Source organism: Anaerobiospirillum sp. NML120448 (genome assembly GCF_023050945.1).
Lineage (GTDB): Bacteria > Pseudomonadota > Gammaproteobacteria > Enterobacterales > Succinivibrionaceae > Anaerobiospirillum.
In genome coordinates this window covers 1-56,503 of record NZ_JALKIM010000015.1, presented here as the reverse complement: position 1 = coordinate 56,503, position 56,503 = coordinate 1, and the positions used below count along the sequence as shown (strand labels likewise).

At 41.8% G+C, this 56,503-nt stretch carries 61 protein-coding genes (1 of these 61 cut by a window edge); 5 read left to right on the top strand and 56 right to left on the bottom strand.

Annotated elements, in window-relative coordinates; translation table 11 throughout:
• The 55 genes from MXE38_RS04525 to MXE38_RS04255 all read right to left on the bottom strand — a co-directional run.
• On the bottom strand, nt 1–2,440 hold the start of the coding sequence (locus MXE38_RS04525) for a hypothetical protein (RefSeq protein ID WP_246912429.1). The gene continues 3,113 nt to the left of window position 1, outside the view; 2,440 of the gene's 5,553 nt are visible here — the first part of the coding sequence; its start codon is at nt 2,438–2,440; its stop codon lies off the left edge, out of view.
• 3 nt (nt 2,441–2,443) lie between these two features.
• A complete protein-coding gene (locus tag MXE38_RS04520; RefSeq protein ID WP_246912425.1) occupies nt 2,444–3,085 on the bottom strand; it encodes a DUF2612 domain-containing protein in 642 nt (213 codons plus the stop codon).
• On the bottom strand, nt 3,085–4,425 hold the full coding sequence (locus MXE38_RS04515; RefSeq protein ID WP_246912422.1) for a baseplate J/gp47 family protein: 1,341 nt from the start codon (nt 4,423–4,425) through the stop codon (nt 3,085–3,087). The genes MXE38_RS04520 and MXE38_RS04515 overlap by 1 nt, the downstream gene beginning before the upstream one ends.
• Entirely contained in the window at nt 4,422–4,805 is a 384-nt protein-coding gene (locus MXE38_RS04510) for a hypothetical protein (protein ID WP_246912409.1), read from the bottom strand. The genes MXE38_RS04515 and MXE38_RS04510 overlap by 4 nt, the downstream gene beginning before the upstream one ends.
• Before the next feature lie 7 nt (nt 4,806–4,812).
• A complete protein-coding gene (locus MXE38_RS04505; RefSeq protein ID WP_246912407.1) occupies nt 4,813–5,847 on the bottom strand; it encodes a hypothetical protein in 1,035 nt (344 codons plus the stop codon).
• Nucleotides 5,847–6,698, bottom strand: a complete 852-nt coding sequence (locus tag MXE38_RS04500; RefSeq protein ID WP_246912405.1) for a hypothetical protein — start codon at nt 6,696–6,698, stop codon at nt 5,847–5,849. Before MXE38_RS04500 ends, MXE38_RS04505 begins: the two co-directional genes overlap by 1 nt.
• A gap of 22 nt (nt 6,699–6,720) precedes the next feature.
• The gene (locus tag MXE38_RS04495) at nt 6,721–7,050 is read right to left on the bottom strand and encodes a hypothetical protein (RefSeq protein ID WP_246912403.1); all 330 of its coding nucleotides are present in this window, start codon (nt 7,048–7,050) and stop codon (nt 6,721–6,723) included.
• Between the two features lie 14 nt (nt 7,051–7,064).
• Nucleotides 7,065–7,607, bottom strand: coding sequence for a phage baseplate protein (locus MXE38_RS04490; protein ID WP_246912401.1), 543 nt, complete (start codon nt 7,605–7,607; stop codon nt 7,065–7,067).
• 9 nt (nt 7,608–7,616) lie between these two features.
• Nucleotides 7,617–10,307, bottom strand: a complete 2,691-nt coding sequence (locus MXE38_RS04485; RefSeq protein WP_246912389.1) for a hypothetical protein — start codon at nt 10,305–10,307, stop codon at nt 7,617–7,619.
• 134 nt (nt 10,308–10,441) lie between these two features.
• Nucleotides 10,442–10,936 (bottom strand): phage tail assembly chaperone, encoded by a 495-nt coding sequence (locus MXE38_RS04480; RefSeq protein ID WP_246912387.1) that lies wholly within the window; start codon nt 10,934–10,936, stop codon nt 10,442–10,444.
• 84 nt (nt 10,937–11,020) lie between these two features.
• The gene (locus MXE38_RS04475; protein WP_246912384.1) at nt 11,021–11,458 is read right to left on the bottom strand and encodes a hypothetical protein; all 438 of its coding nucleotides are present in this window, start codon (nt 11,456–11,458) and stop codon (nt 11,021–11,023) included.
• Nucleotides 11,459–11,469: 11 nt separating this feature from the next.
• Complete coding sequence (locus tag MXE38_RS04470) at nt 11,470–13,065, bottom strand: DUF3383 family protein (protein WP_246912382.1); 1,596 nt, start codon at nt 13,063–13,065, stop codon at nt 11,470–11,472.
• Nucleotides 13,066–13,067: 2 nt separating this feature from the next.
• A complete protein-coding gene (locus tag MXE38_RS04465; protein ID WP_246912373.1) occupies nt 13,068–13,691 on the bottom strand; it encodes a hypothetical protein in 624 nt (207 codons plus the stop codon).
• Nucleotides 13,672–14,163: a hypothetical protein gene (locus MXE38_RS04460; protein WP_246912369.1), complete on the bottom strand. Its 492-nt coding sequence runs from the start codon at nt 14,161–14,163 to the stop codon at nt 13,672–13,674. Before MXE38_RS04460 ends, MXE38_RS04465 begins: the two co-directional genes overlap by 20 nt.
• Nucleotides 14,156–14,806, bottom strand: a complete 651-nt coding sequence (tmk, locus tag MXE38_RS04455) for a dTMP kinase (RefSeq protein ID WP_246912366.1) — start codon at nt 14,804–14,806, stop codon at nt 14,156–14,158. The genes MXE38_RS04460 and tmk overlap by 8 nt, the downstream gene beginning before the upstream one ends.
• Nucleotides 14,807–14,818: 12 nt before the next feature.
• On the bottom strand, nt 14,819–16,660 hold the full coding sequence (locus MXE38_RS04450; RefSeq protein ID WP_246912364.1) for a hypothetical protein: 1,842 nt from the start codon (nt 16,658–16,660) through the stop codon (nt 14,819–14,821).
• Nucleotides 16,661–16,760: 100 nt separating this feature from the next.
• The gene (locus MXE38_RS04445) at nt 16,761–17,012 is read right to left on the bottom strand and encodes a hypothetical protein (protein ID WP_246912362.1); all 252 of its coding nucleotides are present in this window, start codon (nt 17,010–17,012) and stop codon (nt 16,761–16,763) included.
• A 9-nt stretch (nt 17,013–17,021) separates the two neighbouring features.
• Nucleotides 17,022–18,746 carry a toxin glutamine deamidase domain-containing protein gene (locus MXE38_RS12515; protein ID WP_246912360.1) on the bottom strand — a complete coding sequence of 575 codons (1,725 nt, stop codon included), beginning with the start codon at nt 18,744–18,746 and terminating at the stop codon, nt 17,022–17,024.
• Nucleotides 18,747–18,945: 199 nt separating this feature from the next.
• On the bottom strand, nt 18,946–19,521 hold the full coding sequence (locus MXE38_RS04435) for a hypothetical protein (protein WP_246912358.1): 576 nt from the start codon (nt 19,519–19,521) through the stop codon (nt 18,946–18,948).
• 50 nt (nt 19,522–19,571) lie between these two features.
• Nucleotides 19,572–20,006 carry a DUF4054 domain-containing protein gene (locus tag MXE38_RS04430; RefSeq protein WP_246912356.1) on the bottom strand — a complete coding sequence of 145 codons (435 nt, stop codon included), beginning with the start codon at nt 20,004–20,006 and terminating at the stop codon, nt 19,572–19,574.
• Between the two features lie 9 nt (nt 20,007–20,015).
• A complete protein-coding gene (locus MXE38_RS04425; protein WP_246912353.1) occupies nt 20,016–20,441 on the bottom strand; it encodes a hypothetical protein in 426 nt (141 codons plus the stop codon).
• A 20-nt stretch (nt 20,442–20,461) separates the two neighbouring features.
• Entirely contained in the window at nt 20,462–21,631 is a 1,170-nt protein-coding gene (locus tag MXE38_RS04420) for a major capsid family protein (RefSeq protein ID WP_246912350.1), read from the bottom strand.
• A gap of 9 nt (nt 21,632–21,640) precedes the next feature.
• Complete coding sequence (locus MXE38_RS04415) at nt 21,641–22,297, bottom strand: collagen-like protein (protein ID WP_246912347.1); 657 nt, start codon at nt 22,295–22,297, stop codon at nt 21,641–21,643.
• A gap of 16 nt (nt 22,298–22,313) precedes the next feature.
• Nucleotides 22,314–22,829, bottom strand: coding sequence for a hypothetical protein (locus MXE38_RS04410; RefSeq protein WP_246912344.1), 516 nt, complete (start codon nt 22,827–22,829; stop codon nt 22,314–22,316).
• 14 nt (nt 22,830–22,843) lie between these two features.
• Complete coding sequence (locus tag MXE38_RS04405; RefSeq protein WP_246912341.1) at nt 22,844–24,349, bottom strand: DUF2213 domain-containing protein; 1,506 nt, start codon at nt 24,347–24,349, stop codon at nt 22,844–22,846.
• Nucleotides 24,346–25,311, bottom strand: a complete 966-nt coding sequence (locus MXE38_RS04400) for a phage minor head protein (RefSeq protein WP_246912332.1) — start codon at nt 25,309–25,311, stop codon at nt 24,346–24,348. Before MXE38_RS04400 ends, MXE38_RS04405 begins: the two co-directional genes overlap by 4 nt.
• Nucleotides 25,312–25,358: 47 nt before the next feature.
• Complete coding sequence (locus MXE38_RS04395; RefSeq protein WP_246912329.1) at nt 25,359–27,035, bottom strand: DUF1073 domain-containing protein; 1,677 nt, start codon at nt 27,033–27,035, stop codon at nt 25,359–25,361.
• An 11-nt stretch (nt 27,036–27,046) separates the two neighbouring features.
• The gene (terL, locus tag MXE38_RS04390; RefSeq protein ID WP_246912327.1) at nt 27,047–28,534 is read right to left on the bottom strand and encodes a phage terminase large subunit; all 1,488 of its coding nucleotides are present in this window, start codon (nt 28,532–28,534) and stop codon (nt 27,047–27,049) included.
• Nucleotides 28,534–28,962 carry a hypothetical protein gene (locus MXE38_RS04385; protein ID WP_246912320.1) on the bottom strand — a complete coding sequence of 143 codons (429 nt, stop codon included), beginning with the start codon at nt 28,960–28,962 and terminating at the stop codon, nt 28,534–28,536. The genes terL and MXE38_RS04385 overlap by 1 nt, the downstream gene beginning before the upstream one ends.
• Nucleotides 28,934–29,425, bottom strand: a complete 492-nt coding sequence (locus MXE38_RS04380; RefSeq protein ID WP_246912310.1) for a hypothetical protein — start codon at nt 29,423–29,425, stop codon at nt 28,934–28,936. The genes MXE38_RS04385 and MXE38_RS04380 overlap by 29 nt, the downstream gene beginning before the upstream one ends.
• Before the next feature lie 158 nt (nt 29,426–29,583).
• Nucleotides 29,584–29,844, bottom strand: a complete 261-nt coding sequence (locus MXE38_RS04375; RefSeq protein ID WP_246912307.1) for a hypothetical protein — start codon at nt 29,842–29,844, stop codon at nt 29,584–29,586.
• A 145-nt stretch (nt 29,845–29,989) separates the two neighbouring features.
• Nucleotides 29,990–30,196, bottom strand: a complete 207-nt coding sequence (locus tag MXE38_RS04370; protein WP_246912304.1) for a hypothetical protein — start codon at nt 30,194–30,196, stop codon at nt 29,990–29,992.
• A gap of 2 nt (nt 30,197–30,198) precedes the next feature.
• Nucleotides 30,199–30,645, bottom strand: a complete 447-nt coding sequence (locus MXE38_RS04365; RefSeq protein ID WP_246912302.1) for a lysozyme — start codon at nt 30,643–30,645, stop codon at nt 30,199–30,201.
• Entirely contained in the window at nt 30,635–31,402 is a 768-nt protein-coding gene (locus MXE38_RS04360; RefSeq protein WP_246912300.1) for a hypothetical protein, read from the bottom strand. Before MXE38_RS04360 ends, MXE38_RS04365 begins: the two co-directional genes overlap by 11 nt.
• Nucleotides 31,403–31,425: 23 nt before the next feature.
• Nucleotides 31,426–31,770 carry a phage holin family protein gene (locus tag MXE38_RS04355; protein ID WP_246912298.1) on the bottom strand — a complete coding sequence of 115 codons (345 nt, stop codon included), beginning with the start codon at nt 31,768–31,770 and terminating at the stop codon, nt 31,426–31,428.
• Nucleotides 31,771–32,109: 339 nt separating this feature from the next.
• On the bottom strand, nt 32,110–32,961 hold the full coding sequence (locus MXE38_RS04350) for a hypothetical protein (protein WP_246912293.1): 852 nt from the start codon (nt 32,959–32,961) through the stop codon (nt 32,110–32,112).
• Between the two features lie 124 nt (nt 32,962–33,085).
• Nucleotides 33,086–35,284: a hypothetical protein gene (locus MXE38_RS04345; RefSeq protein WP_246912290.1), complete on the bottom strand. Its 2,199-nt coding sequence runs from the start codon at nt 35,282–35,284 to the stop codon at nt 33,086–33,088.
• Between the two features lie 361 nt (nt 35,285–35,645).
• Nucleotides 35,646–36,017 (bottom strand): hypothetical protein, encoded by a 372-nt coding sequence (locus tag MXE38_RS04340; RefSeq protein WP_246912285.1) that lies wholly within the window; start codon nt 36,015–36,017, stop codon nt 35,646–35,648.
• Between the two features lie 81 nt (nt 36,018–36,098).
• Nucleotides 36,099–36,407 carry a hypothetical protein gene (locus MXE38_RS04335; RefSeq protein ID WP_246912283.1) on the bottom strand — a complete coding sequence of 103 codons (309 nt, stop codon included), beginning with the start codon at nt 36,405–36,407 and terminating at the stop codon, nt 36,099–36,101.
• 3 nt (nt 36,408–36,410) lie between these two features.
• The gene (locus tag MXE38_RS04330; protein WP_246912281.1) at nt 36,411–36,659 is read right to left on the bottom strand and encodes a hypothetical protein; all 249 of its coding nucleotides are present in this window, start codon (nt 36,657–36,659) and stop codon (nt 36,411–36,413) included.
• Nucleotides 36,660–36,671: 12 nt separating this feature from the next.
• A complete protein-coding gene (locus tag MXE38_RS04325; protein ID WP_246912280.1) occupies nt 36,672–37,022 on the bottom strand; it encodes a hypothetical protein in 351 nt (116 codons plus the stop codon).
• 179 nt (nt 37,023–37,201) lie between these two features.
• Nucleotides 37,202–37,675: a hypothetical protein gene (locus MXE38_RS04320; protein ID WP_246912277.1), complete on the bottom strand. Its 474-nt coding sequence runs from the start codon at nt 37,673–37,675 to the stop codon at nt 37,202–37,204.
• 41 nt (nt 37,676–37,716) lie between these two features.
• A complete protein-coding gene (locus tag MXE38_RS04315) occupies nt 37,717–38,349 on the bottom strand; it encodes a hypothetical protein (protein WP_246912274.1) in 633 nt (210 codons plus the stop codon).
• A 9-nt stretch (nt 38,350–38,358) separates the two neighbouring features.
• Complete coding sequence (locus tag MXE38_RS04310) at nt 38,359–38,868, bottom strand: hypothetical protein (protein ID WP_246912272.1); 510 nt, start codon at nt 38,866–38,868, stop codon at nt 38,359–38,361.
• A 32-nt stretch (nt 38,869–38,900) separates the two neighbouring features.
• On the bottom strand, nt 38,901–39,239 hold the full coding sequence (locus tag MXE38_RS04305) for a site-specific DNA-methyltransferase (protein ID WP_246912269.1): 339 nt from the start codon (nt 39,237–39,239) through the stop codon (nt 38,901–38,903).
• Nucleotides 39,191–39,640 carry a hypothetical protein gene (locus tag MXE38_RS04300; protein ID WP_246912265.1) on the bottom strand — a complete coding sequence of 150 codons (450 nt, stop codon included), beginning with the start codon at nt 39,638–39,640 and terminating at the stop codon, nt 39,191–39,193. Before MXE38_RS04300 ends, MXE38_RS04305 begins: the two co-directional genes overlap by 49 nt.
• 2 nt (nt 39,641–39,642) lie before the next feature.
• On the bottom strand, nt 39,643–40,179 hold the full coding sequence (locus tag MXE38_RS04295; protein WP_246912262.1) for a hypothetical protein: 537 nt from the start codon (nt 40,177–40,179) through the stop codon (nt 39,643–39,645).
• Between the two features lie 8 nt (nt 40,180–40,187).
• On the bottom strand, nt 40,188–40,487 hold the full coding sequence (locus tag MXE38_RS04290) for a hypothetical protein (RefSeq protein ID WP_246912251.1): 300 nt from the start codon (nt 40,485–40,487) through the stop codon (nt 40,188–40,190).
• A 26-nt stretch (nt 40,488–40,513) separates the two neighbouring features.
• A complete protein-coding gene (locus MXE38_RS04285; protein WP_246912243.1) occupies nt 40,514–40,993 on the bottom strand; it encodes a hypothetical protein in 480 nt (159 codons plus the stop codon).
• 22 nt (nt 40,994–41,015) lie between these two features.
• Nucleotides 41,016–41,456 carry a RusA family crossover junction endodeoxyribonuclease gene (locus MXE38_RS04280; RefSeq protein WP_246912241.1) on the bottom strand — a complete coding sequence of 147 codons (441 nt, stop codon included), beginning with the start codon at nt 41,454–41,456 and terminating at the stop codon, nt 41,016–41,018.
• A 132-nt stretch (nt 41,457–41,588) separates the two neighbouring features.
• Nucleotides 41,589–42,035 (bottom strand): hypothetical protein, encoded by a 447-nt coding sequence (locus MXE38_RS04275; RefSeq protein ID WP_246912239.1) that lies wholly within the window; start codon nt 42,033–42,035, stop codon nt 41,589–41,591.
• 156 nt (nt 42,036–42,191) lie between these two features.
• Nucleotides 42,192–43,343 (bottom strand): hypothetical protein, encoded by a 1,152-nt coding sequence (locus MXE38_RS04270; protein WP_246912236.1) that lies wholly within the window; start codon nt 43,341–43,343, stop codon nt 42,192–42,194.
• A gap of 287 nt (nt 43,344–43,630) precedes the next feature.
• On the bottom strand, nt 43,631–45,505 hold the full coding sequence (locus MXE38_RS04265; RefSeq protein ID WP_246912232.1) for a DnaB-like helicase C-terminal domain-containing protein: 1,875 nt from the start codon (nt 45,503–45,505) through the stop codon (nt 43,631–43,633).
• Nucleotide 45,506: 1 nt separating this feature from the next.
• Nucleotides 45,507–46,862 carry a hypothetical protein gene (locus MXE38_RS04260; RefSeq protein ID WP_246912229.1) on the bottom strand — a complete coding sequence of 452 codons (1,356 nt, stop codon included), beginning with the start codon at nt 46,860–46,862 and terminating at the stop codon, nt 45,507–45,509.
• The gene (locus MXE38_RS04255; protein ID WP_246912227.1) at nt 46,847–47,221 is read right to left on the bottom strand and encodes a hypothetical protein; all 375 of its coding nucleotides are present in this window, start codon (nt 47,219–47,221) and stop codon (nt 46,847–46,849) included. Before MXE38_RS04255 ends, MXE38_RS04260 begins: the two co-directional genes overlap by 16 nt.
• A gap of 344 nt (nt 47,222–47,565) precedes the next feature.
• Here MXE38_RS04255 and MXE38_RS04250 point away from each other — a divergent pair, with 344 nt between their 5' ends.
• From MXE38_RS04250 to MXE38_RS04230, 5 genes are all read left to right on the top strand, one after another.
• Nucleotides 47,566–48,894, top strand: coding sequence for a helix-turn-helix domain-containing protein (locus MXE38_RS04250; protein WP_246912225.1), 1,329 nt, complete (start codon nt 47,566–47,568; stop codon nt 48,892–48,894).
• Between the two features lie 458 nt (nt 48,895–49,352).
• Complete coding sequence (locus tag MXE38_RS04245) at nt 49,353–50,519, top strand: lambda-exonuclease family protein (RefSeq protein WP_246912223.1); 1,167 nt, start codon at nt 49,353–49,355, stop codon at nt 50,517–50,519.
• A gap of 11 nt (nt 50,520–50,530) precedes the next feature.
• Nucleotides 50,531–51,820 carry a hypothetical protein gene (locus MXE38_RS04240; protein WP_246912221.1) on the top strand — a complete coding sequence of 430 codons (1,290 nt, stop codon included), beginning with the start codon at nt 50,531–50,533 and terminating at the stop codon, nt 51,818–51,820.
• 16 nt (nt 51,821–51,836) lie between these two features.
• On the top strand, nt 51,837–52,898 hold the full coding sequence (locus MXE38_RS04235) for a hypothetical protein (protein ID WP_246912219.1): 1,062 nt from the start codon (nt 51,837–51,839) through the stop codon (nt 52,896–52,898).
• Nucleotides 52,899–53,409: 511 nt separating this feature from the next.
• Nucleotides 53,410–55,092 (top strand): DEAD/DEAH box helicase, encoded by a 1,683-nt coding sequence (locus MXE38_RS04230; RefSeq protein ID WP_246912216.1) that lies wholly within the window; start codon nt 53,410–53,412, stop codon nt 55,090–55,092.
• A gap of 27 nt (nt 55,093–55,119) precedes the next feature.
• Here MXE38_RS04230 and MXE38_RS04225 read toward each other — a convergent pair whose 3' ends face one another.
• A complete protein-coding gene (locus MXE38_RS04225; RefSeq protein WP_246912205.1) occupies nt 55,120–56,283 on the bottom strand; it encodes an integrase arm-type DNA-binding domain-containing protein in 1,164 nt (387 codons plus the stop codon).
• Nucleotides 56,284–56,503 lie beyond the last annotated feature (220 nt).

Below are 56,503 nucleotides of genomic sequence, written 5' to 3'. Positions count from 1 at the left end.
TTGAAGTTTCGCCTTCTACGCTTTTAATCTCCCAGTCTGTAGCGCTGTGTGTGTCCTGAGTTTCGTTGTCAGAGTACACAGTAAAAGGACTTCCAGACAATACAGGGGTTTGCGGTATCTTATTTGGGTGGCCTGAAACTGTTAAAGTAGGCTCATTAATATAGGCTAAAACATCGTGGGTTGTTGCTTCTGCTGTTGCCTTGCCTGAGGTGCCATGTTTAGCACCTGTATAGGAAACTTGAAAGCGATAAGCTGTTGACGGCTCTAACAATCCAGCAGGAACTCTAAAAGAAGTTAAGTTCTTAGTGTCGTTAGCTTCGTTGTAAATCTCCGCACCTGTATCTAACTTTGTGATAGTCCAATGTGAGCTTGTATGGGTATCAGTTTCGCCAGTGTCTGAAACAACATTAAAAGCAGAGCCAGTTAATAGCGGTGCCTCTCTTACATCATTTGGAGCGCCTTCTACTGTGAGGGTTGGAGTTTCAATATAAGTGAAATTCTCTTTAGTAGTTCCTAACACTTCCGCCCGCTCACTAGCCCCATACTTTTTGCCTCGATAGGCAACAGTAAACAAGTAAGTTTCATTAGTGCGTAATACGCTTTTAGGCACTGCTATTGAGGTTAGATTGCGTGCATCATTTTTTGAGCTCCAAACCTCTTCATTTCCTGATTGGTCGAAAATAATCCAGTCGGTGCTAACGTGGGTATCAGTGGCACGGCCTTGCGGTAACACAGTGAAAGCAGAGCCTTGCAAAGTTGGAGCCTCTGGGACGTTATCAGGTGCGCCGTTAACTGTTAATACAGGCTTTGCAATATGCTCGAATTTTTCAGCAGTAATAAAGCCCTCTTCTGACCATGCTGAGCTATAAATATAGCCATGATACATAGCTCTAACACGGTAAGAAGTGCCAGTGTTAAGCAAGTTATTAGGCATGGTAATGGTTCGTAAGTGTTGTTTATCCTCTAAGGATTCCCAGATAACACGCTTATCTAAATCGACCACTTGCCAAGATGTTGACTTATGGTCGTCTTTTGCGCCTGTTGTAGTAATAAGTCTAAAGATAGAGCTATTAAAGGTTGGTGCGCCTAATACTTGTAAGCCGTCGTTTTCTACGCTAATGGTTGGTGTTTCAACATAGGTAAATTTTGGGGCTGTGGTAAAGTTATGCACGCCAAAAGCAGACCAGCCATAGCGCTCGCCCTTATAACGGACGGTTAATTCATAGCTAGTATTTTCTTGCAATACGCCACGGGGAATAGTCCAGCTTGTTAAGTTAGCTCTGTCTTCTTCGGTGTCGTAAACAACCTTATTATCATGAATAGTGCGTAATACCCATTGCGATGCATAATGGCGGTCAGTTCCGTCAGTAGTACTAAAAGCATTGCATACTACTCTAGGGTTTTCAGTAACTTCGGCCCCGCCCTCAATTGATACCACTGTAGGGGCTGTTACGCCTACATCCTCGCCTGTAGTAAAGTATACAGTTTCAGACCATGAACTATAGCGGCCCCATTCTGTATAATCACGGGCTCTTAGCATGTACTCGGTTCTAGGCTCTAATCTGTTTTCATAGGTTAGAGCATAACGGTCAGAGTTGCGTTTTAATGATACTGCGTTGCGCCAATCGCCGTCAGTGATTTTAGTGATTTGGAACTCTCTGTACTCTCGATGCTCAGGGTCAGAGCCTTCAAAAGCACTGTTAAAAGGCTTGCCAGCAGCCTCTAAAAGTACGCTAACACGCTTGCCATTATTAGCAGGTGAAATAACCGAAACAGGCTTAATAACATAATCACCAGAGCCGCCCCCGCTTGTTCCTTGAGATTTAACCAGCTCACGAACAGCGGCCATGGTTGGGAACTCTTCATCTTTAACGGCGCTTGCGTCTGGTGTTGTGCCTGTATAAGAAGGCAACTTAGCTAGCTTTACAACGCCTTTAAAGGTATTAGCGCCGTTAAAAGTGTTGTCTTCTTCCAAGCTAGCAATATCAGTTAAATCAATGTTGATATTGCCGTTTTCGTCTGGTTCAATGCCGTTAATAGATTTTAGATTAATTAAGAGCTTCCAATAGTCAGCCGATGCGGTTGAATCAGGTGTATGGCCTTGATTGTCTGCTCTAAGAGATTGATATAAGTCGCCTTTATACATCACAATTGCAAAGCGCTTATATGAGATATTGGCCTCATACTGATAAAAGCCGCCTTGCTGCATAAAATAGATGTTATCGCCTAAGAGCTTAAACAAGGCATTAAAAGCAGTTCGCTTTGGAGGCAATCCGCCCTCTTCCTCTGGTCGCTCTGTTAAGTGAGGGAATAAGTAATCTAGCGATAACTCTGCACTTTTGGCCGTATCAACTGTTTTCGGAATTTCCTCGGTTTCGGCATTAGCGCCTAGTGGAGATTCCCAGATTTGAGGGTTTTCAATTTTAGAATAACTTGCCATGTTTTACCTCTGATAAAAAGGGCCGTCGTTAAATCCTGTATTGTTATCAGCGTTAAAGCCTAAGTATTGTGCGCCATTAATAACAATATCCAGCTTTACGCCTGATGGTATTGGTGGTAAATCACCTAATAGCAGCATGTTCTTTTGATAGTCTTTTAAAGGGCCTGAGCAGGTTAATTTAAGATGCATTGGAGCGATTCTAGTAAGACTAACTTTGCATTTAGGTAGTAATTGAGCCAGCAGGGCGTTAAGCTCTGCTAAGCTGCCGTTAGTAATGTTGGCTGCGGCTTTTACTTTGATATAGAGCCTATAAGCATCATCACTTAAAGCTAATTTTGTTTTGCGCTTGCCTTTATAAAATTGAGCCTGGTCAAAGCCTTTAACAGCTTCCACGCCTTTAGCCTTAAAGCCCAGATAAGGAACACCTATAGAAGTGACCATTTGAGCGCTTCTAGAAATACCCACAATGCGCCCCCATGTATCCAAGCCCACGCCTTTAGCGGTATCGATATCAAAGACATTTTTGTAAAAGGTTTGTAAGTCCTTTTGTGTTCCTAACACCTCAGCTAAACCAAAGATTAAAGCCATTAGCCTTGGACTGCTGCTATATTGGCTAAGAATAGTTTCTCTTATATCAAGTGGCATTATTCTTTAACCTCGCTAGCGGCGCTTTGCCCATGAAAGAATGGAGCTTGTTCAAAGCCTGTAATATTAGGGTTATCGCCCTTAAAGCCAAATGAATCGCCCTCGTTAGCAATAATTTCAGGTTTCCAAGTGATTGCAATATCATCTAGGCTTAAAGTAGGGCATGTATCAATAGGAATGGATAAACTTTCTTTTAGCGCTTCACTTCCGTGCCATTTAAGCCGAATGCGCATTACTGTATTAATGCCTTGCGCAATTAATGGAGCATAGAAGCGGGAACTATACAAATCATCACCCATAACAACTCTAGTTATAGGCGTTGCGCTATAGATTTGAGCTTGTTTTGTGCCGTAAAAGTTATTGTAGATTATGCTTTTAATCAGCTCTTCTGCATTAGGGGGTAATAGGTCAGATTTTCTAATATCAATCTCAACACAAATAGCACGCTCATGAGGTCGACTAAAGCGTATTTTGTCTTTAGCTTTAGTGATTTTGTCTTTAATCTCAATCTCAGTGCTTCCAGTATAAGCACACCCTGCGCTAATAGAGTTATACAAAGCATTTGCTATTTCATTATCATTGCCGCCTAATACGCATGCGTATACGCTATGCGCTTTGATTTCAACGCCGTCTATATAAGTGTTTTGGTCGGTGCGATTTTGTCGCATACATACAGCTATCACGCCGTCTAAAGCAGCGATTTTGCTGTAAGCACTTTGTATAGAAGAGCGGGAATTATAGGCAACTGACTTGTATCTTCTATTCTCAAAAGCCGCTGCGCTCTCTTCATCTTGACCAACAATAGCCGCATTTTCGTTGTTAGCAGTGTCCCAGCCTGAAACAGTAGTAATGATTTTGGTTAGACTGTTTGGAGGTGCTGCTATAGGGCCTGTTTGATTGCAACAAAATTCTAACTCTACAAAGCCATTAGCTTTAATCGAATCGCCTTTAATGCAAGACCATTTAGAATTATCAAAAGTAGATAAGAGCTGCGCACCAGTTGGAACAAATACATCAGCCTTGCCAGTGCATTTAATTACAGCTTTAGATGCTATTGCCTTATGACGTTCTAAGTAATAGAGTTTACCTAAAGCATCTTGCCATATACCTTGAGATTTAAGCGGGTTAAACATATTGGCCAGATATAAGATATCGTTATCCTTCTGCACTATTAAGGCCGTAATACTGTCGATAAGCTGCCCTTGTGGGGTGCTGGGGTCGGTGTTTATAATACCGCCGCCGTTCGTTTTAAAGGCCTCAATAAACACGGCTCGCACCTGCTCTCTAACCTCTTCAACCTCGCTAGCATACACACCTGCGGCATCATCAAAATTAATCATTGCTCACCTTGTGCCATGTCAAATGAATCATCAAAAACCCTAACATTTCCATTCACAGTTAAACACTGCATGGCTAAAATTAGAGCTCGGTTTTCTATAGTGAAACTCTCAACATCTGCATCTAAAACGCCGTCCACGCTCTTAGCTGTGTTGATTAGCTCAGACCTTACTAAGGATTCAAAAGGGGTAACACCTAAAACAATGTCACGATATGGAATGCCTTTGCTAGGCTCGTAATAGCTATCATTAGTAAAGAGCCTAAGAGCACAGGCAACATCTTGACAAATAGCAGCATCTTCGTGACATGTTTGCAGGTTGCCAAAATCATCTAGACAAATGTCCCAGTTGTTATTTAATTTGATAGAAGTCTTTTGTGCCATAACTCACCTATTGAGGGCCTCCAGTCATATCAGGGCCGCCCTTTACGCCGCTATGAACATGGCTCTTAAGACTAATACCGCCGCCAATTGCATCTATATCTGCTGTAATAGTGCGTAATGTGTGGATATCGTTATAGAATACAGCACCATTAGAGCTGCGTGTATTAGCAGAGCGCATGCCGCCGCCTTGAGATAAACCGCCCGCAATGCTTACATTGCCAGTAAAAGACGCTTGTGGCGTGTCAAAAGTGATTGAGGGGGCTTTTAGTGTAATAGAGCCGCCTGCCTCAACAGTGATAGAGCCGCCTGCTTTAACGTTTATTGAGCCGTCAGCATTGATGGTAATATTGCCGCTAACCTTATGAGAGCTATTGCTTTTAATAGTAATAGAGCTATCGCCGTCAATAGTTATGGTATTAGTGCCCTTAATGGTTTGAGTGTGGTTTGCGTCTATTTGCTCTTCTTGGTTTTGGCCAATGTGAATAAGGCGGTTTTCTAAAGCCTCTTCATCTAGGGTCTTATCTGTTTCTACTCTGATGCCTTCAGGGCCTCGCTCTTTAATAGTCTTATCTTGCCTAAGCACTATATAAACCTCTGGGGTTTTAGTGTGTATGCTGTCATGCACAACGGCATCAGACTGACTAAACTGCCTAAAGCTACCAGCGTTCACGGGCTCGGTTGTTTGGTCGTTAATAGTGCTAATATCATTCTTGTTAATTGACACTGCAACTATATCATTTGGCACGGGGTCGATAATTACTGCTGCGATACCATGTTGATATCTGGTGTGCGGTATCTTTGGAATGGATACCATTTCTAAAGCAGTGCCCTCGGTATCGGTCTGACTAATAAGGGGTGTGATAGAAACTGTTTTGGCCCCTGCATTCTCTTCTGTGCTTTCGCAAGTGTCGATACGGGCAATTAAATTGGTCTGAATGTCCTTTCTAATTTGCTGCTTTACTAAGAAGTTGATTTGATTAGTGGGGCTGGTATTGTCATACCCTCCCCTTGTTCCTTGTCTTTGGTTTTCATCAATAGCCATTAGATAAACTTTCCAATCTCACCACTTAAATGCGGATAATAGCCAGTTACTTCACTCTCCCAGCTTGCATCGCTAGGCATGTTTGCTTGTAACTTATGATTAAGCTTAACAACTCGCCATGTTCCGCTTGCTTTAGGTATGAGGCTTTCTAATTTAAAAAGACCTGCAAAACGCAATGCAGGGTTATAAACACACCTAAAAGAAATGCCGTCGTTGCCTATTGAGGGGCTATCTAAAAGGCCGCTTTGTGCATTGATTAGCACTGCGTTGCCTTTTCTGTTGCCATTACGTGGCATTAAAATTAGGTCGTTATCATCAATGATTAAATCAGCGCCTGCTTGGTCGCATGCCTGTCTAGCCTTTTCAATTGGAGAGCCTGAAAAGGTGCCGTTCATTAGTTGAGTGTTTACACCCTCGTTAATAAAATTAAGCTCAGCTAATTGCGCTTGACTAGAAACAAAGTCAGCCAATGGCATGCTATCAGTTAAAGACATTGGCCCTTTAGCGTCAACACGTCCCCAGAATCCAACCTCAGCGCTTAACTTTAAAACCATTTCAGGGCCATTTAGAGCGCCGCTTGATTCAGTGATAGAGCCTGCAAAGATTTGACTGAGGTTAGCAGGGTCGTCACCTGCAAAGATATTGATAAAGTCTCTTTGTACTTTGAACGGATTAAAGGCTAAAGAAGTGAATCTCTCAACACGGTCTAAATCAAGTCCGTATATCTCAACCGACGCTTTAGCAAAATCAGGTGGCCCAAGCTTTTCGACATTAACACTCATAGCCAAATTAGTGATAATGGTAGAGTTTGAGCCGTCTTTAAATGTGCCTGATTTTAAAGTTAATTGCACAGCCAAATAGTGAGGTTTAAAACTACTTATGCCCATATTCCTTTAACTCACTTTCAGTCAAATAATAAAGTTGGTAGCGACTGCCCAAACCTGAATACTCTGGTATTTGCTGTTCTAAAGCTGGTTTGTCGTTGTCAACAATGTACAAAGCACCTTTAAATAAATTGTTAGATACAGTGATAATTGACGTTAAAGGGCAAACAAGCGCACCTCTTTGAACGGCCTCGCTAGCAACATACAAATCTAAGTACATATAAACATCACGCTGATAAATGTTGATAGTGCAGTTTTGGCCAGCTAACACTATATTAAATTCTTGGTTAGGTATAGCAGATAAAGGAATACGCACCATAAAACACCTCTTAACTAGCCAAAAATCTTACTTGAAATACCACTTAAAGCAGACTCTTCGCCGTTCTTTTGGCCTGTTTGTTTTTTCTTTGCTATTTTGACGTTAGTATATTGCTGTTCTACTTCTTTAATTTCGACCAGCCCTATATCAAAATAGATGATATTTACACCGTCATCAGGTTTTCTAGAATATGAGACGCTTTCAATGTTATAGCCTTTAAACACTGTTTCAGGCGTGATAAGTGTTAGCAAACTCATATCACCAGATAAGGCTAATAGCTTTTCGGTTATGGGCTGCCTTTCACTGTCAGAGCCCGCAAAAGCAGCGTTTAGGCTAATCATAGTAGGGCCTATAGATTTGTTATAAGTAGCAAAGGCTGATTCAGTAGGGGCGTTAATAACCTTATTGGTGCTATCAACATCAATAGACATGATAGAAGTAAAGTTAATTACGCTGCCGTCCTCTAAAACTAAAGCCCAGTTATTACCTTTATTGTTGCCTTTTTGAAATTGCAGACTTGATAAAAAGCCGTTCTTTTGCAATGGCAATAGGCTCATAAATCACCTCTAAGTATTAAAGTTTCCATACTCTGAGGCCATAACATAGTTGTTTGATGCATTGAGATTGTTAAAACTCTTTTCAGCCTCTCGAACAATGCCACGGGCATCGGCTCCATTAGGCACATTGATATTAACTGTGTTGTTAATTTGGTTAGTGTTAGCACGTCTGCTATTATCATTGTTGTAAGTGCTATTAGTAATGCTTGATGTATTAGCAGTTACAGGGGCCGCCGCAATGGTTTGATTGTTGGTAGTTAAGCCAGTGTTAATAGTTTGCACTGTGCTTTGAATAGCTTGATTTGCTGCTTTAGTGGTTTGCTCTTGCTCTTCTTTAGTATCGCCAAAGCCAAAGAACGATTTAACGCCGTCCATAGCTCCGCCCGCAAGTCCTTTTAGCTTGTCCTTAGCTCCGTCAATTAGTCCACTAATATCAAAAGCTGCTGCTATCTTGCTAGGAATTTCAGCAAAGAAAGACAATACAGAGTTAAAGAACTCCATTGCAGACTTTAAGCCAGCATCAAAAGCACTGGTTATAGCTGTTGTTACGCTGTTAAATACCTGAGCAATTTTGCTCCCCAAACTAAGGAACGAATCTATTAAGCCGCTTATTTGTCCTTTAACCTGATTAAACTTTTCTAAAAGCCAATCAATAGGGACAATATTTTTAATAGATTCTGGTAATTTGTTCCAAGCTGAGCTAATCCAGTCGACGACATTGCCAGCAGTTTGCTTGATAGAATCAAAAGCGCTGCCTACTAGTTTGCTAATACTATTAGCCATGCCCTTAAGTGTTTCAAAAGGGTTGCTAAAGAGCTTGAAAATAGCTTTAGCTGATTGTGTGCAAAGCTCAATAACTGAACTAATAGAGCTCCAAATATTGCCAAAGAAGCTGCCTATTGTCTCAGCAGTTTCTTTTATTGCTTCTTGAATGCCCTGCCATAAACCACTAGCAAAAGCTTGTAAAGATTTAAAGCCGTCAACAAAAGAAGTAACTAAGCTTGATGCGACTGTTTTAACTAGTTCATATGCAGCCGTAAAGCTATTAGCAATGGCGTTAGTTATGGCTGTAATGGCGTTGCTTAAGCTATCAAAAGCGCTTGTAAAGTAAGAATAAGCATTACTTGCAAACTCAATTACAGCGCTTGCAATGCCATTAAATAGGCTTGCTATATCGCTTGTTATGCCTGTAATAATAGAAAGCAGGCCATTAAAGACTGAGCTAAAAGCCCCTGCTATGCTGGTAGCTATAGAGCCTAAAAGATTAGATACGCCCTCAATTAGTCTGCCAATAGCATAGCTTAAGCCTCTAAATACACCTAAGATTGCATCAAGAACAAATTGCAGACCTTTAACAATAACATCAAAAGCAAAACTAAAAGCTGCTGTTAATCCTTGTAAAACTAAATCACCTAAAGAGCTTAAGCCGCTGCCTATAGCACTAATGAGATTTAGAAAGGCTGGGACAAGGCTATTTGCAAAGTTTACTAAGGATTCAAAAGCGTGCTTTATAGAGCCCTCGATAGCGTCAACTATCTTAGCTTTAGCCTCTTCACTTCCGCCCGTCAGGTATGACCAAAGAAGCTGACCTAAATTAGCTATAGTGCTTAGAACGCCCGTAATAATGCCGCCTAATGAGCTAAACAGGTCTTTAACTGGTTCAAAGACAGATAAAATTAAATCACCTAAGCCGCCAAAGATATTGAGAAAATCAATAACATCTTGGCCCATAAGCTCAAATGTCTTTTGCCAGTCTCCGCCCGCCCGCTCGAAAGCGTCAGATATCCATAAGATTAAGCTGACCAAAGCAAACAACATGGCCATGATAGGGTGGGCCGCTATAGCAGTCATTGCAGCCTTAACAGCTAACAAGCCTTTGGTGAACATGTCGACCATTACAAGGGCTATCTTAAAGCCAGCAAACAAGCCCATTACTATCGCCAGTGGCTTCCATATGATGCTTATTATTTGCTTGAAACCCTCAAAAGCCTTGTTTAGCTTTTGCATGATTTCGGGGCCCGTGCCAAAGATAGCCCAAAAGTCGCCAAATGCTGACTTGCCTCCCCTGATATAGGTTGTTAAATCGTCAAAGATTAAGACCAATACACCCAAAGCACCTATAAGCCACGTTAAAGGGCTCATTAATAGCGCCGCACTGGTCTTTAGAATAGCAGGCAAGAACACGCCTGTAAGCACGCCAGATACGACCAGTAAAAAGCGGGTTATATTGTCTTGATTGCGATTAATCCATTTAGTGAAGTCTTGCAAGCCATTAACTGCTAACTTCATTACAGGGGCAAAAGTGCGAACTAATTTAGCGCTAACGTCAGCAACAGCAATATTAAAGCCCGTCATGGCTTCCTTGTATTGCTTGTATAGCGCTATATCTTCTTTAGTAACTCTAGCTAATTGAGCCCTTTTAATGCGCCATTCATCTAGCTTTTGGTTATATGCGCCCGTTAGTGTTGCCACTTCGGAAACATCGGACATATAAGAGTTAACAATCTTGCCAATAGCAAAAGCACCAGCAACAGGGGCTATCACGTTAGATATAACGCCCTGAATAACACCGCCCCAGCGTGATGCCATGCCATTAAATTCATTATCAATCTTAGTTGCGGCTGATTGTAATGAATTGAGACCTTCTTGAACTCCCTTAGTATCGATGCCAATTTCATATAGTAACTTATCAACGATCATTTAATCCCCCTGCGCCGCAATGGCTTGGTTGTATGCGTTGATTTGAGCAGCCTCTAAAAGGTCTAAAGCATCTTCATAGCTGTAATAAGTTTCCAGCTCTTTTAGGGTTGCTAAGTTATTGACAATCAAAACGCTTAACGCATTTGGAAGATTGGTCGTTTGGAGGTATTTCTTGCTTGCTCCGTTGGTTTTTCCTTTTGCTCTCGTTGTAACGGCTGGGATATAGACTGGAGAGCGTTTTTTAAAAAACCAAAGTTCACCTTAAATGCAGCAGTTAAAAGCTTCATCACTTCCATTTGGTCTTGGCAATAGCTGTCGATATTGTCCCAGCTAATAGGAATTAAAGTGCCCTCAGGGCTAATATAAGTAACGCTCTTTAATAGTGAGTTTTCAAAGTCAAGTAAATCATCACTATTGATATTAGCCTTTTGCAAAGCCTCTAAAGAAAAGTTTGCAGCTGCTTTGTTGATATCGCCATTAATACCCATAGCACCTAAAGCGCCTGCCTTAACAAGCAACAAAGTGCCTTCTTGGATTAACTTAAAGCCGTCTCTAGCACTTAAAGCAGTTGCTACAAAATGACGCTGACCATTATCATCTTTAAAATAGATATCTTCGCTCTTTCGCATATTCTCACCAAAAAGAAAGCCCCCAAAATAGGGGCTATAAAAATAAAAAAGCTCCCTATGGAGCCAGATATATTTGGGCCTAATTTAGTAGTTTTGTCGCTCTAACTTAGCAAACATAAACTTCCATGCTGATTTATCGATGGTAGCGCCTAGATTATTCATAGCCACACCGTCAATTAAAACACCGTCAGTAAATACGAATGTAGACTTTAAAGCGGGAACTCTAATAGTAATGGTTACATTAAAGATTGTTTGCTCTCGCGACATAGCTTTTGATACGCTATCTAATAATCTTTCAGATGGGGTATTTGCTTCTAAGGTAATAGTAAGCTCGACTGGTTTTGGAGTTTGACCAGCAGCTAAATATCCGTCTACACCCATTCTTGCTTCTGCTACAGTGAATGCGCCTGCCTGCGCAATGCCGTCTGTACTAAAATGATTTAATTGTGTAGGTACAGGGATAACACCTTCTACTTGAATGAGCACCGTGGCATTAGCGGAAGTAATATCAGTAACAGCCATAATTTAGCCTCCTATTGAACTGTAGTTACAGGCATTTCAAATTTATGCACTGCGCCCGAATCCGTGTACCACATTTGAGCGGTCGGACTAGCTCTATTAGAGCGAATATCAGGGGTGGCACTAATTTGGAGGTGATAGCCGTTTGCTGTTAGATTGTTGCAAATTTCTGTGCTGTTAGATTCTCGCTCTAAGGTAATTTTTTGAGCGTCATCTAATTGAACGCCAGTAGAGATTACTCCGTTGTTCTTAGCCTTTAAGATAGTGCCAGTGCACCAAGCTTGCATCACTGTAAAGCCAGTTGAGTTATAAGGCACTTTAGGGCTATTCTTAAAACCTTGTAAGATAGCAGTTTGTAAAGAGTTTAAGAGCCAGCAGCTATTAATATATGAATCAATCCAATTAAATGAGCCGAAAACCATGCCATTAGCACTCAATACAAAGTTATCATTGCGGCATGCATAATCACCGATAAAGTTTAGTTTTAAGCTCTCTAATTCCCTTGCGGTGCTAATATCATGAACATTAGCGTTTAAGCCAGCTTGAGATTTAAAGGCATAAGTAATTACGCTGTTAGGCTGATTCCAGTCTAAAGAAGCTGTAATGCCCATAATAAATGCCGCATATTCCACGCCGCCATAAATGCCGCATACACCCTCATAGCGCTTTTCTAAAAACAAGTCTACAATGTCTCGACCTGATTGAGCGTTGGCAATTTGTGCGCTTCCAACACGTCCATAACCAACCATACTGGACTGAATGGCGGCGTTAGTGCTATCTAAAGAGCTATCAGTAGTAAAGAAGCAATATAAGAACTGCTCAGCATTGTTATAAGCACTGTTAACCCATTCCGCAATAGACTGAGCATCACTTAAGTTTGTTACTTCTTCAATAGTGGTGAGTGTTACAAAGTTGCCAGTTTGATTGCGTGCTTTGTCTAAGGTTTCTCTATAAGTTCTTGCCTTAACTGCTTTGGAGTAAATTGCATTAGTAGCTTCGCTTAAGCCTAAAAGGTCAGCCAGTGAGCCGCTAACTTCATTAAAAGCAATTTCAGGGCTTGCCACGCCTGCATTAATTTGGAAGGCCTTATTAAGGCTTGAGTATGCAATGGTTGCTTTTTGCCACTCTACACAGCCTTTAGTTTCGCCTGTATCGTTAATCTTATCTTGTAAGATTTGGGCAATGTCTGATAATGATTTAGCTTTCTCTAAATTGAAGTTATTCAGCTCTAAGCTAAGCCCGCCCATATCTAAATACAAAGTGGCATTAGTGCCTTTAATCAGATTCTGAAATAGCTTTGCTTCGTCTGTAGCGGGCTGTCCACGGACAAAAGCAGGGCAATCTTCGTCAGGGTGTTTAAAGAAAAAGCATTGGCTAGGCTTGGTTAAAGAATTGTCATAGCCATTAAAGTAGATAGTTGCGGCTTTATGATGTTGACTATCATAGCCAAAATAATTTGCTACCTCTGTAGCGCTGTTGAAAGTTAGCAGGGTGTCTGCCTGCGCTTGATTTGAGGTTGTCAAAAACAAGCCATTAAAATTAAGCGCACCTGCTGCCCCAGATAAGACACGGGGCGTAATTTTTACAAGCTCGCTTGCTGGAATTGCCATTATTAGACCTCACAAAAATCTTGATTTACATTGTTTGTATGTAGTCCCAGAGCGCTAACAAAATGCTGCGGCATGGTGTGCGTTTTAACCTCAGATAAATGCAGTGTGACGCTATAACGGTGTCGCATTTGATGCATTTCATCTATTTCGCTAAAGTTAAGTATTTCATCGCTATACAAGCAACTAATTAAAGGGTTGTAGCTTTGGAATATTGCAGCGCATTCAGTAGAATTGGCCAGAGCAGCAACTATAAAAGCACGCTCATAAGCTCGGTTGTCAGAGCTTGATTTTGGATTACAAAAGAAGTCAATTTGTACGTTATGCAGCAAAAGATGCTGAATGCCTAAAGAGCCTGAATTATCGTTAGCATTAGGGGCATAATTGTGAATAGGTGTACCGTGTCTAGTTTGACTAATAGAAGTAATTACACAAAATTCATCAAATTTAGGGGCGATGGCCATATGTTGCCAGCCTCGTAAGATTTGATTATGGCTTAATTGCTTAAGCTCTCCATTACACCTATCAAAAGCATGTTCTAAGATAAAGCGATAAGTACACCCCAATACGTCATTGCTAAGCTTTTCATTAGGCTTATCAGGCGGTTTATTAATAATTGCTTTGTCCATTGTTTGCCTCATTCGTAAAGATATCAGCATTGGTTACAAAGCCGCTTGCTTTTAAAGCCTCAATTACATTTTGCGGCGTTAGCTCTATTGGCACTTGACTAATAAACAACAGGCCCCAGCCGCATTTGGTGTAATCTTCGCTTATGGTGTACACCTTCCAAAAGCGCTTGTTATTTACTTGGAATAAATAGCTTGCGCCTTCTTGCGTGTCTCTTCGGCCTGCTGTTAATGGCGGGCCTTTAGTGCTAATGAAAATCTTGCGTGATATTTCACCTTGCATAATTTCATTAGCTTGCTGTAATTCATCGCCGTTTAGTGTTTGCACCTGCCCACTAACCTTTTCGCAATCTCCATAGAAGTAATCTATTACGCCGATATGGTTAGCATAGCCAGTGCATCTAATAGCAATAAAATCATCATTAGGGTATATCTTGCTAATGACGTGGTTAGCTATAGCATGTAAGTTAATCATTCATTTGGCACCTCTCAATAAAACCACGTTCTTGCAACAATGGAGTAATAGCCAATTTGATTTGCTTTTGTACGCTTGTTAAGTCCTGAGCAGCATCAATAAGCTTGATAAATTTAGAGTGCTCTTTAGCAAGCTCAAGATAGTTGTTTCTTACTTGTTCAAAGTAGTCATTGCTGCGCTGTTCAATTAAGTCAGCTTTAGCCCGTGATTGTGTCCGTGCACGGCTATGTAATACGCTTAAGTCAAACAGTAAACATATATCACCATAGGGCGATACAAGATTAAGCGATTTAGTGGCCTCTATGTTGAGATTATGGCTATGCTTGCCTTGATAGGCCATGGTAGAAGCGCAAAAACGGTCTAACAAAACAATAGCGCCTTGCTCTAATTGAGGTTTAAGCACTTCTTTGCATAGCTGCGCACGGGCTGCTTCAAACAAAAACAACTCTGCACTTGAATCTAAATTGCTTATTTCATCTAGCAAAATAGAGCGCACTTTCTCACCTAAAGCAGTGCCGCCAGGCTCTCTAGTAGTAGCTACCTTTAAGCCCAGCCCTGTAAGCCATTCATAAATGAACTTACAAGCCGTGCTTTTGCCGCAACCCTCAATACCTTCTAAAGTAATTAACAAGCCTTTTGCCATTGATAACAGTCCTTAAAAAGATGCATCGATTTGTCTTTGTATTTTGCCAATAAGTAAGCCAATAACAAAGCCAAAACCTTTATCAAAATTACTATTACTACCAATGGAATCAATAGCAAGCTTAGAATCAAAGTTAAATAAGCCGCCCATGTTGCTTGATTGGCTCTTTGTTTCTTTGTTCTTAATCTTGCGCTCAGCATCTTCTAAAGCAGCTTTAATCACTTCGTTAGGGCTGCGTATTTCCTTGCTCATATCGACCAGACCAAAACCTAAGCCGCCTTGCATAGAGTGAAATTCTTTGCTTTCGCTTGCCTTTTGCAAGTGCTCGCCTAAAGTCTTAAATACTGTAGTAAGCTTTGCAGCAGAGCGTTTATTATTAGCAACAGCTCTAGCAATGTCTGCTATCAGGGCGGTATCTTTATTGCTCTCGCCTAATTCGGCATGCCACATAAAATCACGCCCGCCCTTTACGTCCATTTGTACGAACTGGTCTAGCATCTTGTTTAGCTGAGGTCTAATATCATACTCGCCAGCGCCCTCTAAACCTGCAAAAGCTTTGGAGGCGTTAGACAGTGCATTAATGATATTTTTGCCCTCTGGGTTAATCGCCTGTCCACGCATGCGCACAAGATAATCATTATTGTAGCCTTTCATCATCATGGCGTTTTGTAATCTATCTTGCGCCGTGCGTGTTGGTTGGCCCTCTTTGGTCAATAAGCCAGCTTGTTCGTTTCTTGGAAGTCCCGCAATAAAGCTCTTAACACTTTCAACGGTCGGGCTTCCGTCTTCGTATGTTTCAAAGCTAGCATTTTTCATGCGACTAACGTCAGTTCTTGCTTGCTCCACTGCGTTCAGTGTTAAGCCTTGAGTAATATTAGTTTGGTCGCCAATGTCCTTAGTAACGTCCTTAGGTTGCATCACTCGAACTAATACAGGGTTTTTCATTCCCTTAATTCTTTCAGGGTCGCAACCGTGCTCACCTGCATTAGCTATTAAATCTTGTTTGTACTGCTCAGCCTTACTTGGATAAGCATCGTAACTAGTAGCTATAGCAGTCATTCGACCATTACCAGCAATAGCCCTTTTAATATTAGGGTCAGAGCTGTTGTATTTCTCATTAGCAACGCCGCTCTTATCGTTAGAAGTGGTCACGCTGTCAGCTTCGACCACTGCATATTGCACTTGCAAGCGCTCGCCTTTTGGGGTGGCTAATACTGTGGTTTTGCCCATGTCCTTAGCATCATAAGAGCCAAAAGAAACAACAGGGCACCCGCTATTAAAATCGTTAGATGTTCCTACTTTGTAGTAATCAAGATTCTTAGCAATTTCTTGCATCTGTAGCACGGAGGCCATATTAGAGCGATTGCGGTTTTGCAATACCACGTCATTAGGAATCTTTTCAGGCAAGCTGGTATCAATCTTAACATCATGCTGAGCAGGCAAGCCTTGCTTAAGCTTTTCAATCTGAGCTTTAAGCTCTTCAATTTCCTTTTGCTTGCTCTCTAGCTCTGCGTGGGGTGCGCTTTGCTCAGTAAGTCCAGCGCTTTGCACATTGGTTTGCGCTGCGTTGCTTTGAGTGGCATTAGAAGAGCTTTGTGCTTTAGCTTGCTTCCTCTGCTCTTTAAGGTCTTTAAAAGCTTGCTTAATGTTTTTACCAGCGCTATTAGGCGGGCCGCCCTTAATAATTTGGCCCGTGGTTTCATCAATCAGGCATTTGCGGCCCTTATTTTCACCATTAGCGCCCTTGCCTTTTGGGTGGTAAGTAATCCATTTAGCATCATCACAAGCTATGCCTCTATGCTTAGCAAGCGCAAATAGGCATGCTAGGATTTTATCTAAACTATCTTGCTTCATAATTTACACTTGCCTTGCTGTTAGCACTTATTTAGCCTTTTGCTTAGCTGATAACCTAAGTTAACAGGCAATAAAAAAGCCCCATAATAGGGGCCTTTATTTACTTTTTGCTTCTTTTGTCCAATACATCATGCGATTTTTTAAACAACTCTAGGCTTGTGTCTGTAATTATCTGGATTTTGTCCCTATTAAAAGGATCTTTAGGATCGCATAGTAAAAACATAGGAAAGCCTATAGCGCCGCCGTTTTTAAAGTCTTTATATAAAAGCGGTTTGCCTTCATGTAAGCCACAATAAATAGCATCACATCCAGAGCTCGAATAATGTTGCTCTAATTTTTTCTGATTAATCATAAAGCCCCTTTATAAGGTTGGTTTTAGACCAAACATTACGCCTTCTTTGTCAGAAGTCAAGACACCATTAGCTAAATCTTCAACAATTTCACAATTATCTACACGGTAGGCTTTTAATTTTTCGGTAGAATCGCCATATTTGCGAACAAAATCACCAATAGATCTCGTTTCGCCTGTTTGAGGGTCATAAATTACAGGCTCTTGTCCATTCGTGTCTCTATGCACTGTAACTATATGCCCGCTATCTCTATTGCGCCACCCCCAAAACAGATGATATCGTTCATTAGTGTGTACTAAAGCTTTAAGCTCATGAACACTGTCAAGGGCTATAACTGTAGGGGAGCCGCCCGTTTCTGGGTCTCTCCAAATAGAAGAAACATTATGAGAGAGCTCATTACACCTGTTTTTCCCCTCAACATTTGGCTGTGCTGACACTTGATACCCTCTAAACCTCATTTCGTTAGCTACAACACAAGATTGACAATTAATTGTATAAGGGTTTACTTCTCCGTGAAGCGAATCTCTACATTTTACATCAGTCTTAAAATTAGGATTAGCTCTGCCTTGGTTAGCCTGTTCAAAATCCATTGCCCGCCCTTTTGGTTGGCCTGCTAGATTTTGAGGCATGTAAGAAGACGCTCCTAACTTTTGGCTTTTAGCCACATTCATATCAGTAATAACAGCATCTCTAGGCCGCAAAGTATTATAGTCCGCACATATATGGGCCTTTGCTTGTTTGTATTGAGCTTTGCATTGTTTTTCAAGATTTGATAGATGAGCCGCATCAACATCAAGAGCGTCTTTTAGTTCTTCTTTTCTTAGTTGCATAGCTTTAACAACTGCTAAATTGACGCTGGCTTGCAAATAATTTACTGTTGATTGACTTAAGATAGAGACATCTAAATCTTGTGAATCTCTATACAATTCTAAAGATTTTATCTGGCTAACTTGTTTAGCCACATCAACCAGCCCAGGGGCAAAGGTTTTTAAAGCCGTATGAATATTAGCCTGCAATACATATGAATTGCGGTCTCGTTCTTTTTCATCTAAACCAGCAAGGCATTTAGAAAGAGAGTTAGTAATATTTGTAATCTGGTTAGCGCTGCCTTGTAGGCTTTCAGTTAATTGTGGCTGTTGCTGTTTAACTTGAGACTTTAAAACAGACTTGTATCTTTTTTCTAACGCCAGACCTTCATCAAGCGATTGTTGCTCCATAGTGTAATCTTGGTGCAAAGATCTGCGTGTGCTTTTCCAATTAGAACTAAGCATATGAGCACCTTTAAAGGCATAAACTTGCCGCTCTAAATCTAAAAAAGCTTTTTGCTCGTCTTTACTGTCAAAGCTTAAGCCAGTTGCGGAGCTCCATTTATCTATGCTTGGGTCTAAGGCCTTTGACGACAACTCTAATGACTTTCTATTAAAAGACGGAGCACTCATGTAAGGAACGCTAGTATAAACATCATCGCCTAATTGTTTTATAATATCACTTCTAAAGTTTCTAACTGGTGCCTTTAGTTTTGCAAGTTGGTCGGCTTGATTTTCGCTATTAGAAGTTTGCAAATCATGATTGTTATTAGGTTGTAAAGATTGTTTTTCTTTACCTTCTTTAATGATGTCCTTAAAGCTCTTAGAGCCGTTTTTCTCTCGCTCTTCTTTGCTTTGCAGTCTTACACCGTGCAGGCTCTGAGGAATAGCGCCGCCCACAATTTTGCCCGTTTCCGTATCAATAAGCACGGGCTTGCCTTTTACGTTCTCTTCGCCATTGCTTAGCTTAGCGCCCTTGCCATTAGGGTGGATTGTAATCCAGCGCAATTCGTCAGCAATAATCATGCGGGTTAAGTCGCTCATGGCATCATAAATAATATGACCTAAAACCACGCCCGTTGCTAAATCAATTTCTCTTTTAGTAACTTTTGTTCGCTTTGCCATATTATTACTTCTTTAAATTCCAGCCAATAGCGTTAAGCATGGCACCAGTTTTAACTAATGGCTGTGTAGTACTTACATTGCCGCCGCTAATCCTGCGTGCATTGCCCTTGCTTGTAGTGGCTGATTGCTGCTGATAAAGCTCCATTGTAAGGGGTGCTCTGTCTTCAAACTTTACTTTGCTAGTTCCGCCATTGCGCACCGTGTCTCTAAAGTCTTCGGCTGCTTTTTGGGCTGTTAGCTGTAAAGCAGTTAGAAATTCATCAGGGCCCAAAGCCTTTAAAGTTCTAACAAATAATTTGCTCCAGTCTTCGCTACAAGCGTCTATAGTCGCTCTAAAGAATGGACGGGGCGGCAATACTAAAGAGTTTCCGGGGCGTGGCGGGTGGTTTACACCTTGATTTGCAAACCATGCTGCCTGCTTGCCTGTAACTCTTTGCACCCAGCCATATTCTTGATAAACAGCATACTGCGCTATTGATTCGTCGCTTATGCCCACTTCGGCCTTTTGAGCAGTGCCAATACTTTGCAACATGTCTTTTCTAAGCTTACTTACAGCTTCTTGCATTTTATTAGCTATCATTAGCCTTGCCTCCAATAACAAAAAAGGCCTGCAATGATATGCAAGCCTCTTTAAGTCCAAGGGTGGTAAGTTTTTGAAGTGTATAAGCGTCCGCCTAGTCTGTACTTTGCAGTTAGTAGCCAATACTGCAAGCCCTCTGGTGTGGTCGCCCAGTACTCAGCCGTTGAGCTTTTAGCGGTATAAGGCTGAATACTTACGCTTACAGAGCCCTCGCTAACACTAGACAAACGACCGCCCAAACCTCCATAAGCTTGATTTGCTTTGGTGCTTTGGAGCAAGTGAGCCAAAGCAAGATATAAGAGTGTGCGCCTTTCAAATACGTTTTTGCTAGGGTCATAAGGTGCAAAGCTAGTATTGTCTGTATTTCCTACAATTTGCTCTGCTATGCTCCATTGCAATTGAGCCGCTTCTTGCGTCCAACCCTGCATATCAATATGCGGGAACATTGCGCAAAATTGTTCGTAATCAAAAAGCACAACACTCATACAACACCTTTAAAGCTTGGTTTCTTTCTTGTCGGTCTCAGCAGCTTCGTAACCTGTTTCTTGCTGGGCTAATTCGGCTTGCTTGTCCTTGTCCTTATACTCACTGTCTGAGCACTCGCTAATAAGCCCATTTTCAAAAGCTTGGCTATTGCTATAGAGTGCCTTAAGCTCTTCCCACTCATTGCGCTTCATTGTAAATAAAACGCTTCGCCCGTCAGCTCTTAAGATGCCGTTTGTATCCTCAATGCTTTGAGCGCTAGGAATTTCAACGTAATCATTGACTGAGTTTAGATAAAACTTGCGTGGACTTTCTAAGCAGCTTACCAAAGAAACAACATCGGCCCCAGATAAAGCCGATTTAGATGCCTTGCCTTCGTTAATTACAGCATCGCTATTATTAACTACGTTTACCTCTGATGCCTTTTGTTTTGCCATTGCTCACTTGCTCCAAATTTCTAACTTACTACTAAAGTGCCAAATACAGCAGGGTGTCTAATAATGCAACCCCATGTACCAGCTCTTGCGGTTTGTAACTTTGATTTAGGCTGGTCAATCAACTTGCCTATAGTCATCTTTTCAGTTACTGCAAAAGTACCAACTTCTTGATTCTTGATAGAAGTTGGATATAAGTAAACTTTACGGCCAGAGCCAGAGTTCTCTAATTGAGGCAATACAACAACCTCTAAATTAGGCAAGGTCTTTCTAATGATTTCTAGGCAACCAATACCATAGCTATTGCGGGCCTCTAAATAATTAGCATCGGCTGGGGACACTGCTAAGATAAAGGAATTAGACGGGGATACTAGATTTTTGGTAGTGGTACGAACAGAGCCAAACAAGGTTAAAATGTCATTGGCAATATAATTAGCGCCTGATTGAGCATCGCCAAACTTATCAGCCCATTTTGCGGAGCTTGTTCCGTTGCTTAGCTTTACGCTTATTGCATTAAGAGCGCTAGGGTAATGAGGGTAATTTAAGAAGCCATAAGTGGCCATGCCCTTTACACCATATAAATTAATACGCTCATGAGACTTAGCAAAAGTATCAGCTAAAGCTTCTTGGAGGTCAGCAATTAAATTAAGGCCGCCCATAGCTGCGGCTTCTACTTCGGTATCGCCATAAATGATAGAGCTCTCAAAACGGTATTGGTCTAAAGATACGCTATCATAGTTTACGCCAGCAGTCGGAGCGGTGTTGTAATCGTCATAGGTTTGAACGCCGCCATAAAACTCTTTAAACTGGAATGTTTGCTTCTGTGTTACAAAAGAGCCGACAGTCTCAGTCTTTAACAACTGACTAGTAACGTCTTCGGACATTAAAGTAGGAATGACGTTAGGATTAAAGAAGGTTAACTGTGCTAAGTTAAAACCAACGTTAGGGGCGGTTTGAGCAATGACGCTATCAGCAGCATCAAAAGTCATGCGCTTAAGCTTATTGCGCTTAAAGTAATCAAAAGTCTTTTGAAAGTCTACATTAATCTTTTGATACATGATTTTGCCTGTATTTGGGTCTTTACGGGCAAATTCTTGATTAGAATCAAAGACCATTGGATAACATGCTAAGCCCTGCTGGGTCTTTAGACCAAAGCGCTTTAAGATATCCTGTGAAATAGTTGTAATAGCCATTAGACCCCCTTAAGGTAAAGTAGCAATAAGTGCACTTGCTGTAAAATTGGAGCCGCTAACAGCTGTAATCTTGTAAATCTTTTTAGTGTTATCAATGACTAAATCATTAACAGCTACAGGGATATCGCTATTAGACGGAGTTAAGTTTGCAATAGGGTTGGTTGCTGCGCTTGCGGTTACCGCTGCATTGGCAACACGGAAACAATTTCCACGGGCACCAGCGTCGCCCTTTTCGCCCTTTTGACCTTGCTCGCCCCTTGCACCAGCAGGGCCAGCAGGGCCAGCCGCACCAGCCGCACCAGCCGCACCAGTGTCGCCCTTGTCGCCTTTAGGGCCAGCCACGCCAGCAGGGCCTTGCGCACCCTGTAAACCTCGCTCGCCTGTATCGCCTTTAGCACCCTGTTCGCCCTGCGCACCTTGTAAGCCTTGCTTGCCTTGGTCGCCTTTTGGGACTGCGAAATACCAAGTATTAGAAGCGGCATCATACTGAGCAGTTGCTTGCTCTCCAGCCTCTAAAGTCTCCACTTCAATAGCTGCGGTTTCTAAAGAGCGAATTGCATCGGTGGACTTCTTTAAGCCCTGCTCAATGTTGTTTAAATTGGCCTCGTTGATTACTTCGCCCTTAGTCCATTTGTGTACTAAGTACTCTTCGGTTTTTGCTTCCATAGTTTTCAATCCTTGCTTAAGCTGTTGGCTTGTTGTTTAAACCAATGTTTTGAATACGAACTAAATCGCCTTCTTTAGCGGTGGTCTGACCATTAGCTAAATCTAAGCAAACAACCCAGCCCGTATCATTAGCGGCGCCAGCCTCGCCAAAAGTTACAGCGCCGTTAGCAGGGTTGCATAAAATGCTTTGTCCGTTGGTTACGCCACTAGCGCTAGTAGGTAGCACGTAATAAGCAACGCCACGCTGCGCAATGGTTAATTGCACGTTGTTTGGATACTTGGAAGTTGCGCCCTCAAGTGGGGTGTTAACAAAAGTATTTTGATTGCGAATAACAAAACCTAATAAGCGTGCACTTGCTTTAGACTTAACTGCATAGCCAGCCTTATCAGTGTCTTCAAAAGCAAAAGAGCCAACTTCTACAGTGCCGTCAGATAGATAAGTGTAAGGTGTAGGGATAAAGCCTTCCATGGATACCAATTGGCCTGATAAGCCCTGAGGCATCCACATGTTATAATTTCTTTGAAAAGCCATTTAAAAGCTCCTAATTACTTGATGTTTTGCAAAAGAAGGTTAAAGCTCTTTTGCGCATTGGTTGTGCGCTTGCTCTTAGCAGAATCTTTTGCAAGGGTGCGCTTGCTTGCCTTGCCACGTGATAAGCCACGGAAACAAGCACGGGCCTCGCCTGACTTCATTCCCTTGACCTCTTTTAAAGAGTAACCAGACTTGCGCAAAGCCTTGCGATAAATAGCGCCTGCACTGTCGTAAGCCATGGCATCGACATTACCTAAAACGCCTCTAACCTCACGGGCTGCTTGCATCTTAGCTCTATCTTGCGCACGGTATCTTTTAAGCTCTCTGCTAATGCGTGCAGAAATAAGGGCGTTATTCACGTTCTTTCTTAAAGGGTGCTTGCTATCACCAACGGGGCCCTTCTTTTTGGCAATAGCAGCCAAAGCAAGTCGCACGCCCTCAATCAGGTCGCCATTAGGATTTAAGCCGCTTTCTTTTAACAAGGCTGCTAATTCCTCATCACTTAAATCACTATCGCAAGCGGCTGCTTCCTCGTCCTCGCCCTCATCCTCGGCAACTTCATCATCATCGTCTTCGGTTGGGTCGTCGTCCTCATCCTCGGTTGGGTCGTCGTCCTCATCTTCGGCAACCTCTTCGCCCTCGTCCTCGGTTGGGTCGTCGTCCTCGTCCTCGGCGGTTTCCTCATCCTCGTCTTCGGTCGCTTCCTCGTCCTCATCCTCAGCGCCGTTATTTTCTGGGGCGGCTGGGTCGGTTACCTCTTCGTCCTCATCCTCGGCTGGGTCGTCATCGCTATCACTGCCAGGCACTGGCACGCCGCTTTGCTTAGCCAACTCAATTGCTAATTGCAATAGTGTTTGAATCTTGTCATCGTTGTCGGTAACTGCGTTGTTTTCGTCTTTGTCCATTGATTGAAGTCCTTTGTTAAAGTCTTTAGGCTTGCTATCATGCACAGCCACATCAGGCCCTGCACGCCCTTCTTCAACTAAAGCAATATGATTAGCTCTTATGTTGGTCATAATCACATCATAGCTTTGGCCGTCTTTGGTTGTGCCTTTCTTAAAAACAGGGTCATAGTAGTAGCCTAGCGATAGCTCTTTCATCGCCCCACTTTCTAACAAGTGAATGGCTTTAGCGTTGTGAAAAGTTAGAGAATTTTTAAGGTATGGAGCTTCCCAAACAGGATTAGAGCCCGCCGCACCTATTACCCGCTCTTTAGGTGGGTTTTGCGGGTCGTATGTTGCATGCTCTAAAAGAAGCGGAATCTCTTTTAGGCTTGCAATTGTTTCGGGCTTTGATAGCTCCGATGCTGGTCGATACACGTTATAAATTTCATTAGGCTTTAGGCCATTAGCCTCGCCATTAGGAATTTCACGGCCTCTATACTGCGCTACCTGCTCACGGGTAAAAGGGTTATCAGCCACTCTTAAATAGCCGTTAACTCTGTCATACACCCGCTTACTAGCAGCATCAAAAGCAATCCTAGATTTTGCGACCAGCCTATAGTTTTTGATAGTGGTCATTTTTCTTGCTCGGTTAATAAGTTATCAGGGATTACGGCGTTAAATATGCACCTGCAAAAAGGAAGTTCACCCGGTTGTATATTCTTATCTACCTCAGGGTCGTACAATCCTTTAGCAAGCTCAAATACTTGATTGTTTAAAATGAACTTATGAGAATCTCTATAGGTGTACATGCCAGGCACATGCACCCAGCGTCCATGCGTAATGCCTATAGCTTTCATATTCTCACGTTGTACAAACTGATTAAGCTTGCAACTCTGGTCACGTGCTACCCTTTCAGCTCTCGCCGTGTCCATGTTTTCAAGTCCGTTAATGCTCTTAGCTAGCTCTTGAATGTTATAGCCTTTAGTAAGGCCTTTAGCTATTGCTTCTTGAACCTTCAAATGAGAGCGTTCAGACATTTTGGTAATCAAAGAGACCATATTAGCCACATAGTCAGGCAATCCTTTTGCAACTGCTGGGGACATGTATTGCCCTTTAATTACTGGTACAGTCCAACGCTTTTCTAACCATTGCGCACTAATACCAGCGTTTGCTAGATTGCGCCTCATTCTATGATTGACGTTGCGCAATACCTTACGACAAAACCAATAAGAGATATCTCTAGCCTTTTCTTGACTAAACAAGATACGGGCACGGGCCATGTTTTCGGCATAAATGCGGTTGAAAGTATAAGGCCGCTCATAAGCATCAAGTGCCATTAGCTGAGCTTTGTTCTTTTGGTAGTCGCTAATGGTTAGCTCATAGCCTAGCTTGGAGCTTAAAGGGTATTGCCTTTCAATAAGGATTTTTACCAGTAAATCAAATTCATCACTGCTTAATGAATCGTTCTTAGAGCTGCGCATATATTCCTTAGCAGCTTTAAGGGCTGCTTGTTTGTATCGCTTAAGCTCTAAGTTAAATCGCTGTCTAAGCAGCTTTGCAAATTCCTTATAATCACCAACGCTGGGCTGCACTGCCATAACTGTTTTTAAGGCCATGGCTTTGCTTCGTTCTGAGGGTGTCATTATTAGCCCCCTAATTGACTAAGCATGCTGCTTAGGTCTGGTGATTCTTGATTAGGTTGCTCATTAGAAGCGCCTCCCATTGGGTTGTTTTCATCGTCCATATCGGACTGTTCTAAATCCTCGGGCGGCTCTTCATCAATAAAGTCTAAACCTAAATCAGGGTCACGCCTTAAGAACTCCCTGCCCTCTTCTGCGCTTAATAGGCCAGCACCAACAGCAGCAACAATTGAATTAATCTTTGTGCTATTGTTCATGGTCATTGCGGTGCCGTTGTCTGGGGATACCTGAGCAAAATCAAAATAAATTGTTTTGTCGATATCGCCATAAGTTACCAGCTGAATAGCATTTAAACAGCGTTGTATTTGTGGCCTATAGATTTCTTGTTGAGAGCGTACATGGTCGTAAAAGCTCTTTAGGTCGCTTTCGCCAGTGGCATTAAATCCGCCTGGGCTTAAGCCGAATAACTTAACACCAGGAACACCAACAGCCGCCGCAAAGTCTTCTCTGTTCATTTTGACAATTTCAGCAGCGCCAGCTATTGAAGTTTGAACATTTTGCACGGCCTCGCTTTCTTTGTCGCACATGAACACGCTATTATTATTGCGGTGATGCTCTAATGCTTTCATACGCATATCAAGCATTTGAATGCCGCCTGCTGTGCTTAGAGCTTCGTCCACGCTGGTTTGCATAACAAGCAAGCTAAGCTTTTCTAGTAGATTGTTAACAGTGATGCGGCTTGCATTCCAGTGCGCAACACTATCGGCTAGCTTTTGAGCCAGTGGAATACCTAAGAAGTTATAAGCAGGCTTAAGCAGGGTTGGGGGCTCATCATCATAGAGCACTAAAAGCCGTGATGCGTGCACCTGCTGACCAGCTACCCACCAAGTTTTAGGTTTCATATAATCAGCCCTTAATGGGTCGCTGCTGTTGTAATCGCATGGCGATACGTTAACAGGGTCGATAACTCTAAAGCTTAAGCGGTTGCCTCTAGCTAGCTCTAAGTTGCCTTTTTCAATTGGTAAAGGTAGTCTTAATTCATCGCCTGAGGCCCCTGTATCAATGAATATTAGAGCGCCTCCATAGAAGCCAACCATGCGCACGGCATTGCGAAAAACTCTTTGCAGGTCATAACGGCCCGCAACTAATTCGGTAAGCTTGTTAACTCTTTGAACGTCTTCCTGCTCGCCGCCTTTAATCTCAATCCAATTCTTGGTAACTTCATCGGCAACAACACTAATAGCACGGCTAATAGCAGGATTCTGCGCTAGGTTTTGCAAAACTCCATAGCCTACAAAGCCAGCAACTGGGAACTGACCTAAATCAGCTAAATGCCCCGACAATGTTGCGTGCAACTGCTCAAAACCGCCAGCGCTATCAAAAGTCATATTAAAGCGCTCTTTTTCATCGTCTCTAATGTCTCTAGGGGCTCCTAAAGTCTGAGGGATAGAAAAGCGCTCTTTTACGTCTTCTAATGTTAGAGCAGGCTCAATAACTTGCTTATTTGAAGTTAAAAGGCTGTATACGTCATTAATACGTATATTCTTGTATTTGCCCTGCTCTGGGTATGGTTCAGGGTCGCCAAAAGCTAGCGCCTTTTGATTAGCGTTAAACTTTTGCATATCTGTTAAGCCGTCATTAGCTATCTTGCCACGTCGACGGGCTCTATTATTTCTTTTCATAGCGTGTAACTCTAGCGATTTAGATAAGCAATGTTTGACGGGTGTATTTGTTTGCTATGGCCTTTTAGGTCATTAATGGCCTGCGTCATAGCGTCTACTTGGTCGTCATGAGCGTCAGCAGGGAATCTTAAAAGCTCTGGTATAAAGTCACGTGCTACCCATGGCGCTATGGAAGGGTCAGGAATAAACACGTTACCAGCCTCCCAAAAGGTCGTAACAGCGTTAGCACGGGCTTCTTTAGATTCTTTTGGATTGATAGGGATAATGCCAGTAACCTTAGATTTAAGCGATGCGATAATAGCAGGGCCATTAGCTTTGTCTTCGACTAGCTTGCGATGCACGTCGGGCCATTTCTTTGCTAAAGCCTCAAATGCTTCTTGAGTTTTAACAAAGTCCATGCGGCCTCTAACTTGGTCTAATAAGTAGAAATTTGCATCCTTACGGCCCCATACCTGCCCAACAACGTAATCACTTGTATTAGTGGCCTTAAATGTCATATCCCACGAAATAACAAGCTTGTTAAATTCGTGCAGGTGCGGAAGTTCATCAGGTTTGTAGTAATGTATCCAGCTATCTTGAAACAGTGCGCCGCCGTCAGGAACTGGCCTTTGCTGATATAGAGCAGCCCAGTCACGGGGGCCAACATTTTGCCTAATACCTTTTAGCGCTTCTAAATTAAAGCGCTCGGGGTGCAATGGCTCACCTATATGGCGATGCTTTTCGTCATGCTCAGCAATAGCAGGATAATTAACTAATTGATAAGCATCTCCCTGCCCTGTCTCTGCATTGTGTAGCACGTGCCCCACTAAATCATCACAGTGCCAGCGGGTGCACATAATAATCACACCGCCGCCCGGGGCTAAACGTGTTAAAGCAGTGGACGTAAACCAGTCCCATGTTTTAGTGCGTATAGTAGGACTATTTGCGCTTTCACGGTCTTTTACAGGGTCGTCAATAATAAGAACATGCGCACCCATGCCAGTGATTGAGCCGCCCACGCCCGTGCTTCTATAGTGGCCTTTATGTCCAACTACCTTAAAGTAATCTGCTGTTCGTGCTACTTTTACGCCTGTATCAGGTGCGTACAAAGAGCCTTGCAAAGAAGTATCAGGAAATACACCGTTATAGCATTCATCATCAATGATGCCTTGTACGTCCTTGTTCATTAGGCTTGTTAATTCGGCACTATATGAACAGGCAATAATTTCTAAGTCTGGATACTTGCCTAAAGCATATGCAGGAAAGCGGCGGCTTGTTAGCTCGCTCTTGCCATGGCGTGGCGGGGCTGTAATGATTAAGCGGGGGCTTTTCTTGTCTATTACATCTTGTAAAAACCTGTCTAGCGCCTCGCAAATCTCACGATGAAACCAGCCCATTTGATAATCTGGCTTGGTGTATAGAACAAAGTCAGCTAATGAGTTTGATGCGTTGCGCCGTGCTATTTCCGCCCTGATGCGTCTTGCAAGCTCCGCTTTAATCTCGTTAGCTGTATCGCCCATTAATCGGCCTCTAACTTGTTAAGCTCCGCTAGCAGTTCATCCACGCTCATAGCTTTTAAATCCAGTGTGTGGCTAGCTTTAACCTCAGCTTGCATAGTAACGTCTTGACGCTCTTTCCAGCCCGCAACAGCTTGCAAATAGAACTTGATAGCACTGGTGTCGCCATTGTCGCAATTCTCTGCTAACTTATCAGCTACTATCACTTCTCGACTTGCACGGCCTCGCGCATAAGCGTTGGCAAATTCCGTATCATCATTTAGCCTATTGGAAATAGTTCTATCGCTACACCCTAAAGCAATTGCAATCTTTGCTTGAGACAAACCCAGCCCAGCCAATCGCTCAACCTTATCGTAATCAAATACAATAGGGTTGCGCTTTGATTTGGGGTTGCGCACTGATTTACTTTTGCTTGCTTTCTTTGGTGCCATTTAATAACCTCGCCTGCTCGTAAGTATTTAATAAAACGTTGTAATGAGTTGCTAAGATGTCGAACTCTTTAGCCTCATATAGCAAGCGGGCTTCACACCTTAATAACTTCTTAGAAAGCTCTCCACTTGCTTTAGATGATTTGCTGGAACTGGTTTGCTTAACTGCGGTGGTAGCGCTGGAAGCTGCGGGCATTTGCTCACCACTTGCGGCGGCGCTGCGCACCCGCTCATTAAGCAGCTCGTTATAATTACGATTGATATCGCTAATGCTATGCTGTGCATTGGTTTGAGCCTGTATTAGTGAGCTCTCAAGCTCTTTGCTTTGAATGTTTGCTTTTGCCTCTAAAGCTTTAGACTGCTCTATAACGCTTTGCTTAAAGTCGTGCAACTCATTAACATAGTTAAATAACGAATAAACAAACCACAAAGCACCCAGCGCTAAAAAGGTATAAACTAACTTCACTTAATGACCTATTGCACAAAGTTTGATGCTACTGCTAAAGCGCCTAAAAATAGACCTTGTAGCAGGGTAGCTACTAAAGCAACTTGCAAAGTAATCCAAAGGGATTTAGGCAAATGCTTTGCTTTAATTTCTCTTTTCATCATGTTGATATCCCGCCGTTAGATTTCATCGTATGCACGTAAAGCCCAATAACCACAACTATCTTTTAGCTGCCTATAAGCCCTAGCAAACGCACGGCGCTCTTCTTGATTGTGTGTGAAAGCAAAGCTACTTCTTAGCAATTCGCCTTTAAATCTATCGCCATTAGTTGTAGTAATTATGCATTGAGCTTTATCTAGGTTAGTCTTAAATAAAGTTGCGGCTATTTGACCTCTTAGAAAATCATAAAAGGCACGCCTTTCACGTTCTTGAGTAATCATGTATAGCCTCATTATCAAAAATAGGGATAAGCCCTAAAGCAAATAAACTTACTAATACACTTGCTTTAAAACTCAACAAAAAAGCCCCAACTGCAAACGCAATCAGGGCTTTAGTAAGGAGACTTATTTAAATGAAGAAAACAAATTAATCTGGTGGTCTTTCTTGTTTGTTCTGAGCTGTAGCTTTTAGCTTGCTTAACTCCACTTGTTTGATAATCATCTCTTTGCCAAAGTGTAGCATTGAGTTAAGAGTAGCAAGCCAGAAGCCCATTATTACGCCAGTGGCCACAAAGGTAGCCACAAAACAAACTCCAAACACTAACATCAATTCAATATATATTGAGCTATCCATTTTTAGCCCTCAAATAATTGCCTTTCTGCCTTTCGTCTTCGTGTTAAGCCTTCTAATGGTCTTAAATTACCTGCGGCATCTCGTGCTTTATTCCAGCGCTCAAACTCATTAGCAGCAGAGCCGTATTCGCCTAAGGTAATGAATCTAAGCAGAGTAGAGTTCTTAAAATTACCTATGCCAATGTTATAGGCTAGGCATACACAGGCATCAAACTGACCTTGCGATACGTTTAAACCCTCAAGCAACTTACTTACTTCTTTCTCAAAAATAAGCAAGTCACCTTTTAGCAGGTCGTCCGCATTGGCTTGAGTGATTTCCATTTCTGGAATAACGTCGGGGCCTGTATGGCCATAGCCAATAGTTAACACGCCAGCAGGGCACACATAAGCTTTTAACTCTAAGCCCTCGAACTCTTTAATTAAAGCTAATCCCTTTTCGCTAATATGCATTGTTTTGGTTGTCCTTTAAATAAGCAAATTTTGCTCTTACGTTTTGAGCCTCTTCTAAACCTTTAGCAATCCATGTTTTAATCAGCCCAAGATTTTCATAAGCAACTACGCTTGTTGTATTGCCTGAGCTGCAAAGCAAATTAACGCACTTATAACGGCTCTTATAGTAAGCACGTGTTTCTAGTTCTTTCTTAGTGAACTCTATGCCTTTAGGTGAAAAGCCAAAATTTAAAGAGCAAGCCTTAATAATAGGGCCGCCAGCGGAATCGCTGTAAGCTGCTGGGTTAATCTCTGGGTCAAACTGTTTTAAAGCCTGCTCAATATAAGCATCAGCACAGCCAAGATTAAAGCATATTGAAGTAGCAAGATTTACCGCCTCAATTGCTTTGGATTCAACGCCGTTTTGCTCAGCCTCTTTTACTAGAGCCAGCATCTTTGGCTGCTCTTTCTCTGCAAAGAAGCTCCACTTAATTGCCTCGCCTATAAGGTAAGGGAATTGCTTTAAAAGTTCGTATAGGTAGAAGTCTTGACTTGTTGCTAAAGTCTCATACTCGACCAAATCGGAAGGAGGCTCTACCCTTAAAAAGTCATCATCAAGCGGATTATTATCTACTTGCGGAGGCCACGACATATTAGGGTCAATGTTTTCTGCTTGATTTTCTGCTTGTTCGTTAATGCAAGTCTCATAGTTTGCTTGCTCAGCCTCATTAATATTATTTAGCGCCTCTAATTCCTCACTAGTCAACACGTCAGACATTATTTAAACCCTGTAAAAAGTAATTAACCATTCTTGCTCTTAGTCTTTTCCTGCTCTGGCATTTGTCCGCCTGTAAAGCGTCCTACTTGGAACTCTATCAAGCGCTTAATAACTGCATGAATAAAGCTAGTGCCAATAAAGCCCACGGCTACACCTATAGGCACCGCCCAAGCTGTCGCTATATGCCACATTGAGCGCACGCCCATAACTATAGAAGCTGCTATCATTGCGCACATAATTGATTCAGTTATCACCATAACAAAATCACGCCTATCAAAACGCATGCAACGCAAGAAAGCCATTAGAGCAGCCGCTATAGTGCCCACTAGCAAATAGCCTAACTCTGGATTTTCAAAAAATATTTGCATAGCTTATAAACGCAAAAAGCTCCCCGCCGTTAAGCAAAGGAGCTTTTAATATTTATCCAATTTCGACTTTAAATTTTTAATTAGGTATTTTTCTAAAAAAAATATATGATATCTGCAATCTATAAAACGGCTTATTTATGCAAGAAAACCGTGCTATAGACGCAATAATATCAAGTCAGCAAGTCAAGTATATAAAATTAAAATTCGGTTGTCAACACCTGATTTATATCAAATTATTTTAAGATGCAATTTTGGACAAGATTCAAACTTATCTATATGTTTTAATGCAAAAAAGGGGCTTTTACACCCCTTTAACATACTTCTTGCTATTTGTGGAGATTAATCTATTACAATCTTGCTTACTAGCAATTCTCTGCCTAGCTCATTCAAAGCATCAAGTTTTAACTTATCAGCCATATATAAGATTTGAGCAGGTGAAAACCATACATCACTAAAATCACTGGCAAGCTCATAAATAACCTGCTCCATTAGTAGACTTAGCTGCCTCCATTCTTGTATATAATACCAAGTGGAAGCATCGAACTCACTAGTATCGGCCTGTTCTAATAATCCGCTTAGCTGACTAACAACGTCTTTAACGTATTTGACCAAATCAGCGCCATAATAGCTAACCTCATTTAAGGCCTGCATTGGCTTTAATAAAAGCTCACGGCCTGATACATCATGTGCTAGTTTTAGCTTGCACTTAGTCAAAGATAATGGACGGTCAAAAGGGCTTAAGAAGTCAAAAGAAGCTAGTGGCAAGCGCACTTCATTAAAATCTTGCTCTCGATTAGCAATACTAACAACACCATTAGCAAAACGCACCTCACTAATTTGAGGCTGGCACAAGTCATAGAAATCGGCCTCAATATCATCAAAGACCATGCCGCCGTTTTCTAGCTCGAAATCGTCCATATGGACAATCTCAATATCAAAGCCATTATCTTTAGCTTCGTTCATGTCCTTGATGTCCTGCTCAGTCAATAAACAGTAATCATCAATACAGGCATGGCCGCCAATTACCTCGCCTTGCTTATTGCCTAAGAACTTGCCAGCATTAGGGCACAAAGCACCAATTACAGCCTTATCACTTAAAGGCTTTGCTGCTGCTTCAATAGTAATGCTTGGAACATAAAGAGCAGGCTGGTCAACAAAAGAGCTATTTGCGCTAACAAAGATTAAATCCATTTTACACCCCATAAAATCACAGTCGTTAAATAAGGGCCTCTAGCGTCCGTTTTAAGGCCCTATTTGATTGCGGGGTATGTTTGTACCCCTAACGTGCTTAAATCGCCTCTATGAGGCTGTACGACTAAGCAGCGTGCGCTTTATGGTCGTAATAAGGTGTAAAAATGTAATCTTGGGTTACTGGGTCTTGAGAATAACGCCAGTAATCATCCTGCACAAAGATGTAAAACATAGCTCTATAGAGCCTTAAGAAGCTGCTCAAACATTCACGCATCTTTGCTTCTGTGATTTTGAGCTTTGGAAGCATGTTAATACTAAGCTTAAGCAGCATATGAGCCACTTTGTCATAAGTGTAATCTTTGCCTAAACCTCCCTCAAAAGAGTTAAGCGGCACGTAAATATAATTGCCATTGTCGTATAGGCAATCCTTAAACATCTTTTTGATTTTGCGCTCAAAAGCCATGGCTAACTGATAAGCGCTATCGCCCGCCGCTCCATAGTTGCTAAATAAGATACTGGTATAGGCACTAATAAAGCCTAAAGTATTGAGCAGCGGGCCCTTCTCTCCGCCGTGACAAAGTGGAGTACTTAAAAAGGCCTGACTAAAATCAGCGTCAATCTTAACACCAGCGGCCTCACAAATCTTTGCAGCCTGACTAAAGCCTAGCTGTGTCCAGCTGTAAGAGTTATCGCCAGTCTTCACAAGAGCGCAATGCTCTTGCAGGTAATCACCCTTACAAACCCAATAACGCTCTTCATCGGTGGCAACAGGGCGATTAATCTTGCAAGTGTACTCACCTATCTTTTGCTCTTCGGCCTCAGTTAAGTAAGCCATGGCATCAAATTGAGCTTCTAAGTCTGCGGCCTTTTCGGCTGCGCTTTGCTTTGCTACTTCCTGCTTAACAGCCTCAACGGTCTTGCCCTCTAAAAGGTCGTTTAAGGTAGCAAAGTAGATATCTAAGAACTTAGCAGCATCGTCATAAGCGTCTTCATTTATGCCCAGATTGTCAGCCTCTGCCATAAGAGCGTTTAAAAGAACATACTTTAATGAGGCGCTCTTATTAACCACGTAATCAAGCGGATATAAGTCCCTTGCGGCCTCCATGTAATCGCCTGTATAGTGGTTATAGGCTCTTACCTTGATGCGCTCGCTAGTGGTGCCGTGCTTAAAGCCTTGATAGCGCTGGTCGGTGCTGATATTAAAAGAAACGCCCTCAACATACTGCTTGCCCGCCTCTGTAGCTAAGTTGTCACGGATATATACCAAGAACTTGCAGATAAGATTAGTTAGATTGAACTCATAGCCGTCTTTAAGCTTGTAAACCTCAAAGAAGCCCAATACGTTAACTAGCGGCTTGTCTGCTGCTAATAGCGCATCGTTGTTAGGCTCTTCGATAGCCTCGGCCTCAACTTGCACGCCCTTAGCTTGCTCACATTGAGCCTTTAAAGCTAATCGACACTCAGGGGCAATAGTGAAATAACGGGTAATTACACGGCCATGGCCTAAGTAAGCATGCTTAGCGATAATTTCACCATACTTGCCAGTCTCTTCGGCCTCAACTACAGCCAAATCACTAGCCTTAGCTACAGCTTGAGAAAGAGCAGAGATAGTAAAAGCATCTTTAGCCACATAGACATAACGAACAGATAAAGCGCGGCAATATGCATCACGCAAGGCCTTAGCAGCCTCTACAAGCTTGGCATCATATTTAACAGGCTTTTGAGCCTCGCTCTTTGGAGCCTCGTTAGTGGCAATATCCTTTTGAGCCTGCTCAGCAACAGGCTTAACTAAACCGTAAGAACATAAAATAGCATCGGCCTGAGCAGCATCAATGCGACCGTTAGATAAGAAGTTAGCGATAATTGCAAAACCCTTGAAAGCCTTAGCCATGTCAAACTTATTAGCATTGTCGGCAATGGTCTTAGCAATCACGTTTAAAATGCGGTCAACATTAGGCTTTGTAAAGGCCACATAGTCGTTTTTGCTTTCCCCCTCGAATAAAGAGCGGCGAATCTCTTTAGCTTCTAATGCAGCTAAATAGGCTTTAATAAAAGCGCCGCAAGCAGCCCTAAAATTAAACAGGTCAGAATTGTTGGATTCAACAATAGCGTCTGATAGGGTGTTTTTGCCTGCTGCAATGTCATCAAAAACAGCTGGATTGCAAGTCGCAAGGCCTGCAAGGAAAACAACACGAACGGTGCTTATAGCAAGCTTGTTGTTGGTCTCGCAATGTACAAAGACATCATCTAGACGGGTTTGAGTGATAAGGGAAGATACAGCAGTATCAGAAGGGAATACTTGAGAAAGGATATTTTTAGCCATTTTCGGGCTCCTATTTTCATTTTCTATTGCAACCCGTTTTCTAGGCGGGCCGGTTAGGTACTAGAAAAACCCTGAAAATAGGAAAGGGCGACGCTTATTCAATATATTCACGTCATACCTAACCATAACGCTTTACAGCGATATGCTAGGGACTTCTTTTTAGCCTTAGTCTAGGCTCTATTTTCTTAAAGGATTTTCTAGATCCATGCTTTTGTTGTTTTCTAGGCAACTAAGCATGATTGAATTAAAAACCATTTAAGCAAAGAAGTCAAGAACTTTTTAAAGTTTTGTGCTCTGCTTAACGGTTTTGAGCGCAACACTTTAAAAGCTGCATTGCGCTCTATTATACCAGATTAACCACTTATAAATCAAAGATATAAGTACGCTCAACTTCATTAGATTTTAGGTTAATTACGTCAGCCTTTTCGCTATTTAGCAAAATCATTTTGCCATTAAACAGCAGCGGCAAATCTCTGGTATCACAGTCCAAAGCATCCGCTACTTTATGGACTATAGGACTTGCATTGCGGGCAAACTTCTTACACACTCTACCCAGCTGGCTATCTTTCAGTTTCATGAAAGTGATGTTAATCATACTGGTTGCATCATTAGCCTTTAGTGAATAGACATAAATCCTATCTATTACTAGCTCCTCGCTATAGCAGTTATCAATAAAAGTCGTAATAGCGCACCCTGATTTGTCCCTGCGCAATTCCTTAACCTCACTTGCCATTGTTAGCCTCCTGCTCTAAGTAACGCTTAATAGCTTCCAAAACCGCATCAATACCTGTAACGGGCTGGCCATTAGAAGTGCTCATTTGCCTAATAGGCCTTTTTGTAACATTTGCCACTTGCTAGATTCCTTTTTAATGGCCGTGTCCAAGTCTATTAACTCACTACTTAAAAATAAGACCTGCTCACTAGCGCTAATAGGGTTCATCCCCTTGTTAAGAGCTTCTTTAAACTCTTTTAGCCTGAGCCTCATTTTAAAAATACGGCCCCTGCTGTATTCAGTCTTAGCTTTTGCGGCTATTTCGTTTAAGAAGTCGCTCATTGATTGAGTGGTAAAAGCAGCAACCTCGCCACTTGTTTGAGCAGGTTCATCAAACTTATTTGCGCTCATTAGCTAACTCCAAAACGAATCACTAGAAACCCATTCCCCGTCAGTAATCCAGTTATAGGGGTGTGACATTTCCTCGTAATGCTCTAAAAATTCCTCTACAGCATCCAAGATATTAGCCTCTGGGCTCATGGCATTTAAACTTATTGCCTCAGCCTCATAACGCTTAGTAACTAACTCTTCTTTTAAGTCAGTGATTAATGGCTCTAAAGCCTCGACCTTGTAATAAAGGTCATCAACGTTTAAGTTTGACATGCTAGCAACTCCTTATATCAAGCCGTATGCTTTAAGCAGCATTAGCTTGCTTTCTAAAATAACTTGAAACTGCGCTTTAATGCTAGCCTCAAGCCCGTCGCTTTCTAAAGCTTTACGCAAGCCTTTTGCCCTGTATCTAACTTCATTAGTTTCGCCCATACGCTCAATCAGCAGGCATGCTAATCTAGCTAGATATCCGTTCACATACCAACGACAAGCCCCGCTTGCCTCCCTTATTTGCCTGCTGCCTATAGCATCATCACTAAAGAGCGCCCGCTTCTTTAAATACTTGTCATAAAGGTCTTTAAAGGCATAATGCTCTTTATCATCCATAGGCAACTGCTTAACCTCTGTAGCAGCCATATTAGAAGGCTCTTGATAAATGGCTGCTATCAAATCAGCTAAAGCAAATAAAGGCTTGTCGCTACTAAAATCAACACTAAACCGAAAACATACATCACGATATGAGGCAATAAACCAATCATGTGTAACGGGCTTAATCTTTAGCCCTTCCTTGTCCTTAGTGCTAGGTTTTCTGCCTCTCATTTAAGTTTTTCCTTAAGCGCTATATCGGCCAAGACCTGAAAGAGAACTCCAATGCCTGATGATGTCTGGGCGGTGTAAAGCCAAGGCCGCATATAACGTGTATAATTATTGGGCCCCTCAAAATTGACACGATCCAATTTAATCCAGTCCTGAAGGTCTTTCTCGATGCTTTTGCCTTTTTTAGGACTAGCTTTAATAAAAAGATATTCCCCATCGTCGTTAGCAAAAAGCGTGTTCTTGTCGTGCTTTTCAGAGCCCCAGCCATCTTTATACTCAATCCCATCATGTTCAAGGTAAGGCAAAACAAGGCCGAAAGCGTTTCTTGCTGTGCAATACTCCTTACCATGTTCAACGCATTCCCGTATGCCGTTTAAATTGATGCGGTAATAGCGGTTATCAGCGTTAAGCTTTAAAAAATCCCTTGTAGCGAAATATGCTAAAAAATTTTCAACACGTTCTAATAAAGACATATAGCTCCCCTTAATTAGTTGTTCGTTGCTAGGCTTTAGGCCTAATAATCCATTTCGATTGCGACATCGTCAGGAACGCACGGGCCAGGGTTATCAAAATGGTTAATTACTGTTGCCTCGATGCGCTCGCTCTCTGCTTTGTTTGGAGCTTTGAAGAACAGATAATAACCCCCGTTACTTTCAAAGTCGGTATCCCTGTCATACTGTTCACATCCATGGCCCCAAATAGCTTTAAGCTTATGAGTGTCAGCCAAATAGCAAGCTATTTCTTTGCATGCTGATTCAAGGTCGTCAATTTCAACTCCAACAGGCGGCCATTGGCAACAAGTAATCACTGCAAAGATATCTAGTCGATAATAGTCCGAATTTGCATTGAGCCATAAAAATTCATTTCCTATCATCTCGCACACACAATGCTTTATAAATCTGCCTTCTTCCATATCAGAGCCTCGTATATAAGCACATAGAGAGCCGTCATCTAAACGCCTAAAATCTAAGTCACAATCACAAAACGGCCTAAACCAGTCGCTTTCTATAATTCTAAGAACCTGACGCAACCAATCAACAGCCGCATATTCTGGACATTCCCCAAAAATATCAGAAAGCCGTTGGCGTATAGCAGTTACATTTATTCGATAGTCCATACAATCGAAATATTCATAAATAGAACACATAAACCCCCCTTAACTTGTTTGCTGCTCGGTAAAGCTCGCTTTAAAGCGCTCTTTAGCTTTTTCGTGGTCATTTCTATCAATATAGAAAATTAAAGTCTTAGCTTCATAAGAGTAAAGGCCTTTCAGTCTATGGCGCATAAGGTAGCAAGTATCCTCGCCGCAAAGTCTGCTAATAAACTCAGCAATCTGGCCCACATACTTGCTACTTTCCGCGCCTAAACAACCGTCATAAGCATAGCTTACGCAATCATCCAAGTACTTAGCTTCCCATAACGGGGCTTGAGTGTCGGTATCAGGTCTATAACCTCGAATATAGATAACTTTATTTTCCTCATCCAAAAAGAAGTGAACTTTATCTCCCATAATGGCTAAAGCTTTAGGGATATCCAAATAAACCTCTATTGCGTCAAAAGGTCTCTTTGAAGGAACTGGAACGGAGAGAGTTAAATCTAGATAGCAGTCAGCTAAACAAGGGAAATAGCGTCCGTTTAAAATCTTAAATTCGTTCTTGGTTGTCATTAACTTTGCCTCTTAGTAATTAATCTAGCGGCCTATAAGGCGCTTGCGCTCTCAATGCGCTTAGCTGCAATGTCAAAGAAGTGCATATCCAGTTCAAAGCCTATAAAGCTTCTTTTGGTGTTCACAGCAGCCAAACCAGTTGAGCCGCTGCCCATACAAAAATCTAAGACTGTTTGTCCCTCAGTGGTATAAGTCTTAATGAGGTGCTCTAATAGCGGTACAGGCTTTTCACTTTGATGTAGTTTCTTAGTGTTATGCACCGCATCAAAGTTAAGAACGTCCTTAGGGCTTCTTGTGCCGTCTCGCCCGTCCCAGTCAACTCTTACATCTCCGTGATAAGTCCGTTGCCCATATTGCCTAATGCCCCCCATATCTGACCACACGTGGGATGACCTGTAGACCGTTGCGGATAATATGCGCACTGCTTTGGGTAAAAGATATTGATTTCCTCATACATACGCATTGGCATACGGCCCGCATTTAGGTGGCCTGAGGGTAAATTCTTTACCCAGACATACTTATAGCGAAAATCCTTTAAGTTGCTTGCTACCAGTTCAAAAGTAAACTTAGAAGAGCTAAATAAGGCTATCGCCCCTTTAGGTGCTAGCACCCGTTTTAATTCAGGCCACAGAGCAGACCAATTTAGCGGCTTATCCCACTTATTCCCTGCTGCTGTAATGCCATAGGGCGGGTCTGATAAGATTAGATTTACGCTATGGTCAGGAACTTCTTTTAGCAGCTGCTGCGCATCACCTTGCTTTAAATCAATCATGGTTAAATCACTGCTGGGGCGGTAACACAGAGAAATTCAAGCTCACTAGTCTTAGTCTTGAATACGTACTTGCCTGTATCAATGTATGAAACATTAAAATTAATAGCGCTAGCCTTAGTCTCGCTTAAAGCTGCCTTTAGAAAAGTAGTCATATCAGAGAGCATGCTAAAGCTTAGTAAGTTGGTATCAGGAATAGCTATAGACGTATTGTCGTCTAAGAACTTGTTTAAAAAATTAATTGCCTCTGATGCCCAGTTATGCTCATCACAGCGCAACCCGCCTAGGCTTAAGTCAACCATATCGCCGCATTCTGGCAATGCTACCTCAATGGTTTTGCAGATAATGCCCTTAATTGCACTCGCATCAATTTGCTTCGGTAATGAGTTGCCATTAAAAGCCATAAATAAACATTGAGAGCCAGACGGCATAAAAAATAGATAGCCCTCGGATTCGTTAACATACAGGGTTTTAAAATGCTGTTGATAGTTCTTCTTGGTGCTAGAAACAAATTGCTTTAGTAGCTTCTTTGGTACTTTCATTGGTCGCCTTAATAAATTGGTCTGTCAAAATTCCAAAAGGTCACGGGATAATCTTGTAAGCTTTGCACTACTCCCTTAATCTGGTCGTTAGGCATTTTCTTAGCGGGCAAAACAAACAAGCGATAAATACCGCCGATTGTGTAAAGCAGAGCCATACCGCCATATTGCTCGCAAGTGTACTTAATGGAATCTAAGACAGAGTGCAAAGAAGTGATGTCTTTACTTTCGTCGTCTAAGGTAAATTCAATACAAGCCCCGTTGCGTCTTAGCTTTAATGCGTGTGAATAAAATGAAGGCATTGATATCATGATGTACACCTTACTTTAGGCTTTGGTTAGGCAAACAAATCAGGGTATTTAGCTTCTATCTGCTCAGCAGGTAGCCATTCAATCCCCTTATCATCACAAAAGGCTTTAATTGCCTGTAAAAGCTCTTTACTAGGCTCGCCATTGCTGACCTTAACAAATACAAATACATGCTCTTTGCTAAGGATTATTTTTATACCGTTCGTAACAGGGTGGCTAACTCCAAACTTTTCGCACAGCTCAATAACGTGATACTGCTCTAGCAGCTCCTCGTTATAGAGCTTTGGAGCGCCTCTATAAGGAAAGAGCTCGATAAATTCCACATTATGGCGACCATCTTGTAATAGGTCAGGGTCGCTTAGTCCATACATGCCGCCAACAAGAAACTCTTTATTACAAAGCCCCTTAATGGTTACGTAAAGGTTCATGCCTCCCAAGCCAGCGCTTACAGAAGATATTTTGTAATCTTTATTCTTGCGCAAAGCTGGACCAAATACACGCTTCTTCATTTAGTAAATTCCTAAAACCTGCTTAGCAGTCCTTAGCTAAGGATTCCATAATTTGAGATAGGTTTGCTTGCACTGCGTCCAAGCCGTCGCTATCCATGTCATTTAGTCGATATAGCTCAATCTCGACTTTGTCCCCGTGCTCTTTGTCTACCTTGTCACGATAGGTAAAAGCACAATAAATTAGGCTGTCGTCAGCAATAGCTCCGCCTTGAGTTAAAGCATCGTTTACACACTTCACAACGTTATCGTAATCACGTCGCCTATTGTTCTTGTAAACAAGCTTGATAACAGTCATTACAGGCTTATCTATTGGAGCTGCTCCGCATAGCTGGGCTTTAACACTCCAGCTGGCGTTTTCTTTCCATTGCCTGTATTTAGGGCTATTAATCATGCGGCCTTTTATAGGCATAAGCCTAGTATTTCCACTGGGTGGAAGGTCTAAGATAATCTTCTTTGCTGCCATGGTTGCTCTCAAGAAAAGGCCTACCAAACCCTAATCTAGATAGGCCATTATCGAAAATGTTATTATAGCGTAAGTAATTATACTATATTTTCGATAAAAAAGGACGCAAAAAGCCGCATTTTATTGACTTTGTCACATATCTAAAAGTTTTAGCAAAGAACGTCTTATTAGTTCCTGAAAAGACTCTCTTGCTTTAGTGCATGATGACAAGAAACAGCCTTTTTTGTACTTGAGTTGCTTTCTTAAAAGCTTCTCTTTTTCGTCCCTTTCTTCTTTTGCGCTAATTGGAACTAAAAAATAAAGCTCAAAAGCTAAGTATTTAGTTTGGTTCTTATTGTTGCTCTTTAAGTTGGAGATAACTTTATCTATAGCCATAAGCACCGCTTCTGGGTCTAGAAAGCAAAAATAGTTACTTAGCGCAACCTGCTTAGCTCCAGTAAAAGTAATTGGCATTACTCCTGACCTTGCCCATGTGGAAAAGTTAAACAAAAACGCCTCAAAATCATAATAACGCCCGCCCACGCTCTTATTAGTGGCAATGATTTGCAATGCCTGCTTATCATGTTCTCTTAGCTTCATATTATCCCCTTAAATTGCCTGTAATTTATACCCAGAATATGGCTTATTTACTAGAGTTGCAAGACTTATTTGAGTATAATATAAAGACAACAATGTTGGTTATATAAAGGATTGTCGTTAGTTGCGTGGTTGCAAGAAAGACAATCCTTTTTCCTTTTATGGACGGATAGAAGTTAAGTCCCACATCATTTGTTGAAGGCTGAGCTTGTCTGCTTCATTAAAATCAACATCACACAAAATACAATACTTGTTTCTTAGCCTTTTTCTATACTCTTCTACTAGGCTCTCAAAGACACAGCATTGATTTAGCACCAAGCGATAATCATTACTTGAAATCATACTTTGGTACCTCTTGCACAGATTTACCCGCCAATCATTAGGCAATATACTCAAAACCGAATCGCCATAAAACAAGTAATTGATACACTCTAAACCGTCGTGCATGCCTAAAGCCTTGTAAATTGTTGTCGTGCCCATAAGACTATCCCAATCAGCTTTGAGCGATAAAAAATCATTAGTTTGCTTATCCATAGCAAGCTCTCTTGCAAAATAAAAAATACTAGACAATACAAGCATCTCATAAAAGCTATCTCGTACAGGTTTGCCGTTACTGTCAACATAATCATGATGCTTTAAAAGGTTGTTATAGAAAAATTCCACGCCTCCAACATCTAAAAAGGTAATGATAGGGAGCTTAGCTAAAGAGTTAGGAGCGGCAATGTGCTTTGTATTTCCATAGTTTGAGTAAATCTTAAAATCAATCACATTGCCAGAAGTATCTACTATAGGGCTATGCATACCGAACACAGTGCTAACATGGCGCTTAATCTCAAGTTCCTGCTTGCTGTTATTGTCCTGAGGGTTAAAAGCAGTCAAGCCAAGCTTAGCAGGTAGTGTTCTAGTTCCATAAGTGGGTTTTAAGTGTTTAAAAAACACCTTGCCGCCCTTGCCTCCAGAGCAAGTAAAATACTGGTCTGGCTGAATGCCTACGACAAAAGGCAAGACTTCTATAAAATCCCTCATTAGAGCAGGGTCATTAAAGTCACAATCAAATGCTATTACATCGCTATCCTTTAAACGCAAATTGATTGAATTGGCCTTGCCTTGTTGGAAGTCGTTATAGGCCTGCTGGATTAGCTCTTCTCTGCTCTTGGTTGACCACTGAGCAACCTTAGGGCTTTTGAATTGAGAGCCGATTACAGTCCAGCCTTGCTCATAAAGTGATAGAGCAGTTTGCATAGTGTCATAGCAAAAGTAGCTCATAGCTGTTTGTAGGTCGGTGTTCTTGTAAATCTCTGATAGTTTCATGATGAAGCCTTTTGAGGGAAATTTATAAAAATTAAAGAAGGCTGGTACCTATCTTAATATTCTTATATTCTTAATATCTTATATACTCTTATTATTCTTATAAGAGCGCCTATCTAAGGGCCGCATATAATTCAGGGTTTAAACATGTTAAAGCCGCCAAACTGTCGGGGCCTTGGCGGGGCCTTGGCGGTTTAATAGGGGTGCAAATGGCGGGGTTATGGCGGCTTATTTAGCTAAATGTCACCCCTTTTTTCTTGCCACAATGTCACCCCTATAAATCGCCTTTATTACGCTGCAAAATCAAAGCGTGATCCCTTAGTTCTGTTCACGCTAAAAGGCGATTCTGTTACCTCGCCAAAACGTGACTTTAGAACACTTAAACGCAGATCTAAGCTTTGGCTATTGCCGTTATTTTGAGCGCTGTCATCAATAGGCACTTTAAACAAAGCCATTACTGCTGAGGAATCATTAACTACAGCAGTAGAGCCCGCAATATCGTATAGATTAGGGTCTGTATTGCTTCCCTGCTTGCGATTAGGGTTATTAAGCTGAGCTAAGATTAAGATAGGGCACTGATACTCAGTAGCTGCTTTAGTTAAGTTCTCCATAACGTTCTTAATCTTTTCAAAGTTAGGAGTATTGTGCGTTACGTTGTTACTTGCATTTTGAATAATCTGCAAATAGTCAACAACAACCAAATCATAAGGCGAATCTTGAGAGCCAGCCGCAATAGCATCAATAATTTGCCTATCACTCATGCCGCCTAATTTGCTGCCCAAAATAGTTAAGTGGCCATGAGTATTAAAGAAGTGATCTATCTTTTGGAACTCATCACCAAAGCTATTTACATTTAAGCCATTCATAACTTGATGCTGGTCTTGTAGGGCTATAGCGGTTTGGTCTTGGTTATAGAGATGCCTAAAATCTTCTATAGTGTGCTGGGACTGGTTTTGGGCCAATCGGTCTGATAACTGACTTGGAGACATCTCAGCACTAAAGAACAATACCCGCCCTTTATTCTCTAAAACACGACGAACAGCATCAACACCAAACCACGTCTTACCAACGCCCGAATGAGCTGCTAAGATAGTGGTGCCGCCTCGGTGATAGCCTCTAATTTTTTGGTCAATTAAAGGGTATCCAGTTGACACAAACACAGAATTAACTTGAGACGGGTCAACCTGCTTTGTGATGCTCTCTTTAGCAGTGCTAGCAATTTGAGATGATTCTAATTTAATAATCTTAGGGTCTAAGGACACATTCAAAGAAGTAAGCTCAGCAATGGCTTTCTTAGTATCATCTCGTGCACTTCTAGCATCATTGCGCAAGCTATTAGTTAGAGCAGCGTGCGCAACGTCTTTAGCCTTTTGATACATAACCAATTGAAAAGAGCGGGTAATAGCTGTTTCAAAGTGAAAAGCCGCCTCAGCTGGGGAAGTAAGCCCCGTAAATTCATCGCTATTAGCGTCAACGTTGCAAAGGTCGTACAACTCTTTACTAGAGAAATTTTTAACGTTCTTTTCACCCCATGTAACGAACTTGCGATCGTCATAATCATCAGGGCTAATAAGTGATAGATAATCGCTTAAAGCCTGAAAATAAGTGCGTGCAGGGAAAGGAATAAAACTAATAACATCACTATAAGAGCGAACAAACTCGACACGGTCATTAAAGTAAATATGTGATTTAAAAGCCCAGAAATCAAGAACATGATTTAGACCACTAACAACCTTGTTACTAGCAACTAAAAGCGGGTCAAAATCGTTGCTTGCCTGCTCTTTTGCAGTATTAACAACCTTAGTAATAAGGCTTGCTTTAAGTGGGTCTAAGTCAGCCTGATAAGGGTTTTTATAATTGTTTTCCTTGTTATAGGTTGGCTTATAGCCGCCGCCTTTAGCCTCGGTTATGAGCCAGCCAATATTAACGCCATCACGCTGCTTAGAGCTGTTATAGAAAGCATAGCGCTCTTGATTCAGGTCAACAGCCTTGCGTTTGCCATAAGAGCTAGCCCAGTTTTGGCAAATAGCAAACACTGAGGAATCATTAGGATAAGCACGACCGCAAGCAATGAAAGTCTTATACCAAGTATCATAGTTAGCAGGGCTAATGTGGTTAAGAATCTCTCTTAATTCATCGTAAGAAGGAACAGAATCAAAGCTCATTTTAAGGCTCCATTGCTTGTAATGATGCTAGGTAGTTAGGGACTTGATTAAAGAAAGGGAAATACGGGGCCATATCAGCAGAGAGTTTAAGAAGTTCGCTCTTGTATGGTTCACGCATATAAGACCTAATTAGCACTGCTGTAGCTTTATTGCAGCTCCATTCGTCTATGCACTCGTTAAGCTTAGCAATGCGATTCATGCCTACAAGGGTACGAAATTGAATTAAAGGCCAGCTAATGCGGGGGATAAAATAAGGCTCTTCATAGCTTAACAAGCCCTTATCTAAATTAGGGCCCCAAACAGTCTCAAGCCACAATGGATCTACTTGCATGTATGAGGTAGAAGAATTGATATAGCTTTGCTTTCTTGAGTAGTCATAGAAGCGTGCACAAAAACTATTAAAGCAACGATTAGCAGCAACTTCGTTATTAAGCAGTTTTACTAACTCATTACGAATACAAACAAAAGCGTAATCTAAGATAAAGCCTTCTGCTGGGCTAAAAGTGTTGCAAATACGTTTAGCAAGTGGAATAGTGCCGCTTTCGGTTTGATAGCAGCCCTCTAAGCAGGCAAATAAAGGCCCTCTTTGGTATTGATACCAGAGCTCTAAGAAGTTACTGCCAAATGGGTCAAATTCATCTTGCCTAATAAAGCAATCATGTAAGCCTACAGTTAACTCAATGGCCATGGACATGATAAAGAACTCTTTTAAGAAAGGCATAAAGTGCTTATTACGCCAGCAAAAGCCCGTAAAATCTGGGTACATTGTTATGATATCGTCCATTTGGGCATTAATAGGCTTAAGCCATTGCTTTAAAGGCTCAAAATCGAACTTCCAAGAATGACGCTTGCCAAAAGGGCGTAAATCAAGCTTGCTAGAAGCCATAAGCTCACTTAAGTCAATTTGCCACATATTAGAGCGCAGGCTCTCTAAGAGCGGCTCATTTTCATAGGTTTGATATGGCTTGTTAGGCCTAAGCATAAATTTAGGCAACCCATAACCACAGTTTGCTAAATGCTCGTATAAGCTAATATTAGGGCGGGCCATAGTATTTGATTGAGCGGTGTTTGTTGGATTAGCTAAAACAGCGTCAAAGGTTAAAGCAACGGTGCGCTGCTGGTTGCCGCCTGAGCTGTCTCTATAAATATACCCAGCCTGTTCTAATTGGCTAAAGCCTCGCATTACTGAACGGTCAGATAAACCAAGCTCAGTCATAACAACATTAGTGCCGTAAGTAATAGGGGCTGTTGTTCCATTAGCTAAGAACGCAATACGGCATAAAAGCTTAAAAGCAGTATTGTTAATGCCTTGATAGCGTGTTTGGTCAAGTGGTAAAAGCTCTAAATTGTTTTGCATAGCTGAGCCCCTTTCTTGCTGCTGTAAACTACAGGAGTTTGGCAAAGAGAAATTAAACGAACATAACGGCCTCTATGTCTACTTAAAGCATAACCGCGTGAAAGCTCAATAAGTTTAAATTTTTTCAGATTAGAAAAAGCTCTTTCAATAGAACGGGAAGGGAAATTAAATTCCTGCTTTCCTTGTTCATTGGTATAGTCGCATTGCTTTTCGCCGTTATTGGTTAGTACTGCTAAACGTGCTAATAAAACAAATTCCATATTAGAAAGGAAATGATAGTATTCGCCGTCAAGATTCATTAAAGCTGGGGATTTTTTGCTAGATTTAGCAAATGGTGAGAAAGTTCTAGAAATGGCCATAAATATGCCTCTTTAGCGTGGTTTTAATTGCAAAGAAAGCCTAGGCACCTTATAATTTATAAGGCGGCATAGCTTTTTTCATGAAAATCTTGCTTCTTGCCTCTTAAAGCAAAAGCATAGTGTTCATGTTGGTTATTATGGTTTTATGTCTATGTCGCTTCTTTATCTAAAAGTACTCTTTATTAAGAGAATTTAGAATGTATTTGCGATAAAAGACAGGTTAGTTATAACGTGTTTTTTTATTAAAAGCAAGTTCATTGTTAAAATTGTATTTATTTGTAAGCAGCATAACCACATTATATTTTTGCTACAAATACAGCCATATCCATTAAGGAGACCACGCTATGGCTAAAGAAAACAGCGCTTTTTATAGTGGAAGTGAGCGCCTTCCTCCCCCTCCATTTCCAACGCCTCAAAACGGTGCTGAAGCAAAACAAAATTTAGTGTTCTTCCGTGATAATTCGCCGTTTACTCAGGAAGATATGGCGAAAAAATTAGGGGTTGCATTGTCTACTTATGGCACATGGGAATCTAATTTAGATAGCCAAGAAAAGGCAATTACGCCGCAATACATCGCTAAAGCCGCTCAAATTCTTAATTGCGACCCTAATTTAATTAATCCTGCTTGCCCTTTATTGTATAAAGACAGATACAACAAATACCCGCCAATAAAATCAGGTCAGGATATTTTGTTTTGCAACGAAGAGCCTAAAACAGCTAAAGAAGCAGGCGGAAATTTAAACTACTTTCTAACAATTTCGCCCTATTCTAATAAATCACTAGCAGAAAAATGCGGGTTTTCTGAGAGCACTATAACCAAATGGAAGAGCGGTATTAATTTAAATGAGATTAGGGCTTATAAGGTTGCGGCGGTTTTAGGGTGCCCCGTTGAGTTGATTTATATCCAGCGACAAGAAACGCCGATTAAAGCCTTAAAACAAGAAGACTTGCATTTGCATGCCGTTCCAACTTCTTTAAGGCATTTAAAAGAGAATCTTGCTTATCATTTGGCTAATAGTGGTTTATCTGTTCAAGATTTGGCCAATAAAGTTGATATGCCTGCATACAAGCTAAGAAATATCTTAGACTTTGATACAGGTGTGTTTTTAACCTCAGAGCAGTCGCACGCTATAGCTAGCGTTTTAGGTTTTAATGCAAAAGATATCCTTATTAGCAGCATACATGTAAAAGCCAAGGACAAGAAAGAGCACTCATTTAAATCTAATGTTATAGAGTTCTTTAAAATCCCTGCTGATAGCTTTCTTTTTAAGACCAGTATTATTAACTTTGCAAGCGGGGGTAAAGCTTGCGATATGTCTCCAAGCCAATGCGGCGAAACAATAGCTTCTAGTATGTCATTAAATCAAGATTCAGACTTGCACGGCGTGTGCGTTATTGGTGATAGCATGTTTAATTACGAAACAGGCAAGGGCATACAAAGCGGCTTTACTGTGATAGTGGACGCAAGCAAGAAAGACGTTGAGCAAGTTATAGGCAAGGTTGTTTGTATTAGGTTAGACGGCGATGAAATGATAGTAAAGCGTCTTAAGAGAAAGAACGGCGTTTTATATGCCTGTAGCGACAACCCAGCTTATGAGCCGCAGCAGTTAGCATTGCCTGAGAATGCAGAGCTAATGGGCGAATGCGTGGGTATGTTCTCTTTTTCTATTTAATTAAAGGCCAGATATAAGCCTATAAATAAAAAGCGCCTTAATTCCTGCCATATCTCTATACAGCGAAGAATTAAAGCGCCCCACTTCTTAAATATTTTCATATATTTATATTATGGCATAAAAGTAATCTTTGCAAGATTATTGACAATTTTCTACTAAATTTTTGATAAATTTTTGATAAATTTCAAAGCGCCGCAACCCCTTATAAATAAAGGCTTTGAGCCCAATTTTTTATTTCTTATTATCGAAAAACCTAACAAAACTCTTAAAAAATTACTTGCTATTCGATAAATTTAAGCCTACACTTCTTAGCACCAAGATAACCAACTTTAGGTAACGCTATGTATAAATGGCCCTATTTGATAAGGCGGCTTGTGTTAAGTCTTTTAAACATGGCCTTAGTCTTATCTGTATTTTTACTAATTGCAGGGCTTTGCAATTTAGTGGAGGCAATTTAAATGAATGCTAATTCAATTCTCTTATCTGATTGCGGGTATGTCAGATATTTCAATGAGCCTAAATATCAAAGGCTACATATGGAGCGTTTAGCTAGTTTGCGTGATGCTAGAAACGCTGTTGCTGCTCAGTTAGAGCAGGCTTGCCGTGACGAGCCTTTTGGAGTGGAAGCAAAGCAGCTCCAAGAAAAATTGTGGCATTTAGCCCGCCGTGCTGGTATTTCAGGTTCAAATGCTGCCGTAACAATGGGCATTAGTCCGTATAAGTCCAAATTGCAGCTCTTTAATGAGTTAAGTGGACGTGTTGAGCCAGAGCCAGTTAACAATAACTTTGTTGAGTGGGGTCATCGTTTGGAGGGTGCTGTAGCAGCTAAGTATGCAGACTTCCACGGCGTGCACGTCCTAGAAATGGACACGTTCGAAAGTCCTATCTTTCCTTTTATGACGGCCTCAGTCGACCGCTTTATTACTGACGACCAAGGCAACGCAACCGCTGTGCTAGAGATTAAAACTGCTGGCTTTAATAGAAAGGTCGTTCTTGACGGTGAGGAAGAGAGACTATGGGGCCGTGGCTGCTCTTATATTCCAGTAATTGACCAGCACGGCAAGATATCCCAGCAGTGCACAGAGATAGACAGCACTTGCCCGCCTTGGTATATAGCGCAAGTGCTCCATTATATGGTTGCATCTGGAGTGCATGAGGGTCGTTTAGCGGTGCTTATTGGCGGAAATGATTATCGTGATTATGTGGTGCCTTTTAGTGAAGAGACTGCTGGGGCGCTGATTATGGCGGAAGATGAGTTCTATTGCAAGCACGTATTAGACGATATTGAGCCGCCTTTGAACGCAAAGGAGCTTAGGAGCATTACTCCAGTGGCTAAGAGCAAAGTGGAGGCAACCGCCGAAATTGAGGAGGCTGTAGCTTCTATTAAAGAGCTTGATTTGCAGGAAAAGGCCATTAACTCACGTAAGGAAGAGCTAAAAGCCCGTGTTATGGAGTACATGGGGGACAAAGAGGCTTTAACTTATGGCAATTCAACTCTAGCCACTTTTGGAGAGCAAAAGGGCCGTACCACAGTCGATAGCAAAGCTCTTAAAGAGCAAGAGCCAGAGCTATTTAAGAAGTTCAGTAAGACTGGCGCAAATTTCCGTGTATTTAAGCTTAAGTAAGGAGTTCCACAATGATTCAGTACACAGTCCCAGAATTTAAGCAAATGCAGCAGCACAAGCCTTGCAACGTACCAACAGGCGTTATTTTGCCTATACAGCCTAATCCAAGTTCAATGGCCGCAGACCCTAGCAAGATGCAGGTAATGCAGCAGCAAGCATATAGCGCCCCTGCATATCCGCAGCCAGCCCAGCAGGTGCCAGCAATGCCGCAGGGCGTGGCTATAGCAGCGCAACAAGCTGAGTATCAAGCCAGCGCTGAGCAGTCTCATATGCAGCAATTGGCTAGCCTCACACAGCAGCTTATGGAGCGCCAATCAGTCCAAGAGCAAGCTAAGGAAATACAGCAGGCCCCAGTAATGCATAGTGCGCCCGCACCAACTCCAGCGCCCGCACCTGCTCCAATGCGTGAAAGCATGCCAGTGCAAGCACCTGCTCAAACACAGCCGCAGACCATGCCAGCAAGTGAGCCAGTAGTCGCTTCTAAGGTCAGCAACGCAGCAAATAGCGATAAGTTTGTAAGTCAGTTTAAGAATGGCTTTGTAAGCTTGCCAGAGAGCATAGAAGAGTGTCAGGCTTTTGCAAAGTACATTAGCGCATCTCCGCTAGTTCCAGCTTGCATTAGAAACAAGCCAGAGGCTGTTTATATGCTCTTAGCCAGAGCAGTAGCTAATGGTATTTCATGGGCCAATATGTTTAGCACCTTGTTTGTGATAGGTGATAAGAATGGCAATGTAACGGTTGGCATGTATGTCAAAGCTAAAGCCGCAATGTGCCAGAGTAAGGGCCAGTGGGAAGTAAGCATCGACTTCCAAACAGGTGACGCAACAGCTAAGGGCAAACGCTATGATTCGGGCCAAGAAATAAGCGTAACTTATAGCGCTTATGAGGCCAGCTTAACAGGCAAATTAAAGCGTGATGCTAATGGCGCTATTTTGGGCAATGGCGTATGGGGTGCGCATTGGCCTGACATGATGAAAAATAGAGCTTTGGGCCGTCTTTTAGATGCTTTGTTCCCTGATATTGTGGGTGGTTTTGTCTCTAAAGAAGATTACGATGATCATCTTTATGCTGAGCAATTGCAAGCTGAGCAGGCCGAACAGTCAGAGGCCGCTAATAATGCAGCTAAAGCTATTGCTAAAGTTCGTAAGAGCCGCAGCAAGGCTAAAGCCAATGATAACGAACAGGCAACCAATGGGGCTGAATCTGCTAATACTGAGCAAGCAATAACGCCATTAAGTGACTTGCCTATTATTGAAGATGATTCTGCTTTAGAGCCTTCTGTATCTAATCCTTTAGCCTAATTTGGAGTGCATTATTATGGAAAACATTAACGCCTACTTAGCAAACACCACTCAAGCCGATATTGCTGCTTCTGACAATCAGCAGCCTTTTATCAATGCTAAGGACTTGCCACTAGTAACTAACCAAGGCATTTATAAGGCTAAGGTAATTGATGCTTATTTAAACGATTATAACGGACAATTAAAGATGTCCTTAAATCTCTTTGCAGAGCTGGAGGGCCGTCCAGAGCATAAAGGCCTGCTTAAGCTTTATATTCATGTGTTCTATACCCCAGAAGGCGGGAAGCCTGAAATAGCAAGGCACTTTATTAACGTCTTAAGCGCCTGCAAGTGCTTTGATGAACATGGTAGACCATGGGCTAATCAGGTTGAAAAGAAGGCTAATAATGGCGATACTTTCACAGTGGTTGAGAACATGCTAGATAAGAGCTTCTATGTCGCTATTGCTCATAGAGAATCCAACGGCAAGAGCTATTTAAACCCTGTAGCCTTCTTTGATGTTAATAAGCGCTCACCTGCTGAGGCGCTTGCCAATAAAGAGCCTTTTTATATTACTAAGTTTGCTTACTTGGTACCTGAGGGTAAGCCGCTAAAGCAGCAGGAGGCCCGTGTAAATCCAGCTAATACAGGTTTTGCAATGCCAATGGCTCCAAGTATTGCACCAGCATCGCAGCCTGTTCAGTTTGGTCAGCAACAGCCAGCAACTTATCAATCAATCCAGCAGCCAGCATCAATGCCTGCATCTGCTCCAATGCAGCAACCAACAACCCCAGCAATGCAAGGCTTTAATAACGTACCTGCAAACGGCGGTGCTAGTCCATGGGGCGCACCTCCAATGATGCCGCCAGCAGGTCAGGGCTTTAATGCTGGTCAGTTTGGAGGCTATAGCCCAGCTGCTCCAATACCTCAGCAGCAACCAATGGCACAGCCATCCCCAGCGCCTCAGCATGCCGCCACTGTTCAGCCAGTGCAATCACCTGCCGCAGCTGCTCAAATGCAGCAAAGAGAAATTGCTTATATGGCTAATCAGAATGTTGCGGGCAATGCACCTGAATCAGGTGAAGACATTCCGTTTTAATTCCTAAATTGACTATCCTTACTTTAAAGGGGGGTTTTTACCCCCTGTTTGTGGCAATAAGGTGATATATGCGCATTGTGCGATTTGGGCTAATGTTCGAATCAAAGCGGGCATTAGCAGAAGTTTTAGGAGTTAATCCAATCTATAGGCCACGGGTGCGCAAAGGAGTGGCTACTAAGCCTAGCCAGAACTTAACAGAGCGGGACATTATGCAACGTTTTGGGCTGACCTCAAAGAGTGAGGCAAAAAAGTGGCTTAAAGCTAAGGTAATGGAGGCAAAAGCTAATGATGCTTGTCTTAACAACTAAGCAGGTTTGCAAAAGGTTTAAAATAAGCCGTATGACGCTATATAGGTGGCGTAAAGAGTATCGCGACTTCCCCAAGCCTGTATTTGGGCGTGGATGTTATTTAAAATTTGATGCTCAACAGGTTTCGGACTGGTATCACAAGCGCATACAGCAGGCAAGCCAAACAGATATAGGAGCATAAGGGCTTAAGCTCTTTTAGTATTATGAGCAATCAAATTATATTACGTGATTACCAGCAGCACACAGTGCAATCAGTAATCGAATATTTTAGCACTAATAGGGACGTTAATAAGAACCCTTTAGCAGTGCTTCCAACGGGTGCGGGTAAGAGCATTATTGCGGCTGAAATATGTCGCTTTTTCATGCAATACGATGATATGAAAGTAATGCTTCTTACTCATAGCTCTGAACTAGTCAAACAGAATGCCCAGAAGATTAACCTGCTTCGTAATAACTTTTCATTAGGCGTATATGCATCAAAGCTAGGCAAAAAGGACAGAATGCAGCGTGTAATCTGTGGTACTGTGCAAAGTGTTTATAAAGCTTTAGCTAAGAATCCATACGCTTTTGGAAGTCGACGCTTGCTAATCATTGATGAGGCTCATTTGCTCAGTGATAAAGATAGCAGCATGTACCAGCAGGCTATTAAGGCTTTAAGAATTGCAGACCCTAAAATGCGGGTATTTGGCATGAGCGCAACGCCATATCGTTTAGATTGTGGTCTATTGACTGAGCAAGATAACGCCATTTTTACTGATATTTGTATTGATGTTAATGAGCAAATACCAGAGTTTATTAAGAGGGGTTATCTTGCTCCATTAGTTACCTTGCCTAGCCCTATTGAGTTTGACTTCTCTAAAGCTAAGATAACAGCTGGCGACTATAACAAGGCCGCAGCAGAGCGCATTTTAGATGATGATGATAGGCTAAATCAAGCTTGCGATTTAATGGTAGCTAATGGTAAAGACCGCAAGGCTTGGATTGTCTTTGCTAGCGGCGTGTCAATCTCTAACAAGATAGTTGGTATGCTAAATCAGCGTGGCATTAAAACAGCTGCTGTAAATAGCAAGCAAAGCAAGGCCGAAAACGACAAGGCTATATCAGACTACAAAGCAGGGGCTTTGCAATGTTTGGTATCTGCTAACCAGCTAACAACGGGCTTTGATGTGCCTAAAATCGATTTTATAGGCATGTTGAGGCCTACTATATCGCCTTCTTTGCATGTTCAAATGTTGGGCCGTGGTATGCGTGTAGCTGAGGGTAAAGTAGATTGCTTGGTATTGGATTTTGTACGTAACTTTAGCAGGTTAGGCCCTGTTAATAACGTGAAAATACCAGAGAAAAAGCAACCTAGGGTAACCAAGCGCAAAGAGCCTTTAGAGGGGGTATCAGGTGAGTTAAAAGAATGCCCTTATTGTCATGATGAAATGCCTAAATACGCAAAAGAATGCCCTCATTGTGGCGGCTTGGTATTAGGATTAGAAGACATTGATTTGCATGATTTGTCTAGCGGCGTGGCTATTGATTACAGCAGTGATTTTAAGCTAGATAAGGTGGATACAAAGCTATCAACTGTATTGAATATGGTTGCCTCGCCTCATAAGGCCGTTAGTGGCAAGAACTGCATTAAAGTGTCTTTTTCCTATAGAAAGTACAATCAAAATAGAGTACTTAGGGCCGACACCTATTTAAACTTTGATTATGAGGGCGTGCCAGCTCGATTAGCTTGTAAGATGTGGGAAAGTTTAAAAGGGGCATGGCCTCCGCCTAAAAGCACTATGGAGGCCATTAATAGGTTAGGTGAGTTGAAACAGCCTAAAGCTATTGAGGTAATTAAGCGCAATACAACTCAAAAGTTTGATAAGATAAAGCGCATAGAATATTAATAAAAGGGTCGCAATATGCGGCCTTTTTTATTGGAAGAATTGAGGCAAGTAAGGCCTTGCACACTTCTCAACATAATCGCCCCATGCCTGCATAATAACACGGCGCTGCTTTAGGTAGTCTGAACGCTGGTAAGCCTGTTGAGTGGCATTTTCAACCCTGTGGGCTAAACACATCTCAGCAGCAGCAAAGTTAAAATCTTGGTCAGCAAACCAAGTGCGTGCAAGTGAGCGCATGCCGTGGGGGGTTATTATTGGGGTTAACTTCATCATTCGAAAGGCAACATTTACCCTATAGGTTAGGTCAAGGTCTGAACTGTTCCTTGCTGCCACCAAATCGCACTTGCAAAAGTTGTTAATAATGTAAGCAAGTTGCTTGCAAATAGGTACGTTATGAGGCCTTTTGGCTTTCATTACAGAATCAGGCAAGCATATCAGGCTGTCTTCGTGGTCAATCCAGCCTTTTTTAATTGACTGTATTTCATGTGTGCGCAACAAAGTTAGCATGCCTAGAAAAAGCAAATAGCAGTAATACTCTTTACTTCTTGACTTGCATTGGCTTGCAATGGCAAATACTTCAGGTAATTGTTCGTAATGTGTTGACCGAAAATGCTCGCCATAATAAGGCTTAAGGGTTTTTGAGACAAATTGCAGTTTAGGCACTTCTATAAGGCCTAAAGCATTAGCGTAAAGCTCAACGGCTGCAATTGTTTTTACGACAATAAGAGCTACTGTTGGGGCTGTTAGAGCTATTTTATCAGCCAACTGCTTAACTTCTAAAGGGCCAATGCTATCTATCATGCGGTTCTTGAATGATTCAAGATGATTTGCTACATTGGCATACTTCTTTAAAGTGTTCTTTCTTAAGAAGTCTTTACTTGTCAGCCAGTCTTGGAATAGCTCTAAAAAGGTCATACTTGTTTTAGGGGCAACATAGCAACGGGCATCAATAAACTTAGCAGCCTCAATAGAAGCCTGTTCACGTGCTTGCTTTAATGACATAGCAGGGTATTCACCTAAAATAACCTGATTGGCTTTGCCCTGACTGCTTTTGCGCAAAACCCATTGCATGCGGCCATTAGGGTACACCTTAATATTAAGACCGTCCCCGTCACTTTTAAGGTAAGATGATGCTTTTGGCTTAAGAGCCTTAAGCGCTAGGTCTGTAAGTTTAGGCATTAGATTAATCTCCATAATTTATTAGATTATAATCTTGTACCTATCTTGTACCTAGACAGTGATTCAAGATTTTACACTGTGATACACCGTGTTACACTATGATACGCTAAAAGCGTTAAAAAGCTTGATATAGCGTGGTTCTATAAATATTAACACTAGGATAAATTGGCGAATATATAGCTGTTAGCAAACCCGATATGATTTCTTTACAAGATTTAACTATTATGCGTGGCAC

What these genes read in the sequence shown, in the direction of transcription:
- MXE38_RS04520 (WP_246912425.1), bottom strand. Translation starts at nt 3,085, where the DNA reads ATGCCACTTGATATAAGAGAAACTATTCTTAGCCAATATAGCAGCAGT.
- MXE38_RS04515 (WP_246912422.1), bottom strand. Translation starts at nt 4,425, where the DNA reads ATGATTAATTTTGATGATGCCGCAGGTGTGTATGCTAGCGAGGTTGAA.
- MXE38_RS04510 (WP_246912409.1), bottom strand. Translation starts at nt 4,805, where the DNA reads ATGGCACAAAAGACTTCTATCAAATTAAATAACAACTGGGACATTTGT.
- MXE38_RS04505 (WP_246912407.1), bottom strand. Translation starts at nt 5,847, where the DNA reads ATGGCTATTGATGAAAACCAAAGACAAGGAACAAGGGGAGGGTATGAC.
- MXE38_RS04495 (WP_246912403.1), bottom strand. Translation starts at nt 7,050, where the DNA reads ATGGTGCGTATTCCTTTATCTGCTATACCTAACCAAGAATTTAATATA.
- MXE38_RS04490 (WP_246912401.1), bottom strand. Translation starts at nt 7,607, where the DNA reads ATGAGCCTATTGCCATTGCAAAAGAACGGCTTTTTATCAAGTCTGCAA.
- MXE38_RS04485 (WP_246912389.1), bottom strand. Translation starts at nt 10,307, where the DNA reads ATGATCGTTGATAAGTTACTATATGAAATTGGCATCGATACTAAGGGA.
- MXE38_RS04480 (WP_246912387.1), bottom strand. Translation starts at nt 10,936, where the DNA reads ATGCGAAAGAGCGAAGATATCTATTTTAAAGATGATAATGGTCAGCGT.
- MXE38_RS04475 (WP_246912384.1), bottom strand. Translation starts at nt 11,458, where the DNA reads ATGGCTGTTACTGATATTACTTCCGCTAATGCCACGGTGCTCATTCAA.
- MXE38_RS04470 (WP_246912382.1), bottom strand. Translation starts at nt 13,065, where the DNA reads ATGGCAATTCCAGCAAGCGAGCTTGTAAAAATTACGCCCCGTGTCTTA.
- MXE38_RS04465 (WP_246912373.1), bottom strand. Translation starts at nt 13,691, where the DNA reads ATGGACAAAGCAATTATTAATAAACCGCCTGATAAGCCTAATGAAAAG.
- MXE38_RS04460 (WP_246912369.1), bottom strand. Translation starts at nt 14,163, where the DNA reads ATGATTAACTTACATGCTATAGCTAACCACGTCATTAGCAAGATATAC.
- tmk (WP_246912366.1), bottom strand. Translation starts at nt 14,806, where the DNA reads ATGGCAAAAGGCTTGTTAATTACTTTAGAAGGTATTGAGGGTTGCGGC.
- MXE38_RS04450 (WP_246912364.1), bottom strand. Translation starts at nt 16,660, where the DNA reads ATGAAGCAAGATAGTTTAGATAAAATCCTAGCATGCCTATTTGCGCTT.
- MXE38_RS04445 (WP_246912362.1), bottom strand. Translation starts at nt 17,012, where the DNA reads ATGATTAATCAGAAAAAATTAGAGCAACATTATTCGAGCTCTGGATGT.
- MXE38_RS04435 (WP_246912358.1), bottom strand. Translation starts at nt 19,521, where the DNA reads ATGATAGCTAATAAAATGCAAGAAGCTGTAAGTAAGCTTAGAAAAGAC.
- MXE38_RS04430 (WP_246912356.1), bottom strand. Translation starts at nt 20,006, where the DNA reads ATGAGTGTTGTGCTTTTTGATTACGAACAATTTTGCGCAATGTTCCCG.
- MXE38_RS04425 (WP_246912353.1), bottom strand. Translation starts at nt 20,441, where the DNA reads ATGGCAAAACAAAAGGCATCAGAGGTAAACGTAGTTAATAATAGCGAT.
- MXE38_RS04420 (WP_246912350.1), bottom strand. Translation starts at nt 21,631, where the DNA reads ATGGCTATTACAACTATTTCACAGGATATCTTAAAGCGCTTTGGTCTA.
- MXE38_RS04415 (WP_246912347.1), bottom strand. Translation starts at nt 22,297, where the DNA reads ATGGAAGCAAAAACCGAAGAGTACTTAGTACACAAATGGACTAAGGGC.
- MXE38_RS04410 (WP_246912344.1), bottom strand. Translation starts at nt 22,829, where the DNA reads ATGGCTTTTCAAAGAAATTATAACATGTGGATGCCTCAGGGCTTATCA.
- MXE38_RS04405 (WP_246912341.1), bottom strand. Translation starts at nt 24,349, where the DNA reads ATGACCACTATCAAAAACTATAGGCTGGTCGCAAAATCTAGGATTGCT.
- MXE38_RS04400 (WP_246912332.1), bottom strand. Translation starts at nt 25,311, where the DNA reads ATGGCAGTGCAGCCCAGCGTTGGTGATTATAAGGAATTTGCAAAGCTG.
- MXE38_RS04395 (WP_246912329.1), bottom strand. Translation starts at nt 27,035, where the DNA reads ATGAAAAGAAATAATAGAGCCCGTCGACGTGGCAAGATAGCTAATGAC.
- terL (WP_246912327.1), bottom strand. Translation starts at nt 28,534, where the DNA reads ATGGGCGATACAGCTAACGAGATTAAAGCGGAGCTTGCAAGACGCATC.
- MXE38_RS04385 (WP_246912320.1), bottom strand. Translation starts at nt 28,962, where the DNA reads ATGGCACCAAAGAAAGCAAGCAAAAGTAAATCAGTGCGCAACCCCAAA.
- MXE38_RS04375 (WP_246912307.1), bottom strand. Translation starts at nt 29,844, where the DNA reads ATGATTACTCAAGAACGTGAAAGGCGTGCCTTTTATGATTTTCTAAGA.
- MXE38_RS04370 (WP_246912304.1), bottom strand. Translation starts at nt 30,196, where the DNA reads ATGGATAGCTCAATATATATTGAATTGATGTTAGTGTTTGGAGTTTGT.
- MXE38_RS04365 (WP_246912302.1), bottom strand. Translation starts at nt 30,645, where the DNA reads ATGCATATTAGCGAAAAGGGATTAGCTTTAATTAAAGAGTTCGAGGGC.
- MXE38_RS04360 (WP_246912300.1), bottom strand. Translation starts at nt 31,402, where the DNA reads ATGTCTGACGTGTTGACTAGTGAGGAATTAGAGGCGCTAAATAATATT.
- MXE38_RS04355 (WP_246912298.1), bottom strand. Translation starts at nt 31,770, where the DNA reads ATGCAAATATTTTTTGAAAATCCAGAGTTAGGCTATTTGCTAGTGGGC.
- MXE38_RS04350 (WP_246912293.1), bottom strand. Translation starts at nt 32,961, where the DNA reads ATGGATTTAATCTTTGTTAGCGCAAATAGCTCTTTTGTTGACCAGCCT.
- MXE38_RS04345 (WP_246912290.1), bottom strand. Translation starts at nt 35,284, where the DNA reads ATGGCTAAAAATATCCTTTCTCAAGTATTCCCTTCTGATACTGCTGTA.
- MXE38_RS04340 (WP_246912285.1), bottom strand. Translation starts at nt 36,017, where the DNA reads ATGGCAAGTGAGGTTAAGGAATTGCGCAGGGACAAATCAGGGTGCGCT.
- MXE38_RS04335 (WP_246912283.1), bottom strand. Translation starts at nt 36,407, where the DNA reads ATGAGCGCAAATAAGTTTGATGAACCTGCTCAAACAAGTGGCGAGGTT.
- MXE38_RS04330 (WP_246912281.1), bottom strand. Translation starts at nt 36,659, where the DNA reads ATGTCAAACTTAAACGTTGATGACCTTTATTACAAGGTCGAGGCTTTA.
- MXE38_RS04325 (WP_246912280.1), bottom strand. Translation starts at nt 37,022, where the DNA reads ATGGCTGCTACAGAGGTTAAGCAGTTGCCTATGGATGATAAAGAGCAT.
- MXE38_RS04320 (WP_246912277.1), bottom strand. Translation starts at nt 37,675, where the DNA reads ATGTCTTTATTAGAACGTGTTGAAAATTTTTTAGCATATTTCGCTACA.
- MXE38_RS04315 (WP_246912274.1), bottom strand. Translation starts at nt 38,349, where the DNA reads ATGTGTTCTATTTATGAATATTTCGATTGTATGGACTATCGAATAAAT.
- MXE38_RS04310 (WP_246912272.1), bottom strand. Translation starts at nt 38,868, where the DNA reads ATGACAACCAAGAACGAATTTAAGATTTTAAACGGACGCTATTTCCCT.
- MXE38_RS04305 (WP_246912269.1), bottom strand. Translation starts at nt 39,239, where the DNA reads ATGGGGGGCATTAGGCAATATGGGCAACGGACTTATCACGGAGATGTA.
- MXE38_RS04300 (WP_246912265.1), bottom strand. Translation starts at nt 39,640, where the DNA reads ATGATTGATTTAAAGCAAGGTGATGCGCAGCAGCTGCTAAAAGAAGTT.
- MXE38_RS04295 (WP_246912262.1), bottom strand. Translation starts at nt 40,179, where the DNA reads ATGAAAGTACCAAAGAAGCTACTAAAGCAATTTGTTTCTAGCACCAAG.
- MXE38_RS04290 (WP_246912251.1), bottom strand. Translation starts at nt 40,487, where the DNA reads ATGATATCAATGCCTTCATTTTATTCACACGCATTAAAGCTAAGACGC.
- MXE38_RS04285 (WP_246912243.1), bottom strand. Translation starts at nt 40,993, where the DNA reads ATGAAGAAGCGTGTATTTGGTCCAGCTTTGCGCAAGAATAAAGATTAC.
- MXE38_RS04280 (WP_246912241.1), bottom strand. Translation starts at nt 41,456, where the DNA reads ATGGCAGCAAAGAAGATTATCTTAGACCTTCCACCCAGTGGAAATACT.
- MXE38_RS04275 (WP_246912239.1), bottom strand. Translation starts at nt 42,035, where the DNA reads ATGAAGCTAAGAGAACATGATAAGCAGGCATTGCAAATCATTGCCACT.
- MXE38_RS04270 (WP_246912236.1), bottom strand. Translation starts at nt 43,343, where the DNA reads ATGAAACTATCAGAGATTTACAAGAACACCGACCTACAAACAGCTATG.
- MXE38_RS04265 (WP_246912232.1), bottom strand. Translation starts at nt 45,505, where the DNA reads ATGAGCTTTGATTCTGTTCCTTCTTACGATGAATTAAGAGAGATTCTT.
- MXE38_RS04260 (WP_246912229.1), bottom strand. Translation starts at nt 46,862, where the DNA reads ATGCAAAACAATTTAGAGCTTTTACCACTTGACCAAACACGCTATCAA.
- MXE38_RS04255 (WP_246912227.1), bottom strand. Translation starts at nt 47,221, where the DNA reads ATGGCCATTTCTAGAACTTTCTCACCATTTGCTAAATCTAGCAAAAAA.
- MXE38_RS04250 (WP_246912225.1), top strand. Translation starts at nt 47,566, where the DNA reads ATGGCTAAAGAAAACAGCGCTTTTTATAGTGGAAGTGAGCGCCTTCCT.
- MXE38_RS04245 (WP_246912223.1), top strand. Translation starts at nt 49,353, where the DNA reads ATGAATGCTAATTCAATTCTCTTATCTGATTGCGGGTATGTCAGATAT.
- MXE38_RS04240 (WP_246912221.1), top strand. Translation starts at nt 50,531, where the DNA reads ATGATTCAGTACACAGTCCCAGAATTTAAGCAAATGCAGCAGCACAAG.
- MXE38_RS04235 (WP_246912219.1), top strand. Translation starts at nt 51,837, where the DNA reads ATGGAAAACATTAACGCCTACTTAGCAAACACCACTCAAGCCGATATT.
- MXE38_RS04230 (WP_246912216.1), top strand. Translation starts at nt 53,410, where the DNA reads ATGAGCAATCAAATTATATTACGTGATTACCAGCAGCACACAGTGCAA.
- MXE38_RS04225 (WP_246912205.1), bottom strand. Translation starts at nt 56,283, where the DNA reads ATGGAGATTAATCTAATGCCTAAACTTACAGACCTAGCGCTTAAGGCT.